The organism is Flavobacterium hibernum (genome assembly GCF_000832125.1).
GTDB classification, from domain to species: domain Bacteria; phylum Bacteroidota; class Bacteroidia; order Flavobacteriales; family Flavobacteriaceae; genus Flavobacterium; species Flavobacterium hibernum.
The window spans coordinates 1-57,671 of the sequence record NZ_JPRK01000004.1; the positions used below are offsets into that span (position 1 = coordinate 1).

Annotated in this window: 58 protein-coding genes and 2 tRNA genes (1 of these 60 running past the window's edge); 40 read left to right on the forward strand and 20 right to left on the reverse strand. The window is 31.7% G+C overall.

Annotated elements, in window-relative coordinates:
• Positions 1-416 precede the first annotated feature (416 nt).
• The gene (locus IW18_RS03215; protein ID WP_041516156.1) at positions 417-1,961 is read right to left on the reverse strand and encodes a hypothetical protein; all 1,545 of its coding nucleotides are present in this window, start codon (positions 1,959-1,961) and stop codon (positions 417-419) included.
• Between the two features lie 155 nt (positions 1,962-2,116).
• Between IW18_RS03215 and IW18_RS03220 the strand changes: the two genes are divergently transcribed.
• The 7 genes from IW18_RS03220 to acs all read left to right on the forward strand — a co-directional run bounded on the left by IW18_RS03220 (position 2,117) and on the right by acs (position 12,811).
• Positions 2,117-3,292: a 2-isopropylmalate synthase gene (locus IW18_RS03220; RefSeq protein ID WP_052480072.1), complete on the forward strand. Its 1,176-nt coding sequence runs from the start codon at positions 2,117-2,119 to the stop codon at positions 3,290-3,292.
• 90 nt (positions 3,293-3,382) lie between these two features.
• Positions 3,383-4,501 carry a 3-isopropylmalate dehydrogenase gene (leuB, locus tag IW18_RS03225; protein ID WP_041516157.1) on the forward strand — a complete coding sequence of 373 codons (1,119 nt, stop codon included), beginning with the start codon at positions 3,383-3,385 and terminating at the stop codon, positions 4,499-4,501.
• Between the two features lie 269 nt (positions 4,502-4,770).
• On the forward strand, positions 4,771-6,444 hold the full coding sequence (gene ilvD / locus IW18_RS03230; protein WP_041516158.1) for a dihydroxy-acid dehydratase: 1,674 nt from the start codon (positions 4,771-4,773) through the stop codon (positions 6,442-6,444).
• 169 nt (positions 6,445-6,613) lie between these two features.
• Complete coding sequence (gene ilvB / locus IW18_RS03235; protein WP_041516159.1) at positions 6,614-8,302, forward strand: biosynthetic-type acetolactate synthase large subunit; 1,689 nt, start codon at positions 6,614-6,616, stop codon at positions 8,300-8,302.
• A gap of 51 nt (positions 8,303-8,353) precedes the next feature.
• On the forward strand, positions 8,354-8,875 hold the full coding sequence (ilvN, locus tag IW18_RS03240; protein WP_041516160.1) for an acetolactate synthase small subunit: 522 nt from the start codon (positions 8,354-8,356) through the stop codon (positions 8,873-8,875).
• 64 nt (positions 8,876-8,939) lie between these two features.
• A complete protein-coding gene (gene ilvC / locus IW18_RS03245) occupies positions 8,940-10,409 on the forward strand; it encodes a ketol-acid reductoisomerase (RefSeq protein WP_041516161.1) in 1,470 nt (489 codons plus the stop codon).
• Between the two features lie 494 nt (positions 10,410-10,903).
• Positions 10,904-12,811 (forward strand): acetate--CoA ligase, encoded by a 1,908-nt coding sequence (gene acs, locus IW18_RS03250; RefSeq protein WP_041516345.1) that lies wholly within the window; start codon positions 10,904-10,906, stop codon positions 12,809-12,811.
• Positions 12,812-13,043: 232 nt separating this feature from the next.
• On the opposite strand, the gene IW18_RS03255 is transcribed toward acs, so the two are convergent.
• From IW18_RS03255 to IW18_RS03275, 5 genes are all read right to left on the reverse strand, one after another.
• Positions 13,044-13,640, reverse strand: coding sequence for a 3'-5' exonuclease (locus IW18_RS03255; protein WP_041516162.1), 597 nt, complete (start codon positions 13,638-13,640; stop codon positions 13,044-13,046).
• A gap of 2 nt (positions 13,641-13,642) precedes the next feature.
• Positions 13,643-15,559, reverse strand: a complete 1,917-nt coding sequence (locus tag IW18_RS03260) for a DUF294 nucleotidyltransferase-like domain-containing protein (protein ID WP_041516163.1) — start codon at positions 15,557-15,559, stop codon at positions 13,643-13,645.
• A gap of 467 nt (positions 15,560-16,026) precedes the next feature.
• Positions 16,027-16,245: a hypothetical protein gene (locus IW18_RS03265; protein ID WP_041516164.1), complete on the reverse strand. Its 219-nt coding sequence runs from the start codon at positions 16,243-16,245 to the stop codon at positions 16,027-16,029.
• A gap of 71 nt (positions 16,246-16,316) precedes the next feature.
• Positions 16,317-16,571, reverse strand: a complete 255-nt coding sequence (locus tag IW18_RS03270) for a hypothetical protein (protein ID WP_240475529.1) — start codon at positions 16,569-16,571, stop codon at positions 16,317-16,319.
• A 221-nt stretch (positions 16,572-16,792) separates the two neighbouring features.
• The gene (locus tag IW18_RS03275; protein WP_041516166.1) at positions 16,793-17,212 is read right to left on the reverse strand and encodes a hypothetical protein; all 420 of its coding nucleotides are present in this window, start codon (positions 17,210-17,212) and stop codon (positions 16,793-16,795) included.
• A 151-nt stretch (positions 17,213-17,363) separates the two neighbouring features.
• Between IW18_RS03275 and IW18_RS03280 the strand changes: the two genes are divergently transcribed.
• The gene (locus IW18_RS03280; RefSeq protein WP_041516167.1) at positions 17,364-18,593 is read left to right on the forward strand and encodes a multidrug effflux MFS transporter; all 1,230 of its coding nucleotides are present in this window, start codon (positions 17,364-17,366) and stop codon (positions 18,591-18,593) included.
• Positions 18,594-18,807: 214 nt separating this feature from the next.
• On the opposite strand, the gene IW18_RS03285 is transcribed toward IW18_RS03280, so the two are convergent.
• From IW18_RS03285 to IW18_RS03300, 4 genes are all read right to left on the reverse strand, one after another.
• Positions 18,808-20,076 (reverse strand): NAD(P)/FAD-dependent oxidoreductase, encoded by a 1,269-nt coding sequence (locus tag IW18_RS03285; RefSeq protein ID WP_041516168.1) that lies wholly within the window; start codon positions 20,074-20,076, stop codon positions 18,808-18,810.
• Between the two features lie 82 nt (positions 20,077-20,158).
• On the reverse strand, positions 20,159-21,493 hold the full coding sequence (locus IW18_RS03290) for a DEAD/DEAH box helicase (protein WP_041516169.1): 1,335 nt from the start codon (positions 21,491-21,493) through the stop codon (positions 20,159-20,161).
• Between the two features lie 239 nt (positions 21,494-21,732).
• The gene (locus IW18_RS03295; protein WP_041516170.1) at positions 21,733-23,274 is read right to left on the reverse strand and encodes a DEAD/DEAH box helicase; all 1,542 of its coding nucleotides are present in this window, start codon (positions 23,272-23,274) and stop codon (positions 21,733-21,735) included.
• Between the two features lie 108 nt (positions 23,275-23,382).
• Positions 23,383-23,916 (reverse strand): DUF6155 family protein, encoded by a 534-nt coding sequence (locus IW18_RS03300; protein WP_041516171.1) that lies wholly within the window; start codon positions 23,914-23,916, stop codon positions 23,383-23,385.
• A gap of 105 nt (positions 23,917-24,021) precedes the next feature.
• Between IW18_RS03300 and IW18_RS03305 the strand changes: the two genes are divergently transcribed.
• Entirely contained in the window at positions 24,022-24,309 is a 288-nt protein-coding gene (locus IW18_RS03305) for a DUF3817 domain-containing protein (RefSeq protein WP_041516172.1), read from the forward strand.
• Positions 24,302-25,558, forward strand: a complete 1,257-nt coding sequence (locus IW18_RS03310; RefSeq protein WP_041516173.1) for a mechanosensitive ion channel family protein — start codon at positions 24,302-24,304, stop codon at positions 25,556-25,558. Before IW18_RS03305 ends, IW18_RS03310 begins: the two co-directional genes overlap by 8 nt.
• A 116-nt stretch (positions 25,559-25,674) precedes the next feature.
• Here the strand turns inward: IW18_RS03310 and IW18_RS03315 are convergent, their stop codons facing one another.
• Both IW18_RS03315 and IW18_RS03320 read right to left on the reverse strand, forming a co-directional pair.
• The gene (locus IW18_RS03315; RefSeq protein ID WP_041516174.1) at positions 25,675-26,103 is read right to left on the reverse strand and encodes a hypothetical protein; all 429 of its coding nucleotides are present in this window, start codon (positions 26,101-26,103) and stop codon (positions 25,675-25,677) included.
• Between the two features lie 73 nt (positions 26,104-26,176).
• Positions 26,177-26,560: an acyl-CoA thioesterase gene (locus tag IW18_RS03320; RefSeq protein WP_041516175.1), complete on the reverse strand. Its 384-nt coding sequence runs from the start codon at positions 26,558-26,560 to the stop codon at positions 26,177-26,179.
• Positions 26,561-26,619: 59 nt separating this feature from the next.
• Here IW18_RS03320 and IW18_RS03325 point away from each other — a divergent pair, with 59 nt between their 5' ends.
• From IW18_RS03325 to IW18_RS03340, 4 genes are all read left to right on the forward strand, one after another.
• The gene (locus tag IW18_RS03325; protein ID WP_041516176.1) at positions 26,620-27,027 is read left to right on the forward strand and encodes a hypothetical protein; all 408 of its coding nucleotides are present in this window, start codon (positions 26,620-26,622) and stop codon (positions 27,025-27,027) included.
• A gap of 35 nt (positions 27,028-27,062) precedes the next feature.
• Positions 27,063-27,656 (forward strand): RDD family protein, encoded by a 594-nt coding sequence (locus tag IW18_RS03330; protein ID WP_041516177.1) that lies wholly within the window; start codon positions 27,063-27,065, stop codon positions 27,654-27,656.
• Positions 27,649-28,224 carry a Crp/Fnr family transcriptional regulator gene (locus IW18_RS03335; RefSeq protein WP_041516178.1) on the forward strand — a complete coding sequence of 192 codons (576 nt, stop codon included), beginning with the start codon at positions 27,649-27,651 and terminating at the stop codon, positions 28,222-28,224. The genes IW18_RS03330 and IW18_RS03335 overlap by 8 nt, the downstream gene beginning before the upstream one ends.
• Before the next feature lie 148 nt (positions 28,225-28,372).
• Positions 28,373-29,344: a quinone oxidoreductase family protein gene (locus tag IW18_RS03340; protein ID WP_041516179.1), complete on the forward strand. Its 972-nt coding sequence runs from the start codon at positions 28,373-28,375 to the stop codon at positions 29,342-29,344.
• 275 nt (positions 29,345-29,619) lie between these two features.
• Here the strand turns inward: IW18_RS03340 and IW18_RS03345 are convergent, their stop codons facing one another.
• Both IW18_RS03345 and IW18_RS03350 read right to left on the reverse strand, forming a co-directional pair.
• Positions 29,620-31,362 carry a DUF885 domain-containing protein gene (locus IW18_RS03345; RefSeq protein WP_041516180.1) on the reverse strand — a complete coding sequence of 581 codons (1,743 nt, stop codon included), beginning with the start codon at positions 31,360-31,362 and terminating at the stop codon, positions 29,620-29,622.
• A gap of 68 nt (positions 31,363-31,430) precedes the next feature.
• Positions 31,431-33,407 (reverse strand): alpha-ketoacid dehydrogenase subunit alpha/beta, encoded by a 1,977-nt coding sequence (locus IW18_RS03350; protein ID WP_041516181.1) that lies wholly within the window; start codon positions 33,405-33,407, stop codon positions 31,431-31,433.
• 296 nt (positions 33,408-33,703) lie between these two features.
• Between IW18_RS03350 and IW18_RS03355 the strand changes: the two genes are divergently transcribed.
• The 18 genes from IW18_RS03355 (at position 33,704) to IW18_RS03440 (ending at position 45,099) form a co-directional block, all read left to right on the forward strand.
• Positions 33,704-34,654 (forward strand): isopenicillin N synthase family dioxygenase, encoded by a 951-nt coding sequence (locus tag IW18_RS03355; protein WP_041516182.1) that lies wholly within the window; start codon positions 33,704-33,706, stop codon positions 34,652-34,654.
• Between the two features lie 74 nt (positions 34,655-34,728).
• Positions 34,729-35,061: a translation initiation factor gene (locus IW18_RS03360; protein WP_041516183.1), complete on the forward strand. Its 333-nt coding sequence runs from the start codon at positions 34,729-34,731 to the stop codon at positions 35,059-35,061.
• A gap of 254 nt (positions 35,062-35,315) precedes the next feature.
• On the forward strand, positions 35,316-36,185 hold the full coding sequence (locus IW18_RS03365; RefSeq protein WP_041516184.1) for a nucleoside phosphorylase: 870 nt from the start codon (positions 35,316-35,318) through the stop codon (positions 36,183-36,185).
• 36 nt (positions 36,186-36,221) lie between these two features.
• Positions 36,222-36,470 carry a hypothetical protein gene (locus IW18_RS03370; RefSeq protein WP_041516185.1) on the forward strand — a complete coding sequence of 83 codons (249 nt, stop codon included), beginning with the start codon at positions 36,222-36,224 and terminating at the stop codon, positions 36,468-36,470.
• A gap of 46 nt (positions 36,471-36,516) precedes the next feature.
• Positions 36,517-36,909: a VOC family protein gene (locus IW18_RS03375; protein WP_041516186.1), complete on the forward strand. Its 393-nt coding sequence runs from the start codon at positions 36,517-36,519 to the stop codon at positions 36,907-36,909.
• A gap of 77 nt (positions 36,910-36,986) precedes the next feature.
• The gene (locus IW18_RS03380) at positions 36,987-37,460 is read left to right on the forward strand and encodes a DUF4265 domain-containing protein (protein ID WP_041516187.1); all 474 of its coding nucleotides are present in this window, start codon (positions 36,987-36,989) and stop codon (positions 37,458-37,460) included.
• A 56-nt stretch (positions 37,461-37,516) separates the two neighbouring features.
• On the forward strand, positions 37,517-38,368 hold the full coding sequence (locus IW18_RS03385; protein WP_041516188.1) for a substrate-binding domain-containing protein: 852 nt from the start codon (positions 37,517-37,519) through the stop codon (positions 38,366-38,368).
• A gap of 18 nt (positions 38,369-38,386) precedes the next feature.
• The gene (locus IW18_RS03390; protein ID WP_041516189.1) at positions 38,387-39,319 is read left to right on the forward strand and encodes a hypothetical protein; all 933 of its coding nucleotides are present in this window, start codon (positions 38,387-38,389) and stop codon (positions 39,317-39,319) included.
• Between the two features lie 187 nt (positions 39,320-39,506).
• Positions 39,507-39,875, forward strand: a complete 369-nt coding sequence (locus IW18_RS03395) for a hypothetical protein (RefSeq protein WP_041516190.1) — start codon at positions 39,507-39,509, stop codon at positions 39,873-39,875.
• A 121-nt stretch (positions 39,876-39,996) separates the two neighbouring features.
• Positions 39,997-40,380 (forward strand): hypothetical protein, encoded by a 384-nt coding sequence (locus IW18_RS03400; protein WP_041516191.1) that lies wholly within the window; start codon positions 39,997-39,999, stop codon positions 40,378-40,380.
• A gap of 182 nt (positions 40,381-40,562) precedes the next feature.
• A complete protein-coding gene (locus tag IW18_RS03405) occupies positions 40,563-40,886 on the forward strand; it encodes an ArsR/SmtB family transcription factor (protein WP_041516192.1) in 324 nt (107 codons plus the stop codon).
• A gap of 6 nt (positions 40,887-40,892) precedes the next feature.
• Positions 40,893-41,360 carry an SRPBCC family protein gene (locus IW18_RS03410; protein ID WP_041516193.1) on the forward strand — a complete coding sequence of 156 codons (468 nt, stop codon included), beginning with the start codon at positions 40,893-40,895 and terminating at the stop codon, positions 41,358-41,360.
• A 2-nt stretch (positions 41,361-41,362) separates the two neighbouring features.
• Positions 41,363-41,746 (forward strand): DoxX family protein, encoded by a 384-nt coding sequence (locus IW18_RS03415; protein WP_041516194.1) that lies wholly within the window; start codon positions 41,363-41,365, stop codon positions 41,744-41,746.
• Positions 41,747-41,795: 49 nt separating this feature from the next.
• Positions 41,796-42,353 carry a DUF4256 domain-containing protein gene (locus IW18_RS03420; RefSeq protein ID WP_041516195.1) on the forward strand — a complete coding sequence of 186 codons (558 nt, stop codon included), beginning with the start codon at positions 41,796-41,798 and terminating at the stop codon, positions 42,351-42,353.
• Between the two features lie 22 nt (positions 42,354-42,375).
• Complete coding sequence (locus IW18_RS03425) at positions 42,376-42,954, forward strand: YdeI/OmpD-associated family protein (protein ID WP_041516196.1); 579 nt, start codon at positions 42,376-42,378, stop codon at positions 42,952-42,954.
• 255 nt (positions 42,955-43,209) lie between these two features.
• Positions 43,210-44,250, forward strand: a complete 1,041-nt coding sequence (locus tag IW18_RS03430) for a methyltransferase (RefSeq protein ID WP_041516197.1) — start codon at positions 43,210-43,212, stop codon at positions 44,248-44,250.
• A gap of 125 nt (positions 44,251-44,375) precedes the next feature.
• Positions 44,376-44,804, forward strand: a complete 429-nt coding sequence (locus tag IW18_RS03435) for a VOC family protein (protein ID WP_041516198.1) — start codon at positions 44,376-44,378, stop codon at positions 44,802-44,804.
• Positions 44,805-44,829: 25 nt separating this feature from the next.
• Complete coding sequence (locus IW18_RS03440; protein WP_052480073.1) at positions 44,830-45,099, forward strand: hypothetical protein; 270 nt, start codon at positions 44,830-44,832, stop codon at positions 45,097-45,099.
• 68 nt (positions 45,100-45,167) lie between these two features.
• Here IW18_RS03440 and IW18_RS03445 read toward each other — a convergent pair whose 3' ends face one another.
• Positions 45,168-45,479, reverse strand: a complete 312-nt coding sequence (locus IW18_RS03445) for a winged helix-turn-helix transcriptional regulator (RefSeq protein WP_041516199.1) — start codon at positions 45,477-45,479, stop codon at positions 45,168-45,170.
• Positions 45,480-45,566: 87 nt separating this feature from the next.
• Here IW18_RS03445 and IW18_RS03450 point away from each other — a divergent pair, with 87 nt between their 5' ends.
• The 8 genes from IW18_RS03450 to IW18_RS22900 all read left to right on the forward strand — a co-directional run bounded on the left by IW18_RS03450 (position 45,567) and on the right by IW18_RS22900 (position 53,213).
• Positions 45,567-45,761: a hypothetical protein gene (locus tag IW18_RS03450; RefSeq protein ID WP_041516200.1), complete on the forward strand. Its 195-nt coding sequence runs from the start codon at positions 45,567-45,569 to the stop codon at positions 45,759-45,761.
• Between the two features lie 114 nt (positions 45,762-45,875).
• Entirely contained in the window at positions 45,876-46,796 is a 921-nt protein-coding gene (locus IW18_RS03455) for a DsbA family protein (protein ID WP_041516201.1), read from the forward strand.
• Positions 46,797-46,867: 71 nt separating this feature from the next.
• A complete protein-coding gene (locus IW18_RS03460; protein WP_041516202.1) occupies positions 46,868-47,119 on the forward strand; it encodes a hypothetical protein in 252 nt (83 codons plus the stop codon).
• Between the two features lie 210 nt (positions 47,120-47,329).
• Entirely contained in the window at positions 47,330-49,078 is a 1,749-nt protein-coding gene (locus IW18_RS03465) for a CocE/NonD family hydrolase (protein WP_041516203.1), read from the forward strand.
• A gap of 278 nt (positions 49,079-49,356) precedes the next feature.
• Positions 49,357-50,223 carry a DMT family transporter gene (locus IW18_RS03470; protein ID WP_041516204.1) on the forward strand — a complete coding sequence of 289 codons (867 nt, stop codon included), beginning with the start codon at positions 49,357-49,359 and terminating at the stop codon, positions 50,221-50,223.
• A 222-nt stretch (positions 50,224-50,445) separates the two neighbouring features.
• Complete coding sequence (locus IW18_RS03475) at positions 50,446-51,471, forward strand: helix-turn-helix domain-containing protein (protein WP_041516205.1); 1,026 nt, start codon at positions 50,446-50,448, stop codon at positions 51,469-51,471.
• Positions 51,472-51,574: 103 nt separating this feature from the next.
• Positions 51,575-52,036 (forward strand): nuclear transport factor 2 family protein, encoded by a 462-nt coding sequence (locus tag IW18_RS03480; RefSeq protein ID WP_041516206.1) that lies wholly within the window; start codon positions 51,575-51,577, stop codon positions 52,034-52,036.
• A 40-nt stretch (positions 52,037-52,076) separates the two neighbouring features.
• Positions 52,077-53,213 carry a nuclear transport factor 2 family protein gene (locus IW18_RS22900; protein ID WP_084607913.1) on the forward strand — a complete coding sequence of 379 codons (1,137 nt, stop codon included), beginning with the start codon at positions 52,077-52,079 and terminating at the stop codon, positions 53,211-53,213.
• 136 nt (positions 53,214-53,349) lie between these two features.
• On the opposite strand, the gene IW18_RS03495 is transcribed toward IW18_RS22900, so the two are convergent.
• The 5 genes from IW18_RS03495 to IW18_RS03515 form a co-directional block, all read right to left on the reverse strand.
• Positions 53,350-54,405, reverse strand: a complete 1,056-nt coding sequence (locus IW18_RS03495) for a linear amide C-N hydrolase (protein ID WP_041516207.1) — start codon at positions 54,403-54,405, stop codon at positions 53,350-53,352.
• A 197-nt stretch (positions 54,406-54,602) separates the two neighbouring features.
• Complete coding sequence (locus tag IW18_RS03500; protein WP_041516350.1) at positions 54,603-55,802, reverse strand: outer membrane protein assembly factor BamB family protein; 1,200 nt, start codon at positions 55,800-55,802, stop codon at positions 54,603-54,605.
• Positions 55,803-56,106: 304 nt separating this feature from the next.
• Positions 56,107-56,187, reverse strand: a tRNA-Tyr gene (locus tag IW18_RS03505).
• Between the two features lie 80 nt (positions 56,188-56,267).
• Positions 56,268-56,342: transfer RNA gene (locus IW18_RS03510), tRNA-Val, on the reverse strand.
• A 179-nt stretch (positions 56,343-56,521) separates the two neighbouring features.
• On the reverse strand, positions 56,522-57,671 hold the 3' portion of the coding sequence (locus IW18_RS03515) for a bifunctional folylpolyglutamate synthase/dihydrofolate synthase (RefSeq protein ID WP_041516208.1). Its footprint extends 77 nt past the window's final position; the window shows 1,150 of its 1,227 coding nt (coding positions 78-1,227); its start codon lies off the right edge, out of view; its stop codon occupies positions 56,522-56,524.

Consider the following 57,671-nt stretch of genomic DNA (forward strand, 5'->3'; position numbering starts at 1 on the left):
GATAAAAGAACTATTGAGGTTGATAAAAACTTCTATGTTACGAGTTCTAATATAGTTGAATAAAAATTCGGAAAATTTTAATAAAAAAATCCCAAATTCCAATTGTGGAGTTTGGGATTTTTTACGTTTAGTAAACCCAACAGGTTTTAAAAACCTGTCGGGTTTGAATTAAATATATTTTAGATAAAGTATGTCATTTCGACGAAGGAGAAATCTTCGCAAAAAGCTCGACAAAGTTTAGTGCTTTTAGGAGCGGAGTTACTTGCGAAGATTTCTCCTTCGTCGAAATGACAAATATTACGTAGTAATTTTACGCGTAAACCTTTGTCAAAGTTTTAAACTTTGACAAAGATAGTACAGCAAATAATTTGGAATTTGGTCCCGAAGCCTCGGGATAAAAATTGGAATTTAAAACCTTAACGACTATTCAATTTTGCTTTCTCTTTAATAATATCAGCAATTTTACGGTTTTCGATTTTACTTTCAAGCCAGGAAATAATATCTAAATACAGGAAAGCTCTTTTTTCGTAAGTGTTTTTCTCTAGTTCGATAAATCGTAAACGCATTTTGATAAATTCCTTTTTAATATCGGCAGGATAAAAATTGTTTAGATTTTTTAAGAACTTGATAATTTCTTTTTGAACTTCGTGTAAGTCGTTCATTTTTAGCAAGAACTTATAGGTGTTTTTTAGATGATTTTCAAGGTAATAATCTTTACCTAATTCATAATGTGTAATTAAGGACAAAAGTCTGGCAAAACACATTAAATCCTCACGCATAGATAAGTTCTTGTTATTGATAATTTTATCCAGATAATAAATACATTCGTTATACTTTTCGTTACCAAAGTAAATTGACGCAATCTTATAATAAAACAACATCTCGTGATGTTCGTCAAGATGTTCACTGTGTATTTTTATCTTTTCAAGTATCTCTGGAATTAGATATTCGCTTTCAGCGAAAGTTCCTTCCAGAATATGTAAGTTTAACTTATTGTTATAAACGTATAAAAATGATAATGATGCAATGTTGTCGTTTACAGGAAATTTAGGATCTTCGATGGTTTCCTCTAAAAGCGTTAAGTATTTTTTGAAATTAGATTTGTATTTCAGCATATACAGCGATTCCAAAAAGTAGTGATTTCCTTTTAAGAAAAATACCGGATTCTGAATAATCATATTCGGATTATCATAAAACAAAGTCACCCATTTATAAGCATATTTATAACTCGCTAAGAAATCCTGAACTAAGAAACTTCTCCACAAATTAGCATTATAAAACCAATACTTTTCGCGGAAACCAAATTTACTTTCGTCTAGTTTTGCAATGTGCTTATTAAAATAATCATCAATATATTTATATTCTTCATCACTTTTTACGTAACCCGTTTTTAACATGATTCCGTACAACTGAAGCGATAAATTAGATAATTTACTTGAAATGGTATTTCTGTAATTCAATTCCTTTGCCTGAATAACCAGTTCGTCGGCACGTCCTTGAATACTTCGGGTAATATATTGCGATTCGATTAGTTTTTCGAATTCTACAATTTCATACGCCATATATTTTTCGTCATTTTCGAGCGCAACGATTTTAGTTTTATCCAAAATCTTTAAACTCTGTTTGTATAATCCTTTATTATATAGAATTACCGCAAAGTCTATTTGTTCGCGCAATTGATATCGAATGTTCTGACTTGGAATATTCAATCGAATACTCACTAATATTTGCTTGTATAAGTATGATTTTAAATTAGATAACTGTACTTTCTTGATGATTCCGCTCTTTAAGATAAGCTTTTCATCGTAGTTTTCAGATTTATCTAAAATATTAAACAATTCGATGAATTTAGTATTTGAACTTGTCTCTAAACGGCTTGCAAAAATCTTAAACTGTCTTTTTTCGGACTTAGAAAGGGACTTTATTAATACAAATAAAAAATCTTTTTGATGGTTAGCCATTGTAAAATATAATAATGTAACTTATTGGTTTTTAGTTATTTAATACGTTATAAATTGTTTTATGAACAGTATAATTTCATTAAAATGAATTTCATACTGCTGAAGTACAATATATATTTGTTATCAAGATGTGAAATTACATTAAATAAATGAATATGAATAGAGAGAAAGTTCAAATTTTTGACACCACTTTGCGCGACGGCGAGCAAGTTCCAGGATGTAAGTTAGATACTAAACAAAAGTTAGTTATCGCAGAAAGACTTGATAAAATGGGAGTTGACGTTATCGAAGCAGGTTTTCCTGTGTCAAGTCCGGGCGATTTTTTATCGGTCTCTGAGATTTGTAAAATTGTAGAAAATGCAACTGTCTGCGGACTTACAAGAGCCGTAAAAAACGACATTGATGTTGCGGCTGCTGCCCTAAAGCATGCTAAAAGACCTAGAATCCACACAGGAATCGGAACATCTGAATCTCATATCCTCCATAAATTAAATACCACAAGAGAAGATATTATTGCTAGAGCTAAATATGCAGTTTCTCACGCAAAATCTTATGTAGAAGATGTTGAGTTTTATGCTGAAGATGCAGGTAGAACAGATAACGCTTTCTTGGCAAAAGTTTGCGAAGAAGTAATTAAATCTGGAGCAACAGTATTAAACATTCCGGATACAACTGGATATTGTTTGCCTGAAGAATATGGAGCCAAAATTAAATATTTAAAAGAAAACGTAAAAGGAATCGAAAACGTAATCCTTTCATGTCACTGTCATAATGATTTAGGAATGGCAACTGCAAATTCAATCGCAGGAGCTATAAACGGAGCGAGACAAATAGAATGTACTATTAATGGTATTGGAGAAAGAGCTGGTAATACAGCACTTGAAGAAGTTGTAATGATTTTTAAACAACATCCATACTTAAATTTAGATACAAACATTAATACAAGAGAATTGAACGAAATGAGCCGATTAGTTTCTGAAAGTATGGGAATGATCGTTCAGCCAAATAAAGCAATTGTTGGAGCAAATGCATTCGCGCATAGTTCAGGAATTCACCAAGATGGTGTGATTAAAAACAGAGCAACTTACGAAATCATGGATCCGCTTGATGTTGGTGTAAATGAATCTTCAATTATTTTAACAGCTAGAAGCGGAAGAGCTGCTTTGGCTTACCGTGCGAAGAAAGTTGGTTACGAGCTTACAAAAGTACAATTAGATATTGTTTACATCGAATTTTTAAAATTTGCTGATATCAAGAAAGAAGTTTTAGATGTTGATATTCATCAAATTATCGAAGCTTCTAAAATTGAAGGAGAATTAATTAGAAGTTAGTTAGAGAATAGAAAATAGAGCAAAGAGTTAAGAAGAAAGAAAATAGATTAAAGAGAAAAAAGGATTTAAATACATAAAGAACGAGACGTTATGAATTTGAAAATAGCAGTTTTACCAGGAGATGGTATTGGACCAGAAGTAATCTTACAAGCCAAAAAAGCTTTATATGCTATTGGTGAAGTGTACAATCATGAATTTGTTTTTGAGGAGGCACTCATGGGGGCAATTGCTATTGATAAAACAGGAAATCCTTTGCCGGAACAAACCTTAAATCTTTGTTTAAACACAGATGCAGTTTTATTTGGTGCTATTGGAGATCCAAAATATGATAATAATCCAAACGCAAAAGTTCGTCCGGAGCAAGGATTGTTAAAATTGCGTAAAGAGTTAGGTTTATTCGCTAACATTCGTCCTATAAAACCTTATAAATCGTTAATCGATTCTTCTCCTTTAAAAAGAGAAATTATCGAGGGAGCCGATTTTACTATTTTCAGAGAATTAACAGGTGGTGCATATTTTGGAGCCAAAACATTAAATGAAGAAGGAACACATGCTTCAGATTTATGTGAGTATTCAGAAGAAGAAATTACCAGAATTGCACATTTGGCTTTTAAATCGGCACAAAATCGTCGTAAAAAGTTAACAATGGTTGACAAAGCAAATGTTTTAGAAACCTCTAGATTATGGAGAAAAGTAGTTCAGAAAGTGGGCGAGAGTTATCCGGATGTTGCTTTAGATTTTTTATTTGTAGATAATGCCGCAATGCAAATTATCTTAAATCCTAAACAATTTGATGTGATTTTGACAGAAAATTTATTTGGAGATATATTATCAGATGAAGCAAGCGTAATTACAGGTTCTATTGGTTTATTGGCTTCGGCATCTTTAGGAGAAAAAAATGCGCTTTTCGAACCAATCCACGGTTCTTATCCTCAGGCAAAAGGAAAAAATATTGCCAATCCAATTGCTTCAATTTTATCGGCTGCAATGTTGTTAGAACATTTTGGTTTATTTAAAGAAGCAAAAGTAATTTATCAGGCAGTAGAAAAAGCTATTGAGTTTAAAGTTGTTACAACAGATTTAAAAGCAGATTCAAAATTTGGTACAAATGAAGTAGGGGAGTTTGTTTCTAATTTCATTTTTAGTAAAGATGATCTGTTATATTTTAATAATGACAATGTTAGTATTGGTCAATCGACAATTGTTTAAGGTTTTTATTAAAAATATGAATTAAATAACAAGAAGTATAGAAAATGTTGAGATTTTATTTTTTTAGTCCTATAAGTTTTCATACTTTTGTGACACTAAAAAAATAGAAAGATGCAAATCTCAATTATTATTACTTCTGTCGTTGTTGTCAATGTGATTCACACATATGCATCGGGAATGGTATAAATATAATTGAAAAACTATATTACAAACCTTCCAAATACTGGAAGGTTTTTTTTTGAACAAAAATTAAAATAAAATATTACATAATGGAATTAAATAAGTACAGCAAAACCATCACTCAAGATCAAACACAACCTGCGGCGCAAGCGATGTTGTACGGTATTGGTTTAACTGAAGAAGATTTAAAAAAAGCACAAGTAGGTATTGTGAGCATGGGTTACGATGGTAACACTTGCAACATGCACTTAAATGATTTAGCAAAAGATGTTAAAAAAGGTGTTTGGGATGTAGATCTGGTCGGACTTATTTTTAATACCATTGGTGTTAGTGACGGAATTTCAAACGGAACTGAAGGAATGCGTTTTTCCCTAGTTTCTCGTGATGTAATCGCAGATTCTATTGAAACAGTTGCGGGAGCACAATGGTACGATAGTATTATTGCAATTCCTGGTTGTGATAAAAATATGCCTGGAGCGTTAATCGCAATGGGAAGATTAAATCGCCCGTCTCTTATGGTTTACGGAGGATCAATTCACTCTGGAAAATGGAAAGGTGAATCTTTGAATATTGTTTCTGCTTTTGAAGCTTTAGGAAAAAAAGTAAAAAACGAAATAACTCCTGAAGATTTTAAAGGAGTTATTCAAAATGCATGTCCTGGAGCAGGAGCCTGTGGTGGTATGTATACTGCAAATACAATGTCATCTGCAATTGAAGCATTAGGAATGAGTTTGCCATACAGCTCTTCAAACCCTGCATTAAGTCAGGATAAAAGAGACGAATGTCTTGCTGCCGGAGCTGCAATTAAAATTTTATTAGAAAAAGACATTAAGCCTAGAGATATCATGACTCGTAAAGCTTTTGAAAATGCTATTACAATTGTAGCAGTTTTAGGAGGGTCTACAAACGCAGTTATGCACTTAATCGCAATGGCTCACTCAGTTGATATCAAAATCACTTTGGATGATTTTCAGGCTATTAATGACAGAACTCCTGTATTGGCCGATATGAAACCAAGTGGTAAATATATGATGGAAGATATTCACGCTGCAGGAGGAATTCCTTCAGTAATGAAATATTTATTAAGTGTCGGTTTAATTCACGGAGATTGTTTAACAGTAACAGGAAAAACTGTAGCCGAAAATTTAGCCGAAGTTCCAGATTTACAAGATGGACAAGAAGTAATTCATGAAATTCAAAAAGCTTTAAAACCAACAGGAAATATTCAGGTTTTATACGGAAACCTTGCTTCAGAGGGTGCTGTAGCAAAAATCAGTGGAAAAGAAGGAGAATATTTTGAAGGTCCAGCTGTTGTTTTTGAAGGTGAATTTGAAGTAATTCCAGGTCTTGAGGCTGGAAAAATAAAACCAGGTAATGTAGTCGTCATCAGGTATTGTGGACCTAAAGGTGGTCCGGGGATGCCTGAAATGCTGAAACCTACATCTGCGATTATTGGAGCTGGATTAGGAGGCAGTTGTGCTCTTATTACAGACGGTAGATTCTCTGGAGGTTCGCATGGCTTTGTTGTAGGACACATTACACCAGAAGCATATGATGGTGGTGGTATTGCTTTAGTTAAAGATGGAGATTTAATTGCTATCGATGCTGTAAATAATACAATCAACCTAAAAATATCTGACGAAGAATTTGCAGCAAGAAAAGCGGCTTGGGTTCAACCGCCGTTGAAAGTTACAAAAGGAGTTTTACTTAAATACGCAAGATCGGTTTCAAGCGCTTCTACAGGTTGCGTTACCGATAATTAATTATTAAATAACAATATCAAAAATCAATATCAATGACAATGTCAAAAATCAAATAGCAATAAAAATATAAAAAAGTCAATTTAAAATTTAACATTGAAATTGATTTTTGATATTGCTATTGAATTTTGAAATTGAATTTTGTAATTGATTTTTGAAAACAAAATATACTATGAAAATATCAGGGGCAGAAGCCGTTATAAGATGTTTATTAGCAGAAGGAGTAGATTTGGTTTATGGATATCCAGGAGGAGCAATCATGCCGGTTTACGACGAATTATATAAATTTCAAGATCAATTACACCACGTTCTAGTTCGTCATGAACAAGGTGCAACACACGCAGCCCAAGGGTATGCGAGAGCAACAGGAAAAGTAGGAGTGGCTATTGCGACTTCTGGACCAGGTGCGACAAATTTAGTTACCGGAATTGCAGATGCTCAAATCGATTCAACTCCAATGGTTTGTATTACAGGGCAAGTTGGAAAACATTTATTAGGTTCTGATGCTTTTCAGGAAACTGATATTATCGGAATTTCGACTCCGGTTACAAAATGGAATTATCAGATTACAGAAGCTTCAGAGATTCCTGAAATCATTGCAAAAGCATTTTTTATTGCACGTTCAGGTCGTCCGGGGCCAGTATTAATTGATATTACTAAAAATGCTCAGTTTGATGAGTTTGATTTTAGTTACGAAAAATGTACTTCAATTAGAAGCTATGTTCCAGTTCCGAAATTAAAACTAGATAAAGTTGCAGAAGCTGCTGCTTTGATTAATAATGCAAAAAAACCTTTTATTGTTTTTGGTCAGGGAATTATTCTTGGTCAAGCCGAAGAACAATTAAAAGCTTTTATTGAAAAATCTGGTGTTCCGGCCGGTTGGACTATTTTAGGACTTTCAGCTTTACCAACAGACCATCCGTTAAACGTTGGAATGTTAGGAATGCATGGAAATTACGGTCCTAATAAGCTAACGAACGAATGTGATGTTTTAATTGCGTTAGGAATGCGTTTTGATGATCGTGTTACAGGTAGTTTAAAAACATATGCAAAACAAGCGAAAGTAATTCACTTTGAAATTGATCCAGCTGAAATTGATAAAAACGTAAAAACTGAAGTAGCAGTTTTAGGAGATGTAAAAGAAGCTTTAAATGCATTATTGCCTTTAATTGAAAAGAAATCTCATGAAGCTTGGCACAATGAATTTAAAGAATTTGATAAAATTGAGTTTGATTCAGTAATAAAAGAAGAATTAAATCCAACAAATAATAAAGGAATTTCTATGGGTGAAACTATGGAAATGATAAATAAACACTCAAAAGGCGACGCAATTATCGTTTCAGATGTTGGACAACACCAAATGTTTGCGTGTCGTTATGCTAAATTTAATTCGACCAAAAGTAATATCACTTCTGGTGGTTTAGGAACAATGGGATTTGCTTTACCAGCTGCAATTGGAGCTAAAATGGGAAGACCGGATCGTGAAGTAGTAGCAATTATTGGAGATGGAGGTTTTCAAATGACAATTCAGGAATTAGGAACAATCTTTCAGACACAAGTGCCTGTTAAAATTGTAATCTTAAACAATGAATTTTTAGGAATGGTACGTCAATGGCAAGAATTGTTTTTTGACAACAGATATGCGTCAACAAAAATGATCAATCCAAATTTTGTTGCAATTGCCGAAGGATATCATATCAAATCTAAAAAAGTAACTCAAAGAGAAGATTTAGATGCAGCAGTAGCAGAAATGTTGGCTTCAAAAGATTCTTATTTCTTAGAAGTTATGGTCGAAAAAGAGAACAATGTTTTTCCAATGATTCCAACAGGAGCGTGTGTTTCTGAAATTAGATTAAGCTAGAAAAAAGTTTCAATCCCGATAATTATCGGGAATAAAAAACGATAAAAAAACATGGAAGATAAGACATTTACCATATCGGTATATTCAGAAAATAATGTAGGATTGTTGAATAGAATATCAGGAATATTCTTAAAGCGTCACATTAATATATTAAGTCTAAACGTTTCAGAATCAGAAATAGAGAATGTTTCTAGGTTTATCATTGTAGTAAATACAACAGAAAAATGGGTTCAGAATATTGTTGGACAAATTGAAAAACAAATTGAAGTTATAAAAGCTTTTTATCACACAGATGAAGAAACTATTTTTCTTGAAAATGCTTTGTTTAAAATAGCTTCAAGTTTGTTATTTGATGAAAAACAAATACAAAATATCATTAAAGAAAGTCAATCGACAATCGTAACTGTTTCTCGTGATTTTTTTGTGATTTCAAAATCAGGAAGACGTTCTGAAATTGAGGAATTATACGAAAAATTCAAACCTTACGGCATTATGCAATTTGTTCGTTCAGGCAGAATATCAGTTTCTAAACAAAAAATGGAAATTTCAACATTATTAGAATCATTCAAATAGAATAATCTTAGTTACATATTAATCAAATATTAAATTACAACATTCATTAAATATTAAAAACAAAATGGCAAATTATTTCAATACATTACCACTTAGATTACAATTAGAACAATTAGGAGTTTGCGAATTTATGGAGCAATCAGAATTTGCTGACGGAATTGCTGCACTTGCAGGAAAAAAAGTTGTCATTGTTGGTTGTGGAGCACAAGGTTTGAATCAAGGTTTAAACATGAGAGATTCAGGTTTAGATATTTCATATGCATTACGTGCAGATGCAATTGCTGAAAAAAGAGCTTCTTTTAAAAATGCTACTGAAAACGGTTTTAAAGTAGGTACTTATGAAGAATTAATTCCAACTGCTGACTTAGTTTGTAACTTAACACCAGATAAGCAACATACTGCTGTAGTTACTGCCATTATGCCATTAATGAAACAAGGATCTACATTAGCATATTCTCATGGTTTTAATATTGTTGAAGAAGGAATGCAAATTCGTAAAGATATCACAGTAATTATGTGTGCTCCTAAATGTCCTGGATCTGAGGTTCGTGAAGAATACAAAAGAGGATTTGGTGTACCAACTTTAATTGCAGTTCACCCAGAAAATGATCCAAACGGTTTTGGTTTAGATCAGGCAAAAGCTTATGCTGTAGCAACTGGAGGACATAAAGCAGGAGTTTTAAAATCATCATTTGTAGCTGAAGTAAAATCAGATTTAATGGGTGAGCAAACTATCCTTTGCGGATTGTTGCAAACTGGATCTATTTTATGTTTTGATAAAATGGTTGAAAAAGGAATCGATGCTACATATGCTTCAAAATTAATTCAATACGGATGGGAAACTATCACAGAAGCTTTGAAACATGGTGGTATCACAAACATGATGGATCGTTTAGATAATCCTTCTAAAATTGAAGCTTACGAATTAGCAGATGAATTAAAAGACATCATGCGTCCGTTATTCCAAAAACATCAGGACGATATTATTTCTGGAGAATTCTCAAGAACTATGATGATTGATTGGGCTAATGACGATGTTAACTTATTGAAATGGAGAGCTGCAACTGGAGAAACTAACTTCGAAAAAACAGCTCCACAAGAAGCTCCAATTTCTGAGCAAGAATATTTTGACAATGGAGTTTTAATGATTGCAATGGTAAAAGCTGGTGTAGAGTTAGCTTTTGAAACTATGACTGAAGCTGGAATCATCGAAGAATCTGCTTACTACGAGTCGTTACACGAATTGCCATTGATTGCTAATACAATTGCAAGAAAAAAATTATTTGAAATGAACCGTGTAATTTCGGATACGGCAGAATATGGTTGTTATTTATTTGACCACGCTTGTAAGCCGTTATTGACTGAGTTTATGAAAAAAGTAGAAACAAACATTATAGGAAAACCATTTTCAACTTCAAACGGAGTAGATAATGCCGTTTTAATTGCGGTAAACAAAGAAATTCGTCAACATCCTATCGAAGAAGTAGGAGAGTGGTTGAGAGAGTCTATGACTGCAATGAAAAAAATTGGATAATAAATTGGGAATTACCACACATTCGATTGTGGAATTTGCGCTGTATCTCTGTTTTGTATAATATTTTGAATTAGTAAGCACTTATTAAGAAAATGGATATAGATGCATATTGCATTCACTTAACTTCTGTTAACAAGTAAGTTAAGTGAAGCTAATCCCTAATAAAGGGAGTATATTTAGCAATAAGTATACTTGTTGAAGTTTCATTTTAATTAATAAAGATGCTGCTATTTTCAAAATAGAAGATCGTACTGTAATGCAGAATTACAAAATTAATTGTTATTGAAATTGTTATAAATAAAAAGGCATGATATTTATTTATCATGCCTTTTTTGCGCTGAGCATTTTTACTTCAAAAAGTAAAATTTTATATTTTATGTATAAAAAGACGATATTTTTTTTAATATGTGTTTTTTTTTGCCAAAATTTATGAATTAAATAATTTTAAGAATACGCTGATATTTAATACATTTATAAAAAAATTCCAAAAACGTATGAGTTATTATAAAATTGAAAATTTAGAACAATATTTTAAACATTACAATAAGTCAATAAGGGAACCAAGGAAGTTTTGGGGGAAAATAGCTGAAGAAAATTTTACTTGGTACCAACAATGGGAAAAAGTTGTTGATTTTAATATGGCCGATGCCGAAGTGAAATGGTTTACTGAAGCAAAAGTTAACATTACAAAAAATTGCATTGATAGACACTTAAGCAAAAGAGGAGAAAAAACGGCTATTATTTTTGAACCGAATGATCCTTCTGAAGAAGCTTTACATATTACATATAACGAATTATACGAAAGAGTTTCTAAAATGGCGAATGTCTTGCGCGATCAAGGTGTTCGTAAAGGAGACAGAGTTTGTATTTATTTACCAATGATTCCAGAATTGGCAGTTGCTGTATTGGCTTGTGCAAGAATAGGAGCAATTCACTCGGTAATTTTTGCAGGTTTCTCAGCTTCGGCAGTTTCTGCTAGAATTAATGATTGCGAATGTAAAATGGTTATTACTTCAGATGGAGGTTACAGAGGTAATAAAACTATTGATCTTAAAGGAATTGTAGACGAAGCATTAGATTCTTGCCCGTCTGTTTCTAAAGTTTTGGTTGTAAGAAGAACTAAAACCGAAATTAAAATGAAAGAAGGTCGTGACGAATGGTTGCAACCGCTTTTAGATACTGCATTAGATAATAGTGTTGCTGAAATTATGGACGCCGAAGATCCGTTGTTTATTTTATATACTTCAGGTTCTACAGGAAAACCAAAAGGAATGGTTCATACAACAGCAGGGTATATGGTTTATACGGCCTATACTTTTAAAAATGTTTTTAGTCACGAAGAAAATGATATTTTCTGGTGTACTGCAGATATTGGTTGGATTACAGGTCACTCTTATATATTATACGGACCTTTATTAAATGGAGGAACAACAGTAATTTTTGAAGGAGTTCCGTCTTACCCGGATTTTAGCCGTTTTTGGGATATTATCGAAAAACATAAAATCACACAATTCTATACAGCGCCAACAGCAATACGTTCACTAGCAAAAGAAAGTTTAGATTATATTCAAAAATATCCTCTAAAATCACTTAAAGTTATTGGATCAGTTGGAGAGCCAATCAACGAAGAAGCATGGCACTGGTTTAACGACCACGTTGGAGATAAAAGATGTCCGGTGGTTGATACTTGGTGGCAAACAGAAACTGGTGGAATCATGATTTCGCCAATTGCATTTGTAACACCAACAAAACCAACTTATGCAACTTTGCCATTACCTGGAATTCAGCCGGTTTTAATGGATGAAAAACGTAATGAAATTGAAGGAAACCAAGTAGTAGGAAGTTTATGTATTAAATTTCCATGGCCAGGAATTGCCAGAACTATTTGGGGAGATCACCAACGTTACAAAGACACTTATTTTTCTGCTTTCCCTGGAAAATATTTTACAGGAGACGGAGCTTTAAGAGACGAAGTTGGATATTACAGAATCACGGGTAGAGTAGATGATGTTGTAATTGTTTCAGGTCATAATTTAGGAACAGCCCCAATAGAAGATGCAATTAATGAGCATCCAGCAGTAGCAGAATCTGCAATCGTTGGATTCCCACATGATATCAAAGGAAATGCATTATATGGTTTTGTAATCTTAAAAGAAACTGGAGAAGTTAGAGATAGAACTAACTTAACAAAAGAGATTAACCAATACATTTCTGATCACATTGGGCCAATTGCAAAATTAGACAAAATCCAATTCGTTTCTGGTTTACCAAAAACACGTTCAGGAAAAATTATGCGTAGAATTTTACGTAAAATAGCCGAAGGAGATTTTTCTAATTTTGGAGATACTTCAACATTATTGAATCCGGAAATTGTAGAAGAAATTATGAAAGAAAGAGTTTAAACTCTGACTGTAATAGAAATAAAAAATGCCTCTTAATTTAAGAGGCATTTTTTTATGTGAAATTATCTGGAATCTGCAGCTTTGACAAAGATTTCAAACTTTTATCTCAAAGTTGCTCAGACTGAGCGAAGTCGAAGTTCAGTAAAGTGATTTTGCATGACTGACTTCGACTTCGCTCAGTCTGACAATTGAAGCTTAAATTCCTTATATAACTTATATGGTTTAAAAACATTTACTTAATTCCTAATCTTGATTTTAATTTTAAAAACAAAAGAGCAATTTTATAAGCATCTTCAGAAGAAGAGTTTCTGTCACTTTTTGGAATTTTGTAAATCTCGCTTAAATCGTCGAGAGAGAATTGTTTATCGTTAATGTCCATTAATTTTCTGTACATCATGTCAACGTCTAGAGCTTCGTTTTTTAGCCTTCCGCAATCTAAACGTTCCAGAGCTGCATTAATCATTTCGATGTCAAAATTGATATGATGCCCAACTAAAATAGCGTTCCCAATAAAATTAATTAAAGCTTCAATCGCATCTGGCTCAGGCATTTTTAACATTTTACTTTCAATGATAAATTCATTTGAAAGCCCGTTATCCTGCAAAAACTTGTACTGTAGTAAAACAGCTTCGAAACTATCTTTTATAGAAATACTATCATCAATTACCGAAAAAGCTCCTAAAGATAAAATAACATCTTTGTTCGGGTTTAGACCTGAAGTTTCAGTAGATAAAACTACAAATTTGTTAGGTTTAGTTTCGAATTTATTTAAGTATTCCTTCCAGAATTCCGGATACTCTTTATTGATATTTTTAATCCAGTCTAGCATATTTACGAAAATTGTGTAAGTTGAAATTTACTCTTAATTAATTCCTCAAGGTCTTTCATTGGGGTTAAGGCATTTTTTAACTTCTCTTTATCCGTTTTAGACATTTCTCTTAAATTGATATATTGCCCGGAATCATCATTTTTTAATCCTTCAACAGTTCTAAACTTTGATAGGGTTAAAAAAGCTTCGGCACAGCTTAAGTATATCTCGGCGTTTTTAGAATCTGTAATTGCTAATTGCTTGAATCTTAAATATGTATTTTTGATTCCTTTTATGTTAGCATTTAAAATTAATAAACGTGCTGAATCTATTAACGGCATTAATGCACGTGTTTTTATGTCGAATTTATCTTTATGTGGGCCTTCTTCTTCAACAATAAATTTCTTGAAGAAACTTAAAGGTGAATTTCTTTTTAAAGCATCATTTCCTAAAAAATCAAAGAATAAAGTGTTATTAACAGCATTTTTAAAAATGACGTTTTCTATAACTTCTTCAATTTTTGGTTCGCCAAAAACAATCTCGTAATCAAAGAAAATACTACTTAAATCGTTGCTGTTTTCACCTGGAGTATTCATCCAACTATTGTATTGTTTTGTCCAGTCTGTCAGCGATTTACACCAAAGCATATTGCTTCCCATGTGTCCGTTTGGACAAAGTTCGTAACCCACTTTTTCAAGTATAGAAGTAGTTCTTTTTGCTAATCTTAAAAAATAGTCTTTTACTTCTCTGTATTTCTCAGGCGCAACATCTTCAAAAATTAAAATACTATCCTGATCTGTTAGTAAAAGTTGTTCTTTTCTACCTTGACTTCCAATACTTAACCAAGCAAATCGAGCAGGAGGTGAGCCTAGATCTAAAATAGATAACTCAACAGCACGTTTGATAATTGCTAAATTAATTTCGCTTGCAATATTACTGACATGAGAGATTGGAATATTTTTCTGAATTGAATTTTGAATCAAATCAGATAAACGATCGCGTATTTGCTTTAAATCTTTTGGTAATTGTGAGCGTTTAATTTCTTTAATTAAAACACCAGGATTACTGGCTTGAGCTACAATTAAATCGTGCTCAGATATAATTCCTTTAACAGGCGATTTACTCGTACCATCTTTAGTAACACATAAATGTGTAACATTATTTTTTAACATCAGCAATTGCGCTTCAGCAAGCGATACATTCTCAATTACAGTAACGACTGGCGACGACATAATTTTGTCGATTGTTTCTGTAATCGGGTAACGTCCTGTTGCAATTTTTGAAGACAAATCAGCATTTGTAACAATCCCAATAGGATTATTTTTTTCACAAATTACGACATTATCAACCATAGAATCGGTCATTAAAATAGCAACATCTTTTATAATACTGTTTGATTCTGTTGTTAATGGCGAATTGTTGTATGCTAACGATTGTATATATTGCATTTCTGACTGCTGATCTACATAAAAAGCAGTGTCTGAAATTAATTTTCCATTTGAATTTAAGTTGTCTTTTGTGTGTCTGGAATTAATGGCAAAACTTTCAAGTAAAAAGTTTAGTACATCAGAATTATTAGCTACAAAAGGTCTAAAAACAGCAATAGGAATAGCGTATATGATACTTTCTTCGCGAGCCTTTGCAGTCATCATGTAGTTATTTTTGGCAAAAAACGGGCGTAAACCAAAAATATCACCTTCATGACATTTGTTTATAATAGTTTCTTCAGCATCAGCAATTGTAGTTAAATTTATGATACCAGAAGCAACCACATAAAAACTATCATGCAGTAAATCATTATTCTGAAATAATACAGCGTGTTTTTCTAAATTGATAACACGAATGTTTGTCGCAATATCCGATAATTCTTGGAAAGTTAAATTATCAAATGGCGGGTATTCTTTTAAAAAATCTGCAATATGCTCAGCAATTGTATTCATATGTTTGATAATTTTTTTAAAGTATCGAATGTAAAAATAATAAAATAATGTCTTACAATGAAAGCATCGATGCGAGAATGTAATTATTTTAAATAAATGTTAAGAATTACTGATTTAGAGGCTTTAAAATGATTTATTAGTGTTTAAAATCTCATTTGTCTCTTAAATTTTTTAATTTATCTTACAAATGAAACAGTATGAAATTGAGAATCGAGTGATTTGTTGTTTGTTTAAGGGACTTGAAGGTTTAAATTATTAAAATTAGGAGAAATACTAGATTATAGTATAAGAGAAGTTTCTGAAAAATTCTATTTTACATAATATAAATTATAGGTCAAAATATATACATTTTAAAACCACTAAATTTGTCGTTTTTAAGGCTTTATATCTTCTTTATATCAATGAAGTTTTCTTTTGTAATTTCTAAAATAATTAAGCCTTTGTATTAATTTACAAAGGCTTATTATTTAATGATTTAAATAAGAGTTTCTTAATGGTGATGGATCTGGAATGAAAATATATTGGCAAACTTTTAAATTCTCAGCTACAATAATTTCGTGACCTCCTTTTAATTTTATTAAACATTCATTTTCATTAGCCTGTGGATGCGTGCTAAAGAACACAACATCTTGTGTTTGAATGTAGCATGGCTCTCCGCTTAATAATGTAAATTTTTTAAAGCTCATAATTTAATATTTTGTTATTCATAACTATACATTTAAAATTGACGTTTTCATTGCGATTTCACGTCTCTATGTTACTCGTAAAGTTTTGTTAGAAATGTTTCTTTTGGCACTAAGTCAGCGCCTCCACGTTTATTGAATTGTAAAGTTGATTCGTTTGCGTACAAAACAACATTTGCACTAAGGTTGTTTTTTGTTTTAAGACTGATATATGCTTTTTCTCCTAAAGTTGCCACATATCCGGTAACTTCCATAACATCAGTTTTAAATTCGGCTTTGTCACTTATAATTTCTGCTGTACCAAAAATTTTACCATTTGATTGTGCCATTGTAATGGTTAAAATATATTCTTTGCTACAATTTTTACAATTTTCAGTGCTCCAGGTTCCTGTAAATTTATTTATTTGTGAATGCGCTGAAAAAGAAATTAGCAGTAATATTAAAATATATTTTTTCATTATCGTGTCTGTGACTTAGTTTTTGTAAATAAGTTTCAAATATAAAGCAAAAAAGCATTCGCTGCGGCGAATGCTTTTCGTTAAGTACAATATTATTTAAGTTTTTTGAGATAAACTGATTTACCATTTAAAGCAACACTAATTTCATTGTTTTTTTCTGAGAATGTTGTTCTTAAAGCATTTCCTTTAAAAAGTGTCACATCTCCCCAAACTTTTCCAGTTTCATCAGAAACGTATTCAAATAATAATTTCTTGTTATCAGGCTCAATCCCGATTTTGTAACTTGAAAATTTTGAATTTGCCAAATCAAATTCCTGATGCGTGTCAATGATGTTACCGTCTGCATAAAAGTTTGTAACTGTTTTGTTTAAAGTAATGTCAGGATAAAATTTATTCACTTTTTCGAGCAGTGCATACTGTTCAGGGCTTGCGTCTTCTTTTTTAGACGTGATAGTTTGTGCAAATGTAATTGTCGTAAAAATAAAGGCTAATAATAACATGTACTTTTTCATAATTCTTTGATTTTAAGATTAAATTTTTTAATTGCTTTTAGAAATTAAATACTGCGTAACACTATCAAAACTTTATTAAAATGGTTTTAATTATCTAACAAGATATGAAATCTTTACCTTTGCAAAAAATTAAAAGCAATTTTTTAAGATAATGACACGAAAAAAATACATTCAACTTATACTTATTTTAGGTTCTTTAACCGCACTTGGTCCATTTTCAATTGATATGTATTTACCTGGTTTTTCTGGTATTGCCAAAGATCTGCATACTACCGTTGCCAAAGTTTCAATGAGTTTATCCAGTTATTTTATCGGAATTTCGGCAGGACAATTACTTTATGGACCTTTATTAGATCGTTTTGGACGTAAAAAACCTTTATTCATAGGTTTGTTGGTTTATATTCTGGCGTCTTTAGGTTGTATTTATGTAACAAATATTGATTCATTTATCCTTTTGCGTTTTGTTCAGGCTATTGGTAGTTGCGCTGCTACAGTGGCTTCGGTAGCAATGGTACGAGATTTATTTCCTGTAAAAGATATTCCTAAAGTATTTTCTTTATTGATGCTTGTTGTTGGGCTTTCGCCAATGTTGGCTCCAACTGTTGGAGGTTATGTAACAGAAGATTACGGTTGGCATACTGTGTTTTTTATTTTAATGTGCATGGGAATTGTTATTCTAATTGGTTCGCAAATTGGTTTGCCAAATACTTATAAACCAGACACATCAATATCATTGAAGCCAAAACCTATTATTACTAATTTCTTAAAGGTACTTAAAGAACCTCAATTTTATACGTATGCATTTACGGGTGCAATCGCTTTTTCTGGTTTATTTTCATACGTAGCGGCCTCTCCTATCGTTTTTATGGATATTTACCACGTTGATGCTAAAACTTACGGTTGGATATTTGCTTTTATGTCAGTTAGTTTTATAGGTTCAAGTCAGTTAAATTCGGCTTTATTGAAGAAATACTCGAGTGAACAAATGATTTTTGGAGCTTTAATTTCACAATCAGTAATTAGTATAATTTTTCTAATATTGGCATTAAATGATCTTTTAGGATTGTATGAAACGATTGGAATGTTATTTTTATTCCTAGCTTGTTTAGGAATTTCTAACCCAAATACAGCAGGTTTAACTCTTGCTCCATTTGCTAAGAATACTGGAAGTGCTTCTGCATTAATGGGTGCCATTCAGCTAGGTTTAGGTGCTTTGGCATCTTTTGCTGTTGGAGTTTTTGTAAAAGATTCTGTTGCGCCAATGGTTGCCATTATGACAACAACTACAATCATTGCCTTTATAATTTTAAATATAGGAAAACGCTTTATCAAACAAAAAGTTGAATTATCTGCAACTGATGATGTTATGATTGGGCATTAGTATTCTAAAATTCATTTTTAAAATTCCAAAATTCAATTTTTTCACAATCTTGTCATTTCGAGGAACGAGAAATCACATACGAAATTTCTCGTAGTGATAATCTTTGTCGAATTACTAGTGTGATTTCTCGTTCCTCGAAATGACAAATAACAACGAAAAAAAAAGCCAGAAATAAAAATTCTGGTTTTTTGTTGGATTTAGAGGGAAATAAATTTTAATTCAATTCCTGTTTTTTATCAGGTCTAATGATCATTCTAAGAGATTGATCTCTTGCGAAATAAGCGACCATCCAGTTCCAAAATGTATTTAATCTGTTTCTATACGTGATCAAAGAAATTAAGTGAATAAACAACCAAATAACCCAAGCGAAGAATCCTTTAAAATGCCATTTTGGACTTGGTAAATCGACCACAGCTTTATTTTTTCCAATAATTGCCATCGAACCTTTGTCATTATAAACAAATGCTTTTAAAGGTTTGTTTTGAGTCATGGCTTTAAAGTTTTTAGCCAAATTTAATCCTTGTTGAATGGCAACTTGTGCGACTTGCGGATGTCCGTCAGGGAAATTTTTATCTCCGGCCAAAATAGCGGTATCGCCAATGGCATAAATATTATCAAGACCGTTTACTTTATTGTACTGATCTGTAGCCATACGTTTTCCACGTCCGTAGCTTTCAGTTGGAATTCCTTCAAATATTTTGGCAGAAACTCCAGCAGCCCAAATTAAGTTTTTAGTTTTAATGGTTTCTCCATTAGCAAAATGAACCGTATCGTCAACATAATCTGTAACACGAGTATGTAGTTTAACTACAACTCCCAATTTTGTTAGTGCTTCAAGAGTATCCTCTTGCGATGCTTTGCTCATAGGCGAGAGTAGTGCGTCTCCCCCATCGACTAAATAAACATTACTGGCAGATGTTTCTAATTCCGGATATTCTTTAAGTAGAATATTTTTTCGCATTTCGGCAAACATTCCAGAAACCTCCACTCCTGTTGGTCCTCCTCCGGCAACAACAATAGTTAATAATTTTCGTCGTTTACGAATGTCTTTAGTAATAGCGGCTTTTTCAAGGTTTTTAAGCAACGCATTACGCATTTCGATGGCATCATTTAAGGTTTTCATCGGAATAGCGTTTTTCATTACGTTTTCCATACCAAAGTAGCTTGTTTCAGCTCCTGTAGCGAAAACTAAATGATCATATGTTAACTCGCCGTTGTTAAGAATTATTTTATTCTCTGCAGGAACTACTGAAAGTAGTTCGCCTAAACGAAATTGAAGATTTTTTTTACCTGCGAAAAATTTCCTGAAAGGATAACTAATACTCGAAGGTTCTAAGAATGCCGTAGCAACCTGATATATTAAGGGAGGGAAAAAGTTATAGTTGTTTTTATCTACAAGTGTTACTTGTATTTGAGGGTGGTTTACAAGCTCTTTTGCAAGATTGATTCCTGCAAAACCACCTCCTATAATGACTATTTTCATATATGTTGTCTATTAGGTAGGTTTTATAAAAATTACCATCTAAATATACGACATAAATTTGCAAAAGCAGTCGGCTGAAATATTACTTTTTGAATTTTTTAACAGGTTTTTCAACTACATCGATTTTGTTTTGAAGAACATAATTGGCCATAAGTTTTTCAATCAATTCATCTTTTGTAAGATGATGAAAAACGGTTTTAACCTTTGTTTTCAAATCTGCTGAAATATCGTGATTGGGTTTTGTTTTAAAGATTTGTTTAGCCCATAATAGCGTATTATTTTCCTCTAAACTTAGTGCCGATGGCTTTTGGAATTTAGTAAATTTAATACCTAATTCTTTTTCAAATTCCGGAATTTCAACAGCCTCTTCTTCTTGAATAACGGTTAATGAAAGCCCTTTTGCTCCTGCCCTTGCAGTTCTTCCGCTACGGTGTACGTAAGTTTCGTAAGTGTCTGGTAAATGATAATTTACAACGTACGATATTTCTTTTACGTCAATTCCTCTAGCAGCTAAATCAGTCGCAACAAGTATGTTAATATGTCCTTCACGAAATTGTTCCATAATTCTGTCACGAATTCCTTGAGATAAACTACCGTGAAGCGCTCCTGAAGAAAAACGATTTATAGCCAAGTTTTTAGTCAATTTGTTGACTGCCGCTTTTGTTTTACAGAAAATAATACCGCGTTCTCCTTCTTTTGAATTTAAAAAATGCATTAAAACATCTAATTTCTCAATTGGGTCAACAACAATATATTCATGATCAATTCCTTGATTTCCAACAGTTTCCATGTTAGCACTAACTTGAACTACATTTTTGTTTAAGTAATTCTGAACCAGTTGTTTAATTGTTCCTGGTAAAGTTGCCGAGAATAATAAAGTGCGGTGTTTTTTAGGAAGTTCAGCAACAATTTCGTCTAAGCTTTCTTTTAAGATCGAAACCATTTCATCGGCTTCATCTAAAACTAAATATTGTGCTTGTTTTAAGTCAATTGCTTTACGCTGAATTAAATCTATTAAACGTCCCGGTGTTGCAACAACAATATGTGTTGGTTGCGTTAATCGCTCGATTTGTGGTTTTATTGGAATTCCACCACAAGTTGAAGCTATAGACATGTTTGGAATATGTTTTCCAAAATCTTCTAAATTTCTAAAAATTTGTTGTCCAAGTTCTCTGGTTGGTACTAAAATTATTGCCTGAACAATTGGAGATTCAGTATCGATTAATTGTAATAATGGTAATCCAAAAGCAGCAGTTTTTCCCGTTCCAGTTTTGGCTAAACCTACAACATCATGACTTTCAGATAAAAGTAACGGAATTGTTTTTTGCTGAATTTCTGTTGGTTCAACAATATTCAATTCACTTAAAGCTTTTAAAATTGGTGCTGAAATTCCTAATGATGAGAATTGTTTAGACATTGTTTTTTTATTGTAGAGTTCTGATTTTAGATTTTAAATTCTGCCACCGATTACTCAGATTAAAATGATTTTTTTAGAACCTTTGGTTCTTGATTTGGCTTTTTTGTCATTTCGACGAAGGAGAAATCACATCCAATATTCTACAAACTTTGTGCAATACTAGTGTGATTTCTCCTTCGTCGAAATGACAAGCCTTATGAAATTATTATTCCTTCTATTAAACTTCAAATGAAACTTTTCTATTCATCTGGTTCATTCATGATTTTTTCACGATATTTTTTACCAATTAACAGAACTAGTTTTAGTTTGTAATCGTCAACTAACCATTCGCGGTAGTTTTTACTACACTGGCTCAAACATTTTGCATAACGTTTAATACGACAGTCAATATCGTCATCAAGTTCTTTTCCTAATGATTTTGCTTCTTGTAATGTTTCTGTATTATCGACACACATTGCTGCATGTTGCTCTAATGATTTGTCTAAAACGACTTTAGAACGTAAATTTTGCTTGATAATTAATTTGTGTTCTTCATCAACATCAAAAGTAACTACGGCAGTTTTAGCAAATTTTGCACGCAATTCTGGAGGCATGCTGTATTTAAAATACAACTCAATTTCGGTATCATCACGTAAATTCTCCAAATAAAACTCAGGAGATTTAAAGATGTGTTGCCAGTTTACCGGCTCACTCCATAAACCAAAACGTGCTGCATTATTTCCTAAGTCAATAACTGTGAACTCGTCTTTACCAGGTAATTTACGAGATCCACGACCAATCATTTGGTAGTATAAAGTTAATGATTTTGTTGCTCTGTTTAAGATAATAGTTTCTACGGTTGGCTCATCAAAACCAGTTGTTAAAATCCCGACAGAAGTCAAAATTGCATCTGGAGTTTTCTTGAACCAAGCCAAAATATCTTTACGCTCCTCAGCACTACTTGTGTTGTCGAGGTGTCTAATATCGTAACCTGCTTCTCTAAACGTTTCGTATACATATAATGAAGTATGGATACCGTTGTTAAAAATTAAAGTCTTTTTACCTAAAGAACGCTCTGTATAAGCATGCAAAAGTTTTTCCTGCATGATGGTATTTGTATACAAATCGTCTGAAGATTTTACGGTGTAATCTCCGTTGATACCAACTTTTAACGATGTTAATCCAACATCATAACTATAAGTTGTGGCTCTCGCCAAGAAACCTTTGTCGATCAATGAACTAATGGTGTCTCCCACGATAAGTTCATTATAACTTTGGTGCATTGGTAATTTTATATTCGAACTCAAAGGTGTTGCTGTTACTCCAAGAATAAAAGCATTTTTGAATGAGTTTAATAATTTTCTAAATGAATTATAATGTGCCTCATCAATAATAACTAAACCAATATTATCTAAATGTAATTTTTCGTCATTAATACGGTTTTTTAAAGTCTCTACCATGGCAACAAAACAAGAAAATTCGTTTTGATCCGGTAATTCTTTTACTTTACTATTAATAATTTTGTTAGAAACTCCAAACCCTTTTAGCATTTTTGAGGTTTGTTTACAAAGTTCGATACGGTGTGTTAAAACCACCACTTTTTTATCATTATTGGCTAAATAACGACGAACGATTTCGGAAAAAATTACTGTTTTTCCACCACCTGTTGGTAATTGATACAATAAATGATGTTTCGAAGGAGCATTGTCTAAACGTTCAAAAATGGCATCAATATCGCCTTTTTGGTATGCATAAAGTTCTTTTTTCTCTTCTCTTTCTATTTCTAAAGTGTTTTGAGACATTGTTAATTTTTGGATTTTTGCAAAAATACACCTAAAAAACAGTTATTCATCTTATTTTAACCTAAAATAAATGTTTTTTTTAAATAAGATTTTTTATGAGAAGCACTTTTATAAGTCGTGTTTTTCTAAAATTGCCTCAAAATCATACTTATTTTTCCATTTTTGTTGAATTGTTTCTTGCTCAATCGCCAAAATTCTTTCTTTAAAATCATGCAAAATTCCGTTAGAAATTGAAAAATTTACGGCTTGTTCAAATGAATTCAACATGCTTTTGTAGAATAATTCCTGCTTAATTAAATTTTGCGACGAATACGTTTGCGCAATTTCGATATTGTAAAGCATAATATCTGCAATTACAAATGGATCAACTCCTAATAAAATAAAATGTTTGATATATTTTTGTGCGACCGAACGACGCATTTTGGCTTTAGGACGCCTTTTTGAGCCAGGTTTTTTTATCGGAAAATATTCTTGCGAGATTTTAACCTTGCATTCCTGCAAAAGTTTGTCCTCTTTTGGATTAAAAACAAAATCGTAATACGTTTTTACTGGACTAAACTTTTCGTACAACTCAAGGATTTGTTCTTCGAGTTGTGTTTTATTTAATTCGCCCAAATATTTTTTTAAATCACGCTTACTCATCTATAAAAGTTTAAGAATACAAAAGTAAATTACTTTCTTGATTCATACCGCAAAAACCAACCATAATACTTAATTTTGCTCCTATTAAATTCAAAATATAATTACATGCTCAAGATTTTCAAAGTTACTGCAATTTTAGAGGGAATCTCTTACTTAGTATTGTTTACCAATATGCTTTTTATTAAAACCAATAATCCTGAACTTTATCATACATTGTTACGTCCGCTTGGGATGACGCATGGAGTATTGTTTATAGGATATGTAATATTGGCTTTTTTGCTTAAAAAACCACAAAATTGGGACCTAAAAACCTTTGCAATTATTCAAATAGCTTCTCTTATTCCTTTTGGAACTTTTTATGTAGAGAAAAAATATTTAGAAAATAATGCCTAACCTTTTGGATAAAATATTTAACTTTTTATACCCACTTTTTAGAGGCTGGGGAATGAGTCGTAATTTTGCGTCTTATATAAGCTTGGTCTTGAATATTGCCATTATGGTGGCTTTGGCTTTTGCCATTTATTACATCGCAAAATTTGTTTTGGTAACGTTAACGGCTGTTTTTGCTCAGCGTACCAAAACAAAGTTTGACGATTATTTAATTCACAATAAAACCACAAAATACACCGCGTATTTAATTCCGTTTTTCTTTATTTATAAAGCGGTTCCAATTATTTTGGATCGATACGAATATTGGGAAACTCTTTTTGGTAAAATAGTTGGTGTTTATATTGTTTTAATTAGTTTATGGATAATTAGAACGATTTTTAATGCTTTACGCGATTATTTAAAGCAAAAACCGGAATACAGCGATAAGCCAATTGACAGTTTTGTTCAGGTTATTATGATCGTGCTCTGGATTTTTGGAGTTGCGATTATTATTTCAAAATTATTCGGAATAAAACAAGGCGAATTATTAACCATTTTAGGAACGCTTTCGGCAATTATTATCTTGATTTTTAGAGATACTATTTTAGGATTCGTTTCGAGTGTTCAGGTTGCGATAAACGATATGGTTCGTATTGGCGACTGGATTACTATGGAAAAATTTGGTGCAGATGGTGATGTCATCGAAATTAATTTGACAACAGTAAAAGTTCGAAATTTTGATAATACAATTACCACAATTCCAACATATGCATTGAGTTCAGATTCTTTTCAGAACTGGCGCGGAATGCAAAAATCTGACGGAAGACGTATTAAAAGACACGTTTTGATTAAAAGCAGCAGTATTCGTTTTTTGAATAATGAAGATTTGAATCAGATGAAAAAAGTGCAATTAATAAGCTCTTACATCGAAACACGTCAAAGTGAAATTGAGAAATATAATATGCTTAAAGGTGTAGATAAAACTTTATCACTTAATGGTCGTAATATGACCAATTTGGGTTTGTTTAGAAAATATATTATTCAATATTTAGTATCACATCCAGGACTAAATAAAGATATGCATATTATGTGCCGTCAGTTACAATCGAGTGCGCATGGAGTTCCGTTAGAAATTTATGCTTTTTCGAGCGATAAACGTTGGGCAAACTATGAATATATTATGGCTGATATTTTTGATCATATTATGGCTTCTGTAGTATATTTTGATCTTGAAATTTTCGAATTGCCATCAAAGATTGGTCATTTGGATTAGTTTTTAGTATTCAGTCTCATTATTCAGTCTCAGTATTCGGTATTTAGTCTTAGTTTTAAGCGCTGGTTTTCAGTCACGATTAAACTAAGACTGCGATTGAATACTGAGACAAAAAACTACTTTTTCACTTCTTCAAAAATAAACTTCGAATTGTCATACTCTATTGGAGTTCCCGGCATAAAACATGGAAGATTGAAATATATACCAATTGTTCCGCTTCCTAAAAGTAGTTTGTTTTCTTTTTTTAATATTGCCATTGGTACTCTTTTCCAGCTTCCTCCATTAGATATGTAATGATAATCACCTCTTAAGGTATCTCCTTTTAGATCTCCTCTTACATCGCCTGAATCTTTTCCTATTTTGTGATACAGTATTTCATAACGACCATAGAATCGTTTGTCATTAATGTTTATCGCTAAAATTGCTGTATCTTTTCCGTTTATGGCTTGGTAGGTAATATGTTTGTATTCGCTTTTTTTTTCTTTAGAATTACAAGACATTAATATAATTGCGGATAAAAAAAGTATTAAAGAATTTTTGACCATTTTTGAGTTGAGTTTTTTTTATAAGTAATAAATAGCTTCTTAAATTTTCTTATATCACTTATATGGTGAGAATTTATAATCTATCTTTTACGAATTCGATTTGGGTTTTTCCGTGCGCTTTTGGTTTTCCGTTTTCGTCCAAATTCACCATTGTTGTTTGGTCGATTGTAATAATGATTTCGCGAGTCATCATATTTCTAACCGCACAAGTTAAAACTAAAGAAGTATTGCCAAACTTTACCACATCAATTCCAATTTCTACAATGTCTCCTTGACGGGCTGAACTTTTAAAATTAATCTCAGACATGTATTTGGTTACTACTCTGGTGTTTTCTAACTGAATAATGGTGTAAAGAGCAAGTTCTTCATCAATCCATGCTAATAATTTTCCGCCAAATAAAGTTCCGTTTGGATTTAAATCTTCGGGTTTAACCCATTTTCTAGTATGAAAGCGCATAATTTTAGTTTAAATTAAAATTTTTGTATTGGATTTTTTTCTAAATTTAAAGAAAAAACATGGAAGATAGAGACACTTTTTTAAGAGAATTCAGAGGCGAAACTTTAGGAACTGTAAGTGCTCAATCTTCAGCCGATGAGTTGTTTCAAAATCAAACGATTAGGCCTATTTTAAAACTTCAAAATGATTTGTTTATTGCTGTTTTTACAAATTATGTAAATAAAAATAAAGCAGATTTTTACTCTTATACGGTAGAAAAGAAACTTCAAACCATCGAAAACTCCATTCAAAAAGACATTAAGTTCCGTAATTCTCTTAAAGGAATTGTGATGGCGCTTTTTACTATTGAAGAATATGAAACTTATATTCAAAACTCTTCAAGTTTAAACAAAAGAATGATGAACTTGTTGGTTGACCGATTAAAAAGTCAGGTGCAATTGTTTGAGTTGGAGTCCAATTCTAATTAATAGTTTTAATTATTAAAAACAGAAACAAAAGCTAAATGGAAAATGATTTTACTACTGTCATGTCTGGCAAGACAGACGAAGAATTAATTAAAATAGTTACTCTAAATCGCAGTAAATATCAAGAACAAGCTATTAAAGCTGCGGAAAATGAAATTGATTTACGAAATATTGATGCTTCTAAATTTGAAGAAATAAGTTCAAAAATCAATGTTCATGAAAAGCTTGTTAGAGAAATTGAAAATAATTCAGTTCGTTCAGTAATTCGATTCGTGAATTTTGCTATTGATTTTGTTGTAATTTTTATTCTTTATGTAATAATTGTTCCTACGATCGAAAGTATTTTGCCTTTAACAAGCAGAGTTGAATTATCAATTTATAGAATTTTATCTTTGGTTCTTTTTATTGCATTTTACTATATTTCTTTTGAGTATAATTCTCAAAAAACATTAGGTAAAATTATTACCAAAACTAAAGTTGTTACTTTAGATGGAAATAAACCGGAGTTTATGGATATCGTTAGTAGAACTTTTTGCAGATTAATTCCATTTGATAGGTTTTCATTTTTCTTTACCAGAAATGGTTTTCATGATGCGATTTCAGGAACTAAAGTGATAAAAGACAATGTTTAATCAATTCAGAAATAAATTTCCTCTCGATGATTCAAAATGGATTGAATATACCGATTGTTTCAAACGTTTAGAAGTTCCTTCAAAAACGATTTTATTAAAGGAAGGTGAAATTTCAAAAAAGCTTTTTATAATAGAAAAAGGCTGTATTAGAGTTTGGTTTAATAATAACGGAAAAGATTTAACAACGCAATTTTTTTTCGAAAATCAAAGTGTAGCTTCGATCGAAAGTTTTATGAAAAAGTCGCCAAGTCCGGCAAGTATAGAAACTATTGAATCTTCTATTTTATGGTGGATTTCTAAAAATGATTTGGATAAAATTCTTTCCGAAATCAAGGAAATCCCGCAGTTAAGAGATCGTTTTATTGATATGATTTTTGAGCGAACTTTTGATTATATGAAGTATTTTGTTTCTTTTATAAAAGACTCTCCTACTCAACGTTATCTAAGTTTAATTGAAGAAAGACCTCAGATTCTTCAAAGAATACCACAGCATTATATTGCTTCTTATTTAGGAATCACCACAGTTCATTTAAGCCGTATTAAAAGTAAATTGTTACACAGAAAATAAGTAAATTAACTACATTTAGTCATATAAGAAATTATATGTCAAACTTAAATGAACTTATACAGCTTATATGGTAAAAAAGATTTGATAACAAATGTTATCGTCTGTGTGCAAAATGCGATCTAATTTTGCTTCATAAAATTTAATAATTATGAAAGCAGCAGTAGTTTATAAAAAAGGCGAAATGCCTAAATATGCTCAATTTGTAGAGCCAATTGTACAAAATGAAAACCAAATTTTACTTTCGGTAAAAGCAGTTGCAATTACTAATCTGGACAAGGGAAAAGCAAGTGGACAACATTATTCTTCTCAAAATGACAATCAGAATGGTTTTGTAGTTGGTAGCGACGGAGTTGGTTTGTTGGAAGACGGAACAAGAGTTTATGCTCGCGGAATTAGCGGTACAATTGCCGAGAAAGCGATTATCGATAAAAATATATTGGTGCGTTTACCGGAAGGAATTACAAATGCAATTGCAGCTTCGTTACCCAATGCAGTTGCAGGTTCTGCAATGGCGCTTAAATTTAGAGCAAATATTCAAGAAGGTGAAACTGTTTTAATTAATGGAGCAACGGGTTTTACGGGACGAATTGCGATTCAGATTGCCAAGCATTATGGCGCTAAGAAAATAATCGTTACCGGAAGAAATGAAAAAATACTTCAAAATCTTTTAGAATTGGGTGCTGACGAAATTGTTTCTCTAAAGCAAGACGATCAGACAATTGTAAGTCAACTTAAAGAAATTCACACAAATACTCCTATCGATATTGTTTTAGATTATTTGTGGGGACATCCAGCAGAACTGATTCTTACGGCTCTAAAAGGAAATGGTTCATTTAGTAGTAAGGTTAGATATGTAACTATTGGCGGAATGGCCGGTGATACGATTCAATTATCTTCGGGGATTTTAAGAAGCGTTGATCTTCAATTGTCTGGCTCTGGTTTAGGAAGCTGGTCTAAAAACGAAGTAAAATTGTTGTTCTCGGAAATTCTTCCTGAGATGTTTCTTTTAGCAGCTCAAAACAAATTAAAGGTTAATATCGAAGAAATTAAATTAAGCCATATTGAAGAAGCTTGGTCAAGAGAAGTTTTAGATGGTAAACGATTGGTAGTTATTATTTAAAGGTAAACAGTATTAAGTTGAACACGGATTAAACGGATCTTTATAAACAATCAATTATCCATACTGTTTGTCATTTCGAGGAACGAGAAATCTCCGTAAGAAACTCCGCAACAAAAATTCAAGCTTTGTAGAGCTACTCATGGAGATTTCTCGTTCCTCGAATTGAGAGGATTGTGTTTAAGCTTTGCGTTTTATTAATTTATTCAAAATACATAAAAAAAGGTTTGATGAGAAGCATTTCTTATCAAACCTTTTTTGTAAATACCTTCAGAAAATTATTCTTTAGAAAGCATTAATTCTTTAATGTATTTTACCGGAGCGCTCCCAAAACTTAAGAATTTTTCATGAAATTTCTTTAAGTTAAACTTTTCTCCTTCTTGTTTTTTAAGTTCTTCTCTAAGGTTATAAATTTCAGTATATCCTGTAAAATATGAACATAATTGAACTTGAGATAAAGTTACACGTTTCCATTTTCCATCAGCCTCAGCTTGTTGCTGAAAAGCTTCTTTGGTCAATAAATCTAAAGCCGCTTCTTTAGACATGTTTTTAGTGTGTACGCTAATGTCTAAAATGGTATTACAAGTGGCTCTTAAATTCCATTTATAGTACATTAACCACATTTCGTCAGAGTTTTTATAACCACTTTCCAACATCATTTTTTCAGCATAAACAGCCCAACCTTCAACCATTGCTCCATTTCCTAAAATAGATTTAATGATACTTGGCGATTGATTACTGTAGACCAATTGCGTGTAATGTCCAGGAACGGCTTCGTGAATATTTAAAATTTGTAGAATATAATCATTGTATTCTCTTAAATAACTTTCAGCATTTTCGGCAGTCCATCCAGACATGCTTCCTACATTATAATAGGTATTTCCGTTTTTATCATAAGGTCCGGGCGCAGAAATTGATGCTCCGGCAACTCCCGCCATATAGGCTGGCTCTTTTCGAACTACAAGTGGTTTTGACGGATCGATGTATAATAAGTCTTTAGCTTTTACATAAGCTGTTAATTCTGGAATTTGTTTCTCAATTTCAGACTGAAACTTTTCTGGCGTAGTATGTTGCAAAGAGATTTTATCAATAACCTGTTTGATTAAATCTAATTTGTTAGCTGGTTTTGGCTCATTTCCTTTGTATTTTGTCCAAAGTTTATCAGACAGAACAAACATTTTATCGTGTAAATCTTTTTTATGATCAACTGCAACTTTATAGATTTCGTCTGGAGTATAACTAGATTGAATATCAAAATTGAATTTTTTGGCATACAAAGCAGTTCCTAGTCTAAAAGAACGAGGTGTTTTGTTTGGTAAAGCTTTTAACCAAGCTGCATAATCTGCAATTGCTTTTATTGAAACCTGAGCTTTATCCAGCATTTCTTTTTTCTCGGCAGCGCTTAATTTACTTTTTTCTAAAGCAGTTTTTAGATCCGCATCAAAAACAGAAGATCCGCCTAAGTTTTGTGCTATTGCAAGTTCTGTATGCTCAATAGTTAGGTTTTTAATATTCTTTTTGGCAGTTTCATAATAAGCAGGAATTGCATTCATTTTTTTATTAAAGGCACGTAAACGCACTTCTAAAGAATCATAATTTCCGTTTAAAATTTCAGCAAAAGCTCCGCACACATTGTATTCAGAAGGATTCCATTCAGACGATTTCATCTCTTTGATACTAAAAATAGTGCTTTCGAGCTGATTTTTAATCATTTGAAAATCAGTCTTATTGTTGTCAGACAAATCATCAATGTTAAATTGTTTTAAAGAATCTAATTGCGCATTAACAAACTCAAGTTGTTTTTTTTCTTCGTTAGCATCATAAATAGATAATATACTATCATATTTATGGTAACCTACACCAGAAGCCCAGCCCGGATTAATTTTCCATAAAGAGGTTACGAAACCATCTTTATACTTGTCAAATTTTCCATCTAAAGCTTTATCTCCGTTAGACTTAGTGCTTTTGTTGCAGGAAAAAAGTAGCGCAACCGCAAAAACTGAAACAAATAGTTTTTTCATAAATTATGTTTTTTATTGTTTAAAGATAAAAAAAATGTTCTTTATGCAAAACTATTTGCTGTTTGTAATTAATATTTTAATAAATCGAATAAAACCTCTTCAAAGCGATTTTTGGGTAAAAACTGATCTTCTAAAGCTTTTGTAAACGGAATTGGAGAATCTAAACTTGCCACTCTTTTTACGGGAGCATCCAGATATTCAAAACATTCTTCCATAATTAAGGCCGAAATATCGCTGGCAATTCCACCAAACAAAGTGTCTTCTTGGTAAATAATTACTTTACCAGTCTTTTTTACGGAGTTAAAAATAGTTTCAGTATCTAAAGGCTGTAAAGTTCTTAAATCAATTAAATCGGCTTCAATTTCAGGATTATTGGCTAAAGTTTCTAAAGCCCAATGAACCGGAGCTCCAAATGCAATAATAGTTACTGATTTTCCTTCTTTCAAAACAGCAGCTTTTCCAAGCGGAATCGTGTAATAATCTGTTGGAACATCTTGATAAATACTGCGATATAATTGCTTATGCTCGAAAAATAAAACAGGATTTGGGTCGTTTATCGAAGTGTTTAATAGACCTTTTGCATCGTAAGGAAAAGCTGGATAAACGACTTTTAAACCAGGTGTTTTAGTAAACCAGGCTTCGTTGGTTTGCGAATGAAAAGGTCCTGCCTGAGTTCCGCCACCACATGGCATACGGACCACAACATCGGCTTTTTCGCCCCAACGATAATGTGTTTTGGCTAATAAATTGACAATTGGGTTAAAACCAGTCGAAACAAAATCAGCAAATTGCATTTCGACAATTGCTTTATAGCCATTAATAGACAATCCCATTCCTGCTGAAACTACTGCACTCTCGCAAATTGGTGTATTCCGAACACGTGCTTTTCCAAATACATCTACAAAGCCATCAGTAATTTTAAAAGCACCACCATATTCTGCAATATCTTGTCCCATAAGAATAAGATTGTTATGACGTTGCATTGATTGCTCTAAACTATTTCTAATAGCGTCAATGAATCGTATATTCTTGGTTTCTTCTGATGGATTAACTTCCTCAAATTGATAAGGTTTATAAACATCATCTAATTCACCACTATAAGTTGGAACAATTTCGGGTTCTGCATTTGCAATGGCTAAATTTTCGTCGATTTCTTGTTTAATTTCATTGTGTAATTGTTCATCAAATTCGGTAGTAAGCACACCAATTTCAAGTAAATAATTTCTATAATTTGTAACAGGATCTTTAATCGCCCACTCGTCCATTAACTCCTGCGGAACGTATTTAGTCCCACTCGCCTCTTCGTGCCCACGCATTCTAAAGGTTTTAAATTCTAATAAAACTGGATGTGGGTTTTCCTGCATTTGAGCTTTTAACTGAGACAATTTATTGTAAACTTCTAATATATTATTACCGTCAATAATATAGCTCTGCATTCCATAACCAATACCTTTATCAGCAAGATTTTCGCAAAAATACTGCTCATTTGTAGGGGTAGAAAGTCCGTAGCCATTATTTTCGATGACAAACATTACAGGTAATTGCCAAACTGCTGCAATATTTAAGGCTTCATGAAAATCTCCTTCGCTTGTGGCGCCTTCACCTGTAAAAACTGCCGTTATTTTTTTATTATTCTGAAGTTTATTGGCTAAGGCAATTCCGTCAGCAACCCCTAATTGAGGACCTAAATGCGAAATCATGCCAATAATATTATACTCCTGAGTTCCAAAATGAAAACTACGATCTCTACCTTTTGTAAAACCATTTGCTTTTCCTTGCCATTGCGAAAAAAGACGATGCAGCGGAATATCTCTAGAAGTAAAAACTCCTAAATTTCGATGCATTGGTAAAATGTATTCAGATTGATCTAAAACAGCGGTAACCCCAACAGCAATTGCTTCCTGTCCTATTCCCGAGAACCATTTTGATACTTTTCCTTGACGAATTAAGATAAGCATCTTTTCTTCGATTAAGCGAGGTTTCAATATTTTCTTATATAACTCTAGTAACTTGGCATCAGTAAGGTCTTGTCTGTAAAAGATCATTTGGTTATCGTTTTTTAATTATTTCAAAGATATATAAATATAACAATTTAGGTATTATTTGTTAAATAATTTAATTCTTTATCAAAACAGAGCGGAATTTACTCAAAAAAAATAAATCTAACACTATTATAAATTATGATTTCAAAATTGAATAAATCAATGCCAAATCATTAAACAAGGTCTTTAAAATTAAATTTTATGCAAAAAATTAAAATTGAAATATAAAATATTCTATACCTTTGTTACTGATAAGGATTTATGAGTCCTTATTCTCTTTTAAAATAAAAATGTAAAGTATGCAAAACATTCCTAGTGTAGACTTACGTGATTTCCTTTCGGACGACCCGAAACGTAAACAAAAATTTGTAAATGAAATCGGCAGTGCATTTGAAAACATTGGCTTCGTAGCCCTAAAAGGTCATTTTCTTGACGACCAATTAGTAGACGAACTTTATGGCGAAATAAGAAAATTTTTCGCTTTGCCAGTAGAAACTAAGCATAATTATGAAATTCCTGGAATTGGCGGCCAAAGAGGTTATGTTTCTTTTGGAAAAGAACATGCTAAAGGACGTAAAGAGGGAGATTTAAAAGAATTTTGGCATTTTGGTCAGTATGTTGACGAGAGTTCAAAATATGCTTCGGAATATCCGGACAATGTGGATGTTAAAGAATTACCTCGTTTTAATGTTGTAGGTAAAGAAGCGTACCAAATGCTTGAAAAAACGGGTGTTTATGTATTAAGAGCTTTGGCATTGCACTTAGGTTTAGATGAGTTTTATTTTGACCAATATGCAAAAGACGGAAACTCTATTTTAAGACCAATTCATTATCCACCAATTACTTCAGAGCCTGAAAATGCAATTCGTGCAGCAGCTCATGGTGACATTAACTTGATTACTCTTTTAATGGGTGCTCAAGGAAAAGGTTTACAAGTTCAAAATCATGATGGCGAATGGATTGATGCTATTGCGGAAGATGATCAATTGGTTATTAATGTGGGAGATATGTTATCAAGACACACGAATAATAAATTGAAATCAACAATTCATCAAGTGGTAAATCCACCAAGAGAATTATGGGGAACATCTCGTTACTCTATTCCGTTTTTTATGCATCCTGTTAGCGATATGCGTTTGGATTGTTTGGAAAACTGTATTGATGCCGAGAATCCTAAAAAATTCGAAGATATTACCGCAGGTGATTATTTATACGAACGTTTAGTAGATTTAGGTTTAATTAAGAAATAATCTTTAAATTTACGAGAAATAATAAAAAGACATTGAGTTTACGCTTAATGTCTTTTTAATTTTAAGATAGAACAATGGACTTACAAGATCAATTAAAAAATTTATTTCCAGATCATATCGAATCAAATGAACCGGAAGAAATTCAGGAACAGGATCATGTGCTTTATATTCAAAAAGAGCCAATGATTTGTAAATTTGAAAAACGAAAAGGAAAAGCCACAACTATAATTGAAGGCTACGAAGGATCTGATGAAGATTTTAAAATTCTAGCCAAGGAAATCAAAACTAAGCTTAGTGTTGGCGGAACTTTTAAAGATGATTCAATCATTATTCAAGGTGATTATCGTGATAAGATTATGGCAATCCTTAAAGAAAAAGGATTTAAAACAAAAAGAGTTGGTGGTTAGTAATTTTAGATTACTCTAATTGAATATTTAACTGCAAAAAACGCAAAGAATAATAGAGAACTAGGTTTAAAAAAAAAAGCAAAGTTCGCAAAGCTTTGTGTGTTTTGTTTTTGGAATAAAAAAAAGAAAAATCTGTGACAACCTGTTTAATCCGTTAAATCTGTGGCCAGAAAAAAAGACGCACTGCTTTGCGCCTCTACAGAAAACCTCAGAACCTTAGTACCTTTGCCACTTTGAACCTTTAAAGAAAAAAAATGATACAAAACTCAGAATTAATACTTAATCCAGACGGAAGTGTTTACCACTTAAATCTGCTTCCAGAACATATTGCGCACGATATAATTTTTGTTGGAGATCAAAACAGAGTCGAAAAAATTACTCAGTTTTTTGATTCGATAGAATATTCTACACAAAAAAGAGAGTTTAAGACTCAAACGGGAATTTACAAAGGAAAAAGAATTTCTGTAATGTCAACCGGAATTGGTCCAGACAATATTGATATTGTTGTAAACGAACTGGATGCTTTGGTAAACATCGATTTAAAAACTCGCGAGCCAAAAGAAAATCTAACTTCATTAAATATTATCAGAATTGGAACTTCAGGATCTTTGCAAGCCGATATTCCTGTAGATAGTTTTGTAATGTCTAAATTTGGATTAGGATTAGATAATATGCTTCGCTCCTACTTGATCGACGAAGTTTCGAATCAGGAAATAGAAAATGCTTTTGTTAGTCAGACAAATTGGGATATTAGAAAAGGAAGACCGTATGCAATTGCTTGTTCTGAAAAATTAGAAAAATTAATCGAATCTAATAAAATTTTCAAAGGAATTACGGCAACTGCAGGAGGTTTTTACGGGCCACAAGGACGAGTTTTGCGTCTTAATATTCAAGATGAAGAATTAAACAGTAAAATGGATAGTTTTAAATTTGAGGATAATCGAATTACAAATTTAGAAATGGAAACGGCTGCAATTTATGGACTTTCGGCGCTTTTAGGACACAATGCTTTGTCTTTAAATGCTATTATTGCCAATCGTGCAAGCGGAACTTTTAGTGAAGATCCTTACAAAGCAGTTGACGAGTTAATTACTTATACTCTGAATAAATTGGCTGCGAAATAAATTGGATAATTTGTTCATTAGAAAATCAGATAATTTATGATGCATTTAGTTCAACATGTTTTGCAAGCCTTCTTTTTAGGAATTGGTGGTTTGTTTAGATTTTGTTTTTTCCAATTGTTGAATGTTTCCTTTGAAGATAAATATTCGAAAGATTTAGAATACTATTGGGATAATCAGAATAAAACTGTTGATAAAAATGGGTTTACTACTTCGCAGAAAAACTTTCTTGCGGGATTAATCATTTTTATAAGTTTCTTATTTTTAATAAAAAAAATTGAAGGTTAATAGAAATAAGATTGGTTAGATAGATGAATTTTAAAAATCTACAATTATGTTTTTACGAGTTGCACGACATACGGATAATCTTGAAGCAATAGAAAATTTCTACGTCAATATTCTGGGTTTTGAACTTTTAGCAAATTTTCATAATCATAACAATTACGATGGAATCTTTATTGGTAAATCTGGTTTAGACTGGCATTTTGAGTTTACAAAATCTGAAGTAAAAGCCAATCATGCATTCGACGAGGATGATGTTATTGTGCTTTATCCTAAATCTATAATAGATTATGATGTATTGATAGATAGATTATTATATCATAACATTTCAATAATTACTGCAAATAATCCATTTTGGAATGAAAACGGAAAAATGTTTTTGGATCCAGACGGTTATCGTATTGTAATATCTCCGTTAAAAGCGATAATAAATGAAATTAATTAAGCAATTAGTTAATTAGTCAATTTGAGAATTAGATAATTAAAAGAGATTGCGCAAAAAAAAATATTACAAAATAAATAATGGCAGAAACACATAAAAAAATCTTATTTAAATATTATAGTACTTATCTTGAAGAAATAGTTTCAGAAACCATGTGGGCAGAAATTATAGATTTGGAAAAAGGATATTTTAAATTGGATAATATTCCCTTTTTCGGTCCTTTGATCGCAACAGACGACACATTTAGAGCAGAATATGATGAAAATGAGAAATGCTTTATTCACAAGGAAACTTTAGAAAGCTCTGGTAATTCGATTGTTCAGGTTTTAATATTGGATAAGGAATTTGACAAAGAAGTTATAAGAGAAGAATTAAAAGCTATAAATTGTATTTCTGAAGCTTTAAACGATACGTTTCTTGCGGCTGAAATAGTCAAAGATGTTGATTACTCGATCGTGAAAAATTTACTGAACGACTATGAATCAAAGGCTGTTATTGAATTTACAGAACCTTGTCTTTCAGAAAAACACAGAGCTGATTTACTTAAAAATTAAAAAACTTAAACAAACTTATAATACGCTTACCAAACTTAACTTAAACTTAAACTAAAATGAAAACTGTAAAAATTGTAGGTGTTCCTGAGCACTTCAATTTGCCATGGCATTTATGCATTGAAAATGGTGAATTTGAAGCTGAAAACATTGATTTACAATGGAAAGATATTCCAGAAGGTACAGGCAAAATGTGTCAGATGCTTCGTGACGGAGAAGCTGATATGGCTGTTATTTTGACCGAAGGAATTGTAAAAGATATCGTTGCAGGAAATCCAAGTAAAATTGTTCAAATTTATGTGCAATCGCCTTTAATTTGGGGAATTCATGTGGCTGCAAAATCAGATTTTCAAACCGTTAAAGACTTAAAAGATAAAAAAGTTGCCATTTCTCGATTAGGTTCTGGTTCTCAATTAATGGCTTATGTAAATGCGCATGAGCAAGGTTGGGAAACAGATAATTTGCAATTTGAAATCATAAATACAATCGATGGTGCTGTTGAAGCTCTGACCAACGGAACTGCCGATTATTTTATGTGGGAGCGTTTTATGACAAAACCTCTTGTTGATAAAGGCATTTTTAGAAGAGTTGGTGACTGCCCTACTCCATGGCCTTCATTTGTAATTGCGGTTCGAAATGAATTCTTAAAAAAGAATCCAAAAATTGTCGAAAACATACTCGAAATTATAAATAGAACTACCGAAGATTTTACTCAGATTCCTAATATCGATAAAACATTATCAGGCTTATTCGATCAAAAAATTGAAGATATTCAAGAATGGTTGAAACTAACACAATGGTCTCAGAAAAATTTAACTGAAAAAGCATTTATTAAAATTCAAAATCAATTATTTGATCTCGGAATTATTGATAAAAAAAGTACTTTTGTTGAAACGGTAAAAGCGCTGTAAAAACTGCTTTTGATTCTTATGATAAATTTTCCTAAAATTGACTTTCCGCAATTAAAATCCAAATTACAGGTGAAATCACCTTATGATAGGATTATTATTATGCTATTGAGTCTTTTGATAACGATTCCAATTTTTATCATACTACATCAAAATCTGATTGATTTAGAGTGGCCTTTTAACTTAGATCGTGTTTTTATCTTTTTATTTGTTTTTGCTGCGATATTCTTTCTTTTGATGTTGTTGCGAACCATTATAATCCTTTGTATTGCAGTTTATTTGATGGTTTTAATTTATGGAACCGTTGTAGGTAATTATGGCTTCAATGAAATATCTGAAGATTATAATTCGATGATTTATACCATGTCAGATAATCCTTTTCCACAAGATATAATTGTGGCAAAGTTGCTTCCTTTTCCCAATAAATCAAAAATCATTAATGCAATAGAATACCAGAATCCAAAGGTTCGAAATTTTGCTATAATGGCCACAAGTAAGCATTTTAAAGGCATAAAAGGATATTCTGATTATAGAACCATTATTCAGTGTTTTGCAGTGTTTAAAGAGATAAATAGCCGCTGGAATTATGTAAACGATCCAAAAGAAGGCGATTATATTGCAACAGCAAGCGAATCGTTAGAATATTTTTCTGGAGATTGCGACGATCATTCTATATTAATGGCGGCTGCAATACGTTCTATTGGTGGAACTCCAAGGTTAATACATACCAAAGGGCATATTTACCCGGAAATACTAATAGGTTCATTAATCGATCTTGAAAAGGTTAATTACCTGATTAAAAATGTACTTTTTGTAAAAGAAAGTTATGGTAAAAAAATACATTATCATATAGATGAGCGCGGACAAGTTTGGATGAATCTGGATTATACAGCCAAATATCCTGGCGGGCCTTTTATGTATGACGAGATTTTGGGAGCATTAACTTTAAATTAATTTGTTTGAATTAATCAAAACGCTAAGTAGTTAAGGCTCTGGTGATTTTTGTGAAACAGGTAAATAGACAGGTTTTTAACTGAAAATGCGATTTTAATTTATTATTCTGTTTAAATAATTGATTTTAAGATTCTTAATTAGAAAATATTTTGTAATTTTCTGTAGTCTAACTTTTAATCATATAATCATGGAAAAATCTAAATTATCTATCTTAGGAATTGTATTGCTGACTGTATTAATGATTTCATGTCATAAAGGTCGAAATAAATTAGTTAATTCTTGGAAAATTACGGCTGTAGAGGCTAAAATGCCTCTTTCTGATTCTGCTAAAAGTGTTATTTTAACGCAAGGAACTTTAACCTTTACAGAAGACGGTCACGTAACAGGTTATTTACAATCAGAAATAACTAATGGTACTTATGCGTTGACAAAAGGTGGTAAAAGTTTAGTAATTAAAGATGAAACAGGAACCCCATATCCTTGTGAAAGTACTATAACAGATGATAAGTTGATATTAGATAGCAAAGAAATGAAGTTAACATTAACCAAAATATAAGTTCATTTACAGACTTATATTATTCATATCAAAAACCACTCTACTCCAAAAGGAATGAGTGGTTTTTTATTTAATAAACAATTGTAATTTTCAAGTTTTAAATAAAACCGTTTCAAAAAAAATGATATTAAGTTATAAAAAAATATTTCTAATTGACAGTTTGGGAGCTTTACTCTCGGCTTTTTTGTTAGGAGTTGTATTAGTAAAGTTCGAAATAGCTTTTGGAATGCCAAGTGATGTGTTTTATTTTCTGGCCGCATTAGCTTGTGTTCTTGCGGTATACTCTTATTTGAGCTACCTATTTGTTAAAGACAATTGGAAGATTTTTTTGAAAATTATTGGTGTGGCAAATGTAGTCTACACTTTTATTACACTCATTTTAGTGCTCTGTTTTTATAAAGAAATTACGATTTTGGGATTACTTTATTTTTTAGCAGAAATTTGTATTATAGTTATTCTTGCTAAAATTGAAATAAAAAAAGCTAGTTATTCAATTGAATCTTAGTGCTAATATTTTAAAACCTTTGAAGCGATGCGATTTTAGGGGTTTTAAAAATTTGTTGCTGATTTTGAAGTGATTTTTTCATCTAAAGAATTAAGTGATTGAAAATTAGATTTGTAAAAAATGATTAAAAAGTTTTGCGCAGTTAAATAACTGCATTATATTTGCAGTCAAATAACTGCACAATGGAAATTCGTAGAGATGTTTTTCAGGCTATTGCCGACCCCACTCGCAGGGCAATATTGAGTTTAGTAGCAATTCAAGCAATGACTCCGGGCACAATTGCCGAAAATTTTGATTCTTCAAGACAAACAATTTCGAAACATATTCAAATACTTAGTGAATGTGAACTTTTGGAACAAAGTCAAAAAGGTCGCGAAATTTACTATCATATTAATGCTAAAAAGATGAAAGAAGTAGCTGATTTTATTGAGCCTTTCAGACAAATGTGGGACGACCGATTTAATAAGTTAGAAGCGATAATGAAAAACTATAAAACCAAAAAATAAACTAATATGGAACCAAAAACAAAAATTAGTGCAGAAGATGATAAGCAGGAAATTGTAATTACGAGAGAATTTGATCTTCCACTAGAATTACTTTTTAAAGCTTATGTTGAGCCAGAAATTGTAGAACAATGGATGGGAACAAAAGTTCTAAAACTAGAAAATAAAGTGCATGGAGGATACCAGTTTGAAACCAGTGATAATAGCGGGAATATTGTATTTCAGGCAAATGGTGTTATTCATGAATTTGTAGACAACCAGAAAATTACGCGCACATTTGAAATGGAGAACTCCCCTTTTGCTGTACAGCTTGAATTTTTAGAATTTGAATCTATAACTGAAGAAACAAGTAAACTAAAAATGCATATTATTTATAAATCTGTAGAGCTTAGAGATCAAATGTTGAAACTACCCTTTGCTCAAGGTATTAATAAAGCTCATAATAGAATACAAGAAATCGTCAGTAAAATAAAATAATTATGGAAAAGAGAAATAAAATTATTTATTGGATTGTTACATTGTGGCTCGCGTTAGGAATGACTTCTACCGGAATTGTACAATTGCTTAAAATGGAAGAAGAAGTTGAAATGATGAATCATTTAGGATATCCTGTTTATCTTTTAACCTTATTAGGGATTTGGAAAATATTAGGTGTTATTGCAATTTTAGTCCCAAAATATCCTTTATTAAAAGAATGCGCTTATGCTGGATTCTTTTTTGCTATGTCTGGTGCAGTTTTTTCTCATTTGGCTATTGGAGATTCTTCCATTACATTATTCGGGCCAATATTATTACTAATTCTTACAGTCGCATCTTGGTTTTTTAGACCTGCGTCCAGAAGAATCATTTCTTTTAATTCCTAAATGAATCTGAAATTATATTTAATTTAGTAATCGACTAATATATAACGATATGAAAAATAAATTGTCTGAGGAACAAAGTCAAGAGTTGTTAAAAGTATTGGAAATTCGTTTTGAGAAAAATATGAATCGACACAAAGACCTTGATTGGAATAAAGTTCAGGAAAAATTAGAAGCAAATCCTGAAAAACTTTGGTCGCTGGACGAAATGGAAAGAACTGAAGGAGAGCCGGACGTAGTTGGTTTTGATAAAAAAACAAATGAATATATTTTCTACGATTGTTCGGCTGAAAGTCCAAAAGGACGTAGAAGTTTGTGTTACGATCACGAAGCTTTAGAAAAAAGAAAAGAGAATAAACCCGTAGGAAGTGCTATTAATATGGCTACCGAAATGGGAATTGAAATTTTAAATGCAGAGCAATACAACGAACTTCAAAAACTTGGGAATTTTGATGCTAAAACTTCTAGCTGGATTATAACTCCTTCTGATATTCGTAAACTTGGCGGTGCCCTATTCTCGGATTTTCGCTATAATACCGTTTTTGTTTATCATAATGGTGCCGAATCATATTATGCTGCAAGAGGTTTTAGAGGATTATTACGCGTTTAACCATTTTTTAATAATTAAGATTATGAATCCAAAAGTTGATTTTTATTTTGATGCGTCAAAAAAATGGCAAAAAGAGCAAGAACAACTAAGAAGTATTGTTCTGGATTGTCAGTTAACCGAAGAACTAAAATGGGGAGTTCCGTGCTATACTTTTCAAGGAAAAAATATAGTATTAATTCATGAGTTTAAAGAATATTGTGCTTTGTTATTTTTTAAAGGTGCATTGTTGAATGATACTAATGAAATATTAATACAACAATCAAAAAATGTTCAGGCTGCGCGACAAATTAGATTTACCAATCTTAATGAAATTATCGATCAAAAAGCGATTCTTAAAGCCTATATTTATGAAGCGATTGAAGTCGAAAAATCTGGTTTGCAATTTAAATTAAAAACAACCGCAGATTTAGCAGTTTGCTATGAATTTCAAAATAAACTAGATGAAATTCCGATTCTAAAAACTGCTTTTACGGCTTTAACTCCTGGTCGACAACGTGCTTATTTACTCTATTTTTCAACTCCAAAACAATCAAAAACCAGAGATTCAAGAGTAGAAAAATGTATTCCGCAAATTTTGTCAGGAAAAGGATTAAATGATTAAAAATAAAAAGTCTTAATCTATTGTAAGATTTTATTAGTTGAAGTTGAAAAAAAATCATGCTGCGTTTTAAATCAGGTAATTTACTATGTATTAGTTTGTTAATTGTATTTAAATTAGATTTAACTTAGCAGTAATCAAATTTTGCAACCTACTTTAAAAGTTTGATGAGCCTGATCTATATATAGTTAGATATAGGAATGTTAAACGGATAAGCCGAAGGCCGAAAAAAGTAGGCGTTAATTTTTACTTTACAAAATGGAACAGCAAAACACTTCTCCGAGCCCTGCAACTATTATGCAAATTGGATCTGGATTTTGGGCTTCAAAAGTTCTTTTGGCAGCTATAAACTTTGAATTGTTTACCAAGCTAGCTTTCAGGCAAACCATGACTGCAATTGAAATTAAAAATGAATTAAATTTAAATTGTAGTGACCGAAATGTTTTTGATTTTTTAGATACTCTAACAGGTTTTGGATTTGTGAATCGAGAAGGCGTTCTTGAAACAGCAAAATACTCGAACGGTATTGATACGGATGTTTTTTTAGACAAGAACAAACCCACATACGTAGGTGGAATTCTTGAAATGATGAACGAAAGACTTTATGATTTTTGGGGAAATCTTGAAGAAGGATTGCTTACAGGAAAACCTCAAAATGAAACAAAAGTGGGCGGAAATCTATTTGAGAAAATTTATGATGATGCAGACCGGTTAAAAATGTTTGTGCATGCGATGTCAAGTGCACAAATGGGCGGATTTGTAGCTTTTGCAGAAAAGTTTGATTTCTCTGAATATAAAACGCTAACAGATGCTGGTGGTTCTGCTGCAATGTTGTCTTTAATGGTCGCAAAACACCAACCTCAAATAACTTGTGTTTCTTTCGATTTATCTGCAATTGCGCCTATAGCAAACGAAACTATTCAGCAATTTGCGCTTAGTAACAGTGTAAAATCAGTAAGTGGAGATTTTTTTTCTGATCCAATTCCTCACGCCGATGTAGTTACTATGGGAAATATTCTGCACGATTGGGATGAAGAAACAAAGTTAATTCTTATTCAAAAAGCTTATAATGCTTTACCAACGGGCGGAGCATTTGTAGCAATCGAAAATATTATTGATGACGAAAGAAAGGAGAATGTTTTTGGAATGATGATGAGTTTAAATATGCTGATAGAAACCGGAAATGGTTTTAATTTTACGTTTTCGGATTTTAATAAATGGGCTGAAAAAATTGGTTTTAAATCAACAGAATTGTTGCATTTATCTGGGCCAACAAGTGCCGCTATAGCTTATAAATAAAGTATTTTTATTTATTCATTTAATAAAATTAGAAGAAGTTTGTTGAAGTAATTCTTTCTTATAAATTTTGTTATTTTTTGCCAAATTAGTTCTAAATTAGTAATTGGATAAATAAAACAAACAAAATGGAAGAGTCAGAGAATAAGACAGATAATTCGGCTTCGTCTTGCGATATTACACCAAAGGTTACAGGAATTGGAGGTATATTCTTTTTTACTGATAATCCAAAGGATACAAGAGAATGGTACTCCAAAAATTTGGGATTTGACGTTAATGATTGGGGATCTACTTTTGAATCTAGAAATATTCAGAATCCTGACGAAATAAACGCACTTCAATGGAGTCCTTTTAAAAAAGGCGATGAATATTTTTCTCCATCCAAGAAAGATTTTATGATTAACTACCGAGTTCAGAATATTGAAGGTTTGGTAAATCAATTAAAAGAAAATGGTGTAACTGTTCTGGATGATATTACGACTTATGACTATGGAAAATTTGTACATATTTTAGACGCTGAAGACAATAAAATTGAGCTTTGGGAACCTACTATTTAATAAAACTAAAAAACTATTAAATTTTATGAAACATGTTGAGTACGATTCCTTGTTACAGAAAGTAACATCTCCACTAGATTATTCAGAAGATCTCTATTTATTATATGTTGAAGTGGCCAAAACCACAAGTGATATAAAGGAGATAATTTTAAAACACGCCAATGTTACTACAGAACTTGAGTTTGGTTATTTATGTGAAGCTCATATGCAAGCAATTCCTGAAATTGCTCGTTCTTTATCATTTGAAAATCATGCAATATATCAAATCATTAGATTAGCTAAAATTACTAAATAGATTAAAAATAAGATGTTTACGATTAGTATATATAGCTTTATTTTCAATAGAGTTTTATTATTGTTTTATCATGCAAAACATTCTAATTGTTGAAATACTACAACTAAAGATTTTCCTTTTTCAGACAAAGAATATTCGATATGAAGTGGTTTTAGTTTAATTACTGATTTTTCCAGAAGACCATTTTCTTCCAGTTCGCGCAAAGCTGTTGCAATAGATTGTTTATTACTGCCTTCAATTTTTCTTATAAGACCATTAAAACGTACCGGTCCTTCTAAAGCAAGGCGAAATATCTGCGGTTTCCATTTACCTGATAATTGTTTTAAAAGCCCTTCTGCCGGGCACTCTCCTACTGTTTCTTTATTTTTTTCCATAGTCATTTTTTTTTGACTAATTGACTTGCTTCAAAATACGCATCAACTTTGCATCACAAATATAAAATTAATCCAAAACAAAATTTATAAATTATGAGTTTGCATTTTAAAATATTTCTTTTAGCCGCGACCGTTTCATTTATAAGTTTAATTGATATTCTTAACGTTCATGATACTAGAATGAAAGCTCAAATAACTAATGTACGAGCGGAGAAACAAAAAGTAAAAATGAATCAAAATAGTATTAAAAGAAACGGTTTTAAAACGACACAATTAAAAATCGATTAACAAAAAAAGGTTATTAAGGGTTGCAGTGTAAAAATGTAAATAATAATGAAGGCAGTACTAATACTGATGATAATAATTGGCAGTTTTGACTCTCAATCTCAAACAAAAAATATAATGAGCCAAGATAAAACAAACCCTTTGATGTGCGATCCTGAAACAGGATTTTGTGAAATGCCTATTGTAGCAACTGAGTCTGGCAGAAACAAAATTAAATTAGACAAAAAGCCTGTAAAAATCATTTATTATACAGATCCCATATGTTCGTCTTGCTGGGGAATTGAGCCTCAGTTAAGAAAACTTAAATTAGAATATGGGGATTATTTTGAAATTGACTACCGAATGGGCGGACTTCTTCCCGACTGGAGCTATAATAGCGGAGGAATTAGCAAGCCGTCTGACGTGGCTCATCACTGGGAAGAGGCGAGTCTTTATTACGAAATGCCAATTGATGGCGATGTTTGGCTCGAAGATCCTCTTAATTCTTCTTATCCATCTTGCATTGCCATGAAAGCAGCTCAAATGCAGGATAAAGAGAAAGCAATCGTATTTATGAGAATTCTGAGAGAGAAACTATACTTAGATAAAAAAAACATTGCCAAATGGGAGATTATTGCTGAAGTGGCAAAAGAAAGTAAACTTGATGTCGAAAGGCTAAAACTGGATTATGAAGGTAATGCTCAGCAATTATTTAAAGACGATCTTTCATACGCAAAAACACTGGGAATTCGTGGTTTTCCAACGATGTTGTTTTCAGATGGATCTGAGAAACTTTTGAATGTTTACGGATCAAAACCATATCAATTTTACGAAAATACGCTTTTGGAACTTTATCCGGAGGCTAAAAAAAATAACATTACAAATAATACTAACCCAATGTTTTTGTTCGATATTTATCCGAGTCTTGCTGTTAAAGAATATGCCGTAATTCTTGATAAAACAACTACTCAAGCCAAATCTATACTAGAACAGCTTGCTACAGAAGGAAAACTCGAAAAGAAAACGATAAAAACGGGAGTACTTTACATTAAAAAATAATTCTATTGGTATATAATTTTAAATCGTAAATTGAGCTGTTAAAATATTAACTAGATTAATACCAAATAAATATGAACCAAAAAGAACTATCAGATTTGACAAATGAGGAATTGTTACAAGAGGCAAAGAAAAGAAAATCAGCTTCTATCATGAATGCTTTATTAATTGGATTTCTGGCAGGTGTTATCGTTTACAGTATTGCAAAAAATAGTTTAGGATTCTTGACACTAATCCCTTTGTACTTCATTTATAAATTGATTAATAATTCTAAATATAAAAGTAAAGAATTAGAAGATTTGTTACGAGAGCGTAATTTGAAATAATGTTTCTTACAAACTATTATTTTGTGGATTTTAAGAATGTTTAAAACATAAATTATTTATTATTCGAGCTAAATTAGTTTTATATTAGCTACTTAAAAACCAGCTGATGATTCGAATTTATCTAAAAGCGAATACTAAAAACTTTCAATTGATTTTACAGAAAGTACTAACATCTAGTAGGAAAATCTAAATCAAAGTAAAAATCAATAAATGAAAGTATTTTTAAGTTTTACCATTTTATTTCTGCTAGTTTTTAATTCCTCGGCTCAACAAACAAAAAAAACAAGATCAGAAGATTTAAAAAGTATATACAACATTCAGGATAGCATATTTGTCAGGACAAGAGATGGAGCAATATTATCACTAATGATGGTAAGTAAAAAAGGAGATACAAATCCTAAACCTGTAATACTTCAATCTACAATTTATGTTAGAGATACAGGAAGAGATATTAATTCATTAAAAAAATCTGTCGATAATGGTTATGTTGGTGTTATTGCATATGCGAGGGGAAAAAGATTTAGTTCAAACGAAATATTTCCATATGAGAATGATGCAAAAGATACTTATGATGTAATTGACTGGATTAGTAAACAAAAATGGTGTAACGGAAGTGTTGGAATGTTTGGCGGCAGTTACAATGGATTTACCCAATGGGCGGCTTGTAAAACACTTCATCCCGCACTTAAAACAATTGTACCGTATGTAGCTGCAAGGCCAGGGCAAGGTTTGCCTGTGGAGAACAATATTTTTGTAAATCCAAACTACGAATGGGCATTTTATGTTGGAAATAATAAATACTTAGATACTGTCGCAGGAAATGACAGACAACGGTTTAGGAAAATGCAAAATAGATGGTGGGAAACAGGAGTTGCCTATAATAAATTAGACAGTATTGATGGCGTGCCTAATAGATGGTTTCAAAAATGGATAAGCCACCCTTCTTTTGATGATTACTGGCAAAAAATGACACCATATAAAAAAGATTTTGCACAAATAAAAATACCCGTTTTAGCATTTGATGGTTATTATAATGATGGACAAAGTTCAGGTTTGTATTATTTAAGAGAGCTTCAAAAGTATAGTCCTGAAACACCTGCCTACCTCGTTATTGGTCCTTATGGGCATTTTGGGACTCAAAGTGGCGGAGAATCGATTTTGTATGAATACAAAGTAGATCCTGTTGCGTTATTTGATATATCTAAAATTACATATCAATGGTTTGATTATATTTTAAAAAACGGAACTAAACCCGAAATTTTAAAAGATAGAATTAACTATCAAGTTATGGGCGCAAATGAATGGAGAAGCGCACCATCAATTGATAAAATGAGTAATGGTTTTTTAACAATGTATTTAACTACTAAGAAGTCAGGTAAATTCTACTCTTTGAATTCACTGAAACCCGTTAAAAAAAGTTTTCTAACGCAAGAAGTTGATTTTGCAAACAGGGAAATAACTAATAATGATTATTATCCTGAGCCAATTATTCGTAAAGAGATTGATACAGCTAATGGATTTAATTTTATAAGTGAGCCTTTAAAAGAGCCAATAGTAATAAATGGTTCGTTTTTAGGAGAAATCAAAGCAAGTATTAATAAAATGGATATGGATTTTGGTGTTACATTATATGAAGTAATGCCAAATGGAGAGTATTTTCATCTTTCTTATTTTATAGGCCGAGCGAGTTATGCAAATGATATTACACATCGGAATTTACTTAAGCCAAATGAAATTGAAGTTATTCCGTTTTCTAATACACATTTAGTAAGCAAACAATTAAGAAAAGGAAGTCGATTATTAGTATATCTGAATGTAAATAAAAATCCATTTTCTGAATTAAACTACGGAACAGGTAAAACAGTAACAACAGAAACAATAAAGGATGCAAAAGAACCATTAAAAGTAAAATGGTACAATGATAGTTTTGTGAAAATTCCAATATTAAAAACACAATAACTTGTATAGTGAATAGGTGTTCTATAATGCGGGAGTTCGTAATGATAAACTAAAAAAAAAAATAATTTATCCCATTGCCAAAACAAAATCATTTGTTTAATTTGCACAAAAAATTTTGATATGAACAGAAAGAGTTGTCTTCCACCGCCTAGATTTTAATAATTAACTACGTTATCAGTCCTATTTTGCTGTCGAACTTATTTTCGACAAATTTTTTTATGACTGTTACTCAATTTATTATTAATATTTAATCTAGTACTTAGGTACGGACAATTTTTATGAAAAAATCATATTTGGTATTGCATTTTGCAGTACTTCTAGCTGGCTTTACCGGTGTTTTTGGTAAGCTTATATCTCTAAATGAAGGACTTTTAGTTTGGTATAGAGTATTCTTCTCCTCTATTGTTTTATTTTTTATCTTAAAGTTATTTAAGATATCTGCAAATATCAAGCTTCAAAAAAAGTTAGATATTGCAAAAATCGGAATGTTTATTACTATACATTGGGTATTTTTTTACGCCAGTATTAAATACTCCAACATATCTATTGGTGTAGTTTGTTATTGTTTAACTAGTTTTTTTACAGCAATTTTTGCCCCTTTGATCAATCGAAGTAAATTTAGTTTGTCTGAACTTGGTTTAAGTTTAATAACCTTATTTGGTATTTCATTAATTTTTCATTTTGATGCATCATATCAATTGGGAATAATTCTAGGGGTTATTTCGTCAGCATTTGCGGCACTTTATACTATATATAATGAGAAACTGGTGCGGAATTTTGACAGCAGAATTATTAATTATTACCAAATGATTGGCGGAACTGTGGGACTTGGAATTTTGCTTCCGTTTTATCTTTATTTTTTCCCCGTTCCAACAATTTTACCAAGTTTAAAAGATGTTTATTATCTGATAGTATTGGCATCATTTTGTACAGTTGGTCTATACGTACTATTTGCAGAATCTTTAAAACATATTTCGGCTTTTACTGTAAATTTAAGTTTTAACCTTGAACCGGTTTATGCGATTATTTTAGCCTTTTTGTTTTTTAATGAAAGTAAAGAGTTAAATATGTCGTTTTACATTGGATTGTGTTTCGTGATACTTTCTGTTTTATTGCAAACCATAATTTCTTTTAGGAAAAAGTAAAAAGAACAATCAGTTTTAAAAGAAAATGAACAGACATAAAACCTTCAAAATTATATGATTTTGAAGGTTTTTAGTTTTTTGATTCTTTTCGATTATTGGAAAATCAATTAATTTGTCTTGAATTAGATAGAGATTTCAATAAAATAATTTCTTATTACTTATATCGAACTAATTGTAATAAAGTTATTTGTTATATTCGTTGATGATAAAATATATAGAATAATGTCAAACCAATTACTTTTCTTTCTTAGTGCTTTAGGAGCTTTTAATGGTTTTGTACTCTCGATATATTTTGCAGTAAACGCTAAAAAGAAAATTTTTACTAATTATTACTTATCCTTATTGTTACTGGTTTTAAGTATTAGAATTGTTAAATCTGTTTTTTTTTATTTTAATCCTAATCTCTCCAATATTTTTATTCAAATTGGACTTTCTGCCTGTGTTTTAATCGGTCCTTTTCTGTATTTATACCTAAAGCCGGAAACCGAAAACAAAAACCGAAATTGGGTTAAACATGTAATACCTTATTTGGCAATAATCACAGTTCTGGGCGTTTTTTATCCTTATGTTGAACATCAGATTTTTTGGCGTTGCTGGATTGTAAGAGGAATCTATCTACAATGGTTTATTTATATTCTTTTGTCCTTAAGGTATATTTATCCAATTATTCAAAAAATTAAAGCTAAAGAACACTTAAAAAAAATAGATTTATGGTTTCTTAGCATCTATCTTGGAGTTTTATTTATTTGGTTGGCTTATGCTTTCGCAGCTTATACTTCTTATATTGTTGGAGCTTTATCCTTTACATTTATTTTATACTTAATTGTCTTGCTTTTAATTTTTAAGAACGGCAATGAAACAACTTTTTTTCAAGAAAAGGAAAAGTATAAAAACAAAGAAATGGATGCAGAAATGCAACAACAAATAAGTCAAAAACTATCTATAATAATTGAAAAAGAATTATATCTAAATCCTGATTTTAATCTTGAAGAAGCTGCAAAAGAGCTAAAAACAACAAAGCATTTACTATCTCAATATGTAAATGAAACTTTGGGTAAGTCTTTTTCAAATCTGATTAAAGAATATCGAATCGAAAAAGCAAAAAAGTTATTGGAAACCGAAAAAAACTTCACTCTTGAAAGTTTAGGTTATGATAGTGGTTTTAGCTCAAAATCTACTTTTTTTACCGCTTTTAAAAAATTAACGGGCCTTACTCCTGCTGAATATCAAAAATCTTACTCAAAATAGGTTCAATACTATAAATTAAGAGTTCTACTTTATAAATTAAAACCTTTAAACTCTTTTCATACAAGATATTTGCTCTCATTATTAACCATTTAAAATTTTAAAAATGAGAAAAGTATTTTTATTGATTAGCTTTAGTTTTTTGTCTTTTAATGTAAATGCTCAAACGAGTGACGCTGTAAATGAGTGGCCTTTGGTTCAAAAAACGCTTAACATGTATATCGAAGGACAAGCGACAGGCGATTCGGCTATGGTTGCATCGTCATTTCATGATTCATGGCAACTAAAATATTTTGCAGAAAACAAGTTTAATATTGTCACCAAATCAAAGTACGTTGTTGGTTATAAAAAGCATCCTAAATCACCTAATTGGTCTGGGCGCATTGTTTCCATTGATATTACCAATACTGTAGCCACTGCAAAAGTCGAAATTAGTACTTCAAAACTTTTATTTACAGATTATTTTAATCTCATGAAAATAAATCAGGATTGGGTTATTGTAGATAAAATTTCAACCAGAACACCGCATAAAACCGTCGAAACTCCAACTGTTCAAACAAAAGGATAAGTTTTTTTTTTAAAATTTTAATCTCGAAACATTCCTAAAAATGAATAAAACATTAGTCTTGTTATTTCTTTGTGTGTGCTTAAATCTGGCGCGTGTTGCTGCACAAAATAAAATCTTGTTTGTTACTTCAAATCAGGAATTTTATGGAAACACTAACATTTCAGCAGCTAATCATTTTGCCGAAATTATTGTTCCTTATGATGTCTTTATAAAAGCTGGATATACCGTTGATTTTATAAGTCCAAATGGTGGAGCAATTCCTATTGGTTATATTAATGCATCGGATATTTTACAAAAGGAATATTTGTACAACGGTTGGTTTATGGACAAATTAGAACACACAATGAAACCATCTGAAATTATCGCCAGCAACTATTCGGCAATTTTTTATAGCGGTGGCGGCGCTGCAATGTATGGTGTGGCCGAAGATACTGCGATTCAAAAAATTGCCAGAGATATCTACGCCAAAAACGGTGTAATTTCGACCATTTGTCATGGAACTGCCGGAATTGCTTTTTTAAAAGATGAAAATCAAAAATCTCTTTATGCAGGAAAGAAAATTACGGGCTATCCGGACGAATTTGAAAATCATGATGCCGATTATTATAAAACATTTCCGTTTGCAATAGATAATGCAATTAAAAGCAATCAAGGTAATTTTGTATATTCTAAAAAAGGTGGCGATGCGTTTTATATTGTTGATGGAAGATTTGTGACAGGACAAGATCCAAGTTCTGCGACCAAAGTTGCAAATGAAGTGATAGCGATTTTAAAAACTAACTTTAAAAGACCTAATCCCGTTGTAAAAAGTGATTTAGAACAAATTAAGGAAGTTTTGCTTAACTACATTGAAGGTACGGCAAATGGAGAGCCGGAAAGGCTTAGAAAAGCTTTTCATCCTAACTTTAATTTGTACACAGTTACAAACGATACTTTATGGATACGCTCTGGCGAACAATATATTACTAACATAAAAGTTGGGCAAAAAACGAGTCGAATAGGAAATATTACCTCTATTGATATCGAAAACGACGCGGCAATTGCCAAAGCTGACATTATCGTGCCAAATTACCGACGTTTTACAGATTATTTTTTGCTGCTTAAATACGAAGGGAATTGGAAGATTGTTCATAAAAGTTATTCTTGGAAAGAACTTCCAAAAACTGAAAAGTCATAAAAGAATCTTTATAATAACAACTTAATATAGTTACATGCAAATGTGCGTAAAGGCAACAAACATGACAAAAAAACTCCTTAATTTCTTAAGGAGTTTTTTGATTTATTGATACCATCGAATACTACAATAGTTATTTTTAGTCAAGACCTGCAAACTTAAATGGTTGTGCTACTTTAAATTTAATTAAAGATTCTCCGGAGTAATTTTCGTTATTTTCTAAGCTCAACTTTTTTGGTTTTGCTTTTTCGCTAAAGTCAATTTTACTAAACTCGACCCATATTACATTAGGATTTAGTACATTATCAAAATAATAAATTAGATTTTTTTGATCTGATACTGTTCTCCATCTTGTCGAAGAAATATTAGGTTCAGTTGGTGAAGAAATTCCTAGCGGAACAGAACAATTTCTAATCACTCCAAATACACTGGCAGTTGCAACTCTTGTATTATCTGTCTTTGGAATTGCATCAATATAATAGGACGCTCTCACGAATCTATCAGCGGCTCTGTTTGTACCTGGAAGCATAATAGTTCCAGGAATTCCTTTCCAGTAGCTGTTTATGGCTAATTGCTCTTCAAAAATTGGCGAGTTTGTCATTACAACATATTTTTTGTCGTGATGTATGACCAATTTACCATTAATATATTCTAAGATTGCATTGTCTCCCGTTGAATCTGAAATGGACAAATGAACTGTAGCAAAAATATCAGTTCCGGGAATGTGAGATGAAACTACTGCGAAAGTATTTTTTTCAAATGCATCTACAGCTTCTGCAACTGTTGCAAAATTATCAAGCGTATATTGCGCCCAAAGTGAAACTGCCAAACCTTTATCCTTTCCATTTTTTGTAAATTGGGGAAAATTTGACTCAGCGAGCCATAAAAGATTGCTTACCAAACCCTTTTCATTCATTCCGTCAGAAGAAGCGATGTCCCATGAACTAGTTATTACACTTCCGTATTTGGATTTCCATTTTAGAGAATTATCTCCAGCTTCACCATTTCTCTCTATTCCACGCGGAAAAATCCAAAGATTAGCAGGAATATCAGTCTTCCAATCCATAGAACGAGCCGTAATAAATGTTCCATTTAATCCTTTATACACAACCCTTGTGCAGGCTATTGCATCTTCATTAAAAATTAAGATATTTACTAAAGCTAAACTTATCAGAACTTTGGTTTTTATTTTCATAAGTAGTTTTGTTTAAATAATATTTAAAAATTAAACACCTTTTATTTAGTGCTTTATGCTTTTTAAAGTTACAAATTAAATTGAACAACGTAATAAATATTCCCTTTAGATTAGTACGTATTATTCAGGAAACAAAAAACTCCAAAATCGAATGACTTTGGAGTTTTTTATTTCTACCTCTAATATTAAGATATATATTATCGAATTAATTTTAAGTATGCACTATAAATATTATCCATAAGAACGGTTTTCATATAATATACATTCTCATCTTTTTCTTTTAAATCGTACTGAATTAAACCAGCATCGCAGTAATAATAAAGCAAGTTATCGTCATTTGGAAATTCAATATTTGAAACAGGTATTGTTGTTAATTTTGTTTCAAATGCAATTTCGCCATTAGTTATATCCAACTCAAAAAGTTTTCCTTTTTTACTATAACCCCAAATGTTTTCGTTTTCCCTCACAATGTATTCGATATTATCATCTTTAAAATCTGTTTTCCATAACTGAGTTCCTGTTTTTGAGTCTACAGCATATAAAGAAGAAACATTTGTTCCTTGAGCCGCAAAATATACTTTATTATCTTTACAAAATATTCGTTCCTTGATATTATATTGGGTTTCATCAAATTTAAATTCCCATAAAATATCCAGTTTATTTGGGCTTAAAGCAAAAAGAACATTCTTTTCGTTCGCTACAAATATATTTTCGCCATCAGTTACAGGTTTTCCTGTCATAGGTTGCTCAAAACTTCTCTGACTTAAAACTTTTCCAGTATTAGCATCAAAACTGTAGATATTTGTTCCACTTTGTGTAAAGATTTTATTGTCAAAATAAAGCGCAGGAATATCGTTATTTGCTGTGTCTAGCTTGTACGTCCAGACTAAACTACCATCTTTTATGTCCAGAGCATATAAGTTGCTGGTTTGATTTTGATTTTGAGCAGTTATATAAAGTTTTCCATTTTGTACTAGTGGCGTTTGATCTTTTAAAACAATCTGATCTGTAACATTACCCAATCTTGATTTCCAAAAAATAGTACCTGTTTGGTTGTCGATTGCGAAAATTTCACCGTTAATAAAAGGTACATAAACAACACCATCTGCTAACAATACTTTATTTGCGCACATCTCTGTATAAGAGTCTGCGGCTTTTACAGTCCAAACAATAGTTTCGGATTCAAAATCATATGAAAAAAGAGAGCCATCAGAATCAAAAATTAGAATTGAAGATTCGTCTAATGGAACTTTTTTAACTGGTTTCGTGGCCTTATTATTTACTATAGTACTTGCCGATAAATCTTTATTAGAATAAGTAGTTTTTGTGGCAGGAGCTTGCCCAAACATATTTACTACAGTAAATACAAACAAAAGAGTTAATAGTTTATTTTTCATTTTTAAGATTTGGGTTTCATGAATTGACTTTTTTAGCAATAATGTTGCCAAATAAACCAAATATGGGTCAAATATAGTTAAAAATTCTTACCGTTCTTTTGGGACTTAACAGTCTGTTAGGTTCAATATTAAATGTTGTAGCGAAACTTTTTTTTACCGCAAAGCGCGTAAAGATTTTTATCTAAGAAAGCTTCTAAAAGCACAAAGAACACAAATCTAAGTCAACATAAAGCTTTGTGTTCTTTTCTTTGTTGTGAAAATAAGGCATAAAAAAAACTCCCTAATTTCTTAAGGAGTTTTTTTGTGGGGAGAGCAGGATTCGAACCTGCGAAGTTCACACAGCAGATTTACAGTCTGCCCTCGTTGGCCGCTTGAGTATCTCCCCTAATTTAGTAACCAAGGTTTAAAACCGCGTTACTCGCTAATGCATAAAAAAACTCCTTAATTTCGTAAGGAGTTCTTAAGTGGGCGATGAGGGGTTCGAACCCCCGACCCCCTCGGTGTAAACGAGGTGCTCTGAACCAGCTGAGCTAATCGCCCTATTTTACTAGGTTGCTATCGTTTCGTGATTGCGAGTGCAAATATACGCTAGTTTTCGAGTTCTGCAAAGAAAATCAAATAAAAAATAAAACTTTTTTTTTAATTGATTATATCTTGCTGTTTATGAATTTGTTATTAAAATGATTTTTTTAAACTTTTTCCTAAATATTGATTTTTGTTTATTTCAATGGCAATTCTGCAACGACAAAAGTACTTCCGCCAACATAAATAAAGTCATTCTTTGATGCATTATTCTTCGCTGCTTCAAATGCAATTTCGACAGAATCGTATTTTTCTCCAATTACGTTGAATTTTTTAGCAGCTTCTTTTAAAATTTCAGCGTCTAAACCTCTCGAAGAATTCGGGCTGCAAAAATAATATTGTGCCTTTGTAGGGAATAGAGGCAAAATAGAATCCAAATCCTTATCATTAACAACTCCTAGAACAATATGTAGATTTTCAAAACTTTCGTTCTTAATTTGGTTCATTACAACAGCCAATCCATGTTTGTTATGAGCAGTGTCGCATATAATTTTAGGATTTTCGCCAAGCTGTTGCCATCTTCCTTGTAATCCAGTATTTTTTACGGTGTTCAATAAACCGTTTTTCAGATTTTCGTCCGAAACCTTAAATTCGGTTTCGGCATTCAAAACCTTAATAGTTTGCTGAACCGTTTTTTTATTATGAAATTGATAATCTCCAATCAAATCAGATGCAAAAACATTGGAAATTAAATCAGAGGCAAAGTAAATAGGAGCTTTATTCACTTCGGATTTAGCAAAAAAAACAGGTTGAGTTTCCGTAGTATATTCTCCAATAACAACAGGAACATTTGGTTTTATAATTCCCGCTTTTTCTCCCGCAATAGCTGCCGGAGTATTTCCTAGAAACTGAGTATGATCTAAATCAATATTGGTAATAACCGAAACTAAAGGTGTAATAATATTTGTAGCGTCTAATCTTCCGCCAAGACCAACTTCAATAATAGCGATGTCTACTTTTTCTGAAGTAAAATAATCAAAAGCCAAACCTACAGACATTTCGAAGAAACTCATATCATTGGCTTCAAAAAAATCTTTATGTTTTGTTATAAAATCACAAACAAAGTCTTCTGAAATTTCGGTACCATTAATTTTTATTCTCTCTCTAAAATCTTTTAAATGTGGCGAAGTGTATAATCCAACTTTATATCCTGCATCTTGCAAGACCGAAGCCAGCATATGCGAAGTAGAACCTTTTCCGTTTGTACCCGCAACATGAATGCATTTTAACTCCTTTTCCGGATGATCAAGATGTGACGCCAATAGTTTAATATTGGTTAAATCCTCT

Bases quoted from the DNA above. Each gene is read 5' to 3' on its own strand.
- IW18_RS03330 (WP_041516177.1), top strand. From the start codon at position 27,063: ATGGAAAATGATTTTACTACTGTCATGTCTGGCAAGACAGACGAAGAA.
- IW18_RS03470 (WP_041516204.1), top strand. From the start codon at position 49,357: ATGAAAAAATCATATTTGGTATTGCATTTTGCAGTACTTCTAGCTGGC.
- IW18_RS03290 (WP_041516169.1), bottom strand. From the start codon at position 21,493: ATGTCTAAACAATTCTCATCATTAGGAATTTCAGCACCAATTTTAAAA.
- IW18_RS03460 (WP_041516202.1), top strand. From the start codon at position 46,868: ATGAACCAAAAAGAACTATCAGATTTGACAAATGAGGAATTGTTACAA.
- IW18_RS03500 (WP_041516350.1), bottom strand. From the start codon at position 55,802: ATGAAAAATAAACTATTAACTCTTTTGTTTGTATTTACTGTAGTAAAT.
- IW18_RS03450 (WP_041516200.1), top strand. From the start codon at position 45,567: ATGAGTTTGCATTTTAAAATATTTCTTTTAGCCGCGACCGTTTCATTT.
- ilvB (WP_041516159.1), top strand. From the start codon at position 6,614: ATGAAAATATCAGGGGCAGAAGCCGTTATAAGATGTTTATTAGCAGAA.
- IW18_RS03315 (WP_041516174.1), bottom strand. From the start codon at position 26,103: ATGGTCAAAAATTCTTTAATACTTTTTTTATCCGCAATTATATTAATG.
- IW18_RS03400 (WP_041516191.1), top strand. From the start codon at position 39,997: ATGATATTAAGTTATAAAAAAATATTTCTAATTGACAGTTTGGGAGCT.
- IW18_RS03310 (WP_041516173.1), top strand. From the start codon at position 24,302: ATGCCTAACCTTTTGGATAAAATATTTAACTTTTTATACCCACTTTTT.
- IW18_RS03270 (WP_240475529.1), bottom strand. From the start codon at position 16,571: ATGGCACAATCAAATGGTAAAATTTTTGGTACAGCAGAAATTATAAGT.
- IW18_RS03425 (WP_041516196.1), top strand. From the start codon at position 42,376: ATGAATCCAAAAGTTGATTTTTATTTTGATGCGTCAAAAAAATGGCAA.
- IW18_RS03275 (WP_041516166.1), bottom strand. From the start codon at position 17,212: ATGAAAAAGTACATGTTATTATTAGCCTTTATTTTTACGACAATTACA.
- IW18_RS03340 (WP_041516179.1), top strand. From the start codon at position 28,373: ATGAAAGCAGCAGTAGTTTATAAAAAAGGCGAAATGCCTAAATATGCT.
- IW18_RS03285 (WP_041516168.1), bottom strand. From the start codon at position 20,076: ATGAAAATAGTCATTATAGGAGGTGGTTTTGCAGGAATCAATCTTGCA.
- IW18_RS03420 (WP_041516195.1), top strand. From the start codon at position 41,796: ATGAAAAATAAATTGTCTGAGGAACAAAGTCAAGAGTTGTTAAAAGTA.
- ilvD (WP_041516158.1), top strand. From the start codon at position 4,771: ATGGAATTAAATAAGTACAGCAAAACCATCACTCAAGATCAAACACAA.
- IW18_RS03365 (WP_041516184.1), top strand. From the start codon at position 35,316: ATGATACAAAACTCAGAATTAATACTTAATCCAGACGGAAGTGTTTAC.
- IW18_RS03355 (WP_041516182.1), top strand. From the start codon at position 33,704: ATGCAAAACATTCCTAGTGTAGACTTACGTGATTTCCTTTCGGACGAC.
- IW18_RS03405 (WP_041516192.1), top strand. From the start codon at position 40,563: ATGGAAATTCGTAGAGATGTTTTTCAGGCTATTGCCGACCCCACTCGC.
- IW18_RS03260 (WP_041516163.1), bottom strand. From the start codon at position 15,559: ATGAATACAATTGCTGAGCATATTGCAGATTTTTTAAAAGAATACCCG.
- IW18_RS03350 (WP_041516181.1), bottom strand. From the start codon at position 33,407: ATGATCTTTTACAGACAAGACCTTACTGATGCCAAGTTACTAGAGTTA.
- IW18_RS03445 (WP_041516199.1), bottom strand. From the start codon at position 45,479: ATGACTATGGAAAAAAATAAAGAAACAGTAGGAGAGTGCCCGGCAGAA.
- IW18_RS03215 (WP_041516156.1), bottom strand. From the start codon at position 1,961: ATGGCTAACCATCAAAAAGATTTTTTATTTGTATTAATAAAGTCCCTT.
- IW18_RS03280 (WP_041516167.1), top strand. From the start codon at position 17,364: ATGACACGAAAAAAATACATTCAACTTATACTTATTTTAGGTTCTTTA.
- IW18_RS03415 (WP_041516194.1), top strand. From the start codon at position 41,363: ATGGAAAAGAGAAATAAAATTATTTATTGGATTGTTACATTGTGGCTC.
- IW18_RS03495 (WP_041516207.1), bottom strand. From the start codon at position 54,405: ATGAAAATAAAAACCAAAGTTCTGATAAGTTTAGCTTTAGTAAATATC.
- IW18_RS03410 (WP_041516193.1), top strand. From the start codon at position 40,893: ATGGAACCAAAAACAAAAATTAGTGCAGAAGATGATAAGCAGGAAATT.
- IW18_RS03430 (WP_041516197.1), top strand. From the start codon at position 43,210: ATGGAACAGCAAAACACTTCTCCGAGCCCTGCAACTATTATGCAAATT.
- IW18_RS03255 (WP_041516162.1), bottom strand. From the start codon at position 13,640: ATGCTAGACTGGATTAAAAATATCAATAAAGAGTATCCGGAATTCTGG.
- IW18_RS03395 (WP_041516190.1), top strand. From the start codon at position 39,507: ATGGAAAAATCTAAATTATCTATCTTAGGAATTGTATTGCTGACTGTA.
- IW18_RS03465 (WP_041516203.1), top strand. From the start codon at position 47,330: ATGAAAGTATTTTTAAGTTTTACCATTTTATTTCTGCTAGTTTTTAAT.
- IW18_RS03320 (WP_041516175.1), bottom strand. From the start codon at position 26,560: ATGCGCTTTCATACTAGAAAATGGGTTAAACCCGAAGATTTAAATCCA.
- acs (WP_041516345.1), top strand. From the start codon at position 10,904: ATGAGTTATTATAAAATTGAAAATTTAGAACAATATTTTAAACATTAC.
- IW18_RS03480 (WP_041516206.1), top strand. From the start codon at position 51,575: ATGAGAAAAGTATTTTTATTGATTAGCTTTAGTTTTTTGTCTTTTAAT.
- IW18_RS03390 (WP_041516189.1), top strand. From the start codon at position 38,387: ATGATAAATTTTCCTAAAATTGACTTTCCGCAATTAAAATCCAAATTA.
- IW18_RS03220 (WP_052480072.1), top strand. From the start codon at position 2,117: ATGAATAGAGAGAAAGTTCAAATTTTTGACACCACTTTGCGCGACGGC.
- leuB (WP_041516157.1), top strand. From the start codon at position 3,383: ATGAATTTGAAAATAGCAGTTTTACCAGGAGATGGTATTGGACCAGAA.
- IW18_RS22900 (WP_084607913.1), top strand. From the start codon at position 52,077: ATGAATAAAACATTAGTCTTGTTATTTCTTTGTGTGTGCTTAAATCTG.
- IW18_RS03380 (WP_041516187.1), top strand. From the start codon at position 36,987: ATGGCAGAAACACATAAAAAAATCTTATTTAAATATTATAGTACTTAT.
- IW18_RS03385 (WP_041516188.1), top strand. From the start codon at position 37,517: ATGAAAACTGTAAAAATTGTAGGTGTTCCTGAGCACTTCAATTTGCCA.
- IW18_RS03325 (WP_041516176.1), top strand. From the start codon at position 26,620: ATGGAAGATAGAGACACTTTTTTAAGAGAATTCAGAGGCGAAACTTTA.
- IW18_RS03435 (WP_041516198.1), top strand. From the start codon at position 44,376: ATGGAAGAGTCAGAGAATAAGACAGATAATTCGGCTTCGTCTTGCGAT.
- IW18_RS03375 (WP_041516186.1), top strand. From the start codon at position 36,517: ATGTTTTTACGAGTTGCACGACATACGGATAATCTTGAAGCAATAGAA.
- ilvN (WP_041516160.1), top strand. From the start codon at position 8,354: ATGGAAGATAAGACATTTACCATATCGGTATATTCAGAAAATAATGTA.
- IW18_RS03335 (WP_041516178.1), top strand. From the start codon at position 27,649: ATGTTTAATCAATTCAGAAATAAATTTCCTCTCGATGATTCAAAATGG.
- IW18_RS03300 (WP_041516171.1), bottom strand. From the start codon at position 23,916: ATGAGTAAGCGTGATTTAAAAAAATATTTGGGCGAATTAAATAAAACA.
- IW18_RS03455 (WP_041516201.1), top strand. From the start codon at position 45,876: ATGAGCCAAGATAAAACAAACCCTTTGATGTGCGATCCTGAAACAGGA.
- IW18_RS03305 (WP_041516172.1), top strand. From the start codon at position 24,022: ATGCTCAAGATTTTCAAAGTTACTGCAATTTTAGAGGGAATCTCTTAC.
- IW18_RS03370 (WP_041516185.1), top strand. From the start codon at position 36,222: ATGATGCATTTAGTTCAACATGTTTTGCAAGCCTTCTTTTTAGGAATT.
- IW18_RS03265 (WP_041516164.1), bottom strand. From the start codon at position 16,245: ATGAGCTTTAAAAAATTTACATTATTAAGCGGAGAGCCATGCTACATT.
- ilvC (WP_041516161.1), top strand. From the start codon at position 8,940: ATGGCAAATTATTTCAATACATTACCACTTAGATTACAATTAGAACAA.
- IW18_RS03440 (WP_052480073.1), top strand. From the start codon at position 44,830: ATGAAACATGTTGAGTACGATTCCTTGTTACAGAAAGTAACATCTCCA.
- IW18_RS03360 (WP_041516183.1), top strand. From the start codon at position 34,729: ATGGACTTACAAGATCAATTAAAAAATTTATTTCCAGATCATATCGAA.
- IW18_RS03295 (WP_041516170.1), bottom strand. From the start codon at position 23,274: ATGTCTCAAAACACTTTAGAAATAGAAAGAGAAGAGAAAAAAGAACTT.
- IW18_RS03475 (WP_041516205.1), top strand. From the start codon at position 50,446: ATGTCAAACCAATTACTTTTCTTTCTTAGTGCTTTAGGAGCTTTTAAT.
- IW18_RS03345 (WP_041516180.1), bottom strand. From the start codon at position 31,362: ATGAAAAAACTATTTGTTTCAGTTTTTGCGGTTGCGCTACTTTTTTCC.